51 protein-coding genes (2 of these 51 cut by a window edge) are annotated in these 57,671 nt (G+C 46.1%); 5 read left to right on the top strand and 46 right to left on the bottom strand.

Features of this window, described 5'->3' with window-relative positions:
• From WGC32_RS02070 to WGC32_RS02195, 26 genes are all read right to left on the bottom strand, one after another.
• Positions 1-164, bottom strand: the 5' end (the start) of a protein-coding gene (locus WGC32_RS02070) for a hypothetical protein (protein ID WP_316687738.1). Its footprint begins 250 nt before the window's first position; the window shows 164 of its 414 coding nt (coding positions 1-164); it begins with the start codon at positions 162-164; its stop codon lies beyond the left edge, outside the window.
• Positions 165-202: 38 nt separating this feature from the next.
• Entirely contained in the window at positions 203-1,378 is a 1,176-nt protein-coding gene (locus WGC32_RS02075; RefSeq protein ID WP_342680516.1) for a S1 RNA-binding domain-containing protein, read from the bottom strand.
• A gap of 21 nt (positions 1,379-1,399) precedes the next feature.
• On the bottom strand, positions 1,400-3,262 hold the full coding sequence (locus WGC32_RS02080) for a VirD4-like conjugal transfer protein, CD1115 family (protein WP_342680517.1): 1,863 nt from the start codon (positions 3,260-3,262) through the stop codon (positions 1,400-1,402).
• On the bottom strand, positions 3,252-4,412 hold the full coding sequence (locus tag WGC32_RS02085; RefSeq protein WP_342680518.1) for a hypothetical protein: 1,161 nt from the start codon (positions 4,410-4,412) through the stop codon (positions 3,252-3,254). The genes WGC32_RS02080 and WGC32_RS02085 overlap by 11 nt, the downstream gene beginning before the upstream one ends.
• A gap of 153 nt (positions 4,413-4,565) precedes the next feature.
• The gene (locus WGC32_RS02090; RefSeq protein WP_342680519.1) at positions 4,566-5,273 is read right to left on the bottom strand and encodes a DUF6100 family protein; all 708 of its coding nucleotides are present in this window, start codon (positions 5,271-5,273) and stop codon (positions 4,566-4,568) included.
• Positions 5,260-5,796, bottom strand: coding sequence for a DUF5697 family protein (locus tag WGC32_RS02095; RefSeq protein ID WP_342680520.1), 537 nt, complete (start codon positions 5,794-5,796; stop codon positions 5,260-5,262). Before WGC32_RS02095 ends, WGC32_RS02090 begins: the two co-directional genes overlap by 14 nt.
• Before the next feature lie 44 nt (positions 5,797-5,840).
• A complete protein-coding gene (locus WGC32_RS02100; RefSeq protein WP_342680521.1) occupies positions 5,841-8,369 on the bottom strand; it encodes a VirB4 family type IV secretion system protein in 2,529 nt (842 codons plus the stop codon).
• Positions 8,308-8,688 carry a hypothetical protein gene (locus WGC32_RS02105; protein ID WP_342680522.1) on the bottom strand — a complete coding sequence of 127 codons (381 nt, stop codon included), beginning with the start codon at positions 8,686-8,688 and terminating at the stop codon, positions 8,308-8,310. Before WGC32_RS02105 ends, WGC32_RS02100 begins: the two co-directional genes overlap by 62 nt.
• Positions 8,689-8,755: 67 nt before the next feature.
• Positions 8,756-8,992, bottom strand: a complete 237-nt coding sequence (locus WGC32_RS02110; RefSeq protein ID WP_342680523.1) for a NinB/YbcN family protein — start codon at positions 8,990-8,992, stop codon at positions 8,756-8,758.
• An 18-nt stretch (positions 8,993-9,010) separates the two neighbouring features.
• Complete coding sequence (locus WGC32_RS02115; RefSeq protein WP_342680524.1) at positions 9,011-11,038, bottom strand: NlpC/P60 family protein; 2,028 nt, start codon at positions 11,036-11,038, stop codon at positions 9,011-9,013.
• Positions 11,039-11,117: 79 nt separating this feature from the next.
• The gene (locus WGC32_RS02120) at positions 11,118-13,142 is read right to left on the bottom strand and encodes a hypothetical protein (RefSeq protein WP_316687750.1); all 2,025 of its coding nucleotides are present in this window, start codon (positions 13,140-13,142) and stop codon (positions 11,118-11,120) included.
• Between the two features lie 108 nt (positions 13,143-13,250).
• The gene (locus WGC32_RS02125) at positions 13,251-13,613 is read right to left on the bottom strand and encodes a hypothetical protein (RefSeq protein WP_342680525.1); all 363 of its coding nucleotides are present in this window, start codon (positions 13,611-13,613) and stop codon (positions 13,251-13,253) included.
• Between the two features lie 192 nt (positions 13,614-13,805).
• Complete coding sequence (locus WGC32_RS02130; RefSeq protein WP_316687752.1) at positions 13,806-14,444, bottom strand: hypothetical protein; 639 nt, start codon at positions 14,442-14,444, stop codon at positions 13,806-13,808.
• Positions 14,431-15,501, bottom strand: a complete 1,071-nt coding sequence (locus WGC32_RS02135; RefSeq protein WP_316687753.1) for a hypothetical protein — start codon at positions 15,499-15,501, stop codon at positions 14,431-14,433. The genes WGC32_RS02130 and WGC32_RS02135 overlap by 14 nt, the downstream gene beginning before the upstream one ends.
• Before the next feature lie 77 nt (positions 15,502-15,578).
• Positions 15,579-15,791 (bottom strand): DUF5348 domain-containing protein, encoded by a 213-nt coding sequence (locus tag WGC32_RS02140; RefSeq protein WP_316687754.1) that lies wholly within the window; start codon positions 15,789-15,791, stop codon positions 15,579-15,581.
• A gap of 242 nt (positions 15,792-16,033) precedes the next feature.
• The gene (locus WGC32_RS02145; protein ID WP_316687755.1) at positions 16,034-16,288 is read right to left on the bottom strand and encodes an excisionase; all 255 of its coding nucleotides are present in this window, start codon (positions 16,286-16,288) and stop codon (positions 16,034-16,036) included.
• Positions 16,285-16,557, bottom strand: coding sequence for a DUF6462 family protein (locus WGC32_RS02150; protein ID WP_316687756.1), 273 nt, complete (start codon positions 16,555-16,557; stop codon positions 16,285-16,287). Before WGC32_RS02150 ends, WGC32_RS02145 begins: the two co-directional genes overlap by 4 nt.
• A gap of 244 nt (positions 16,558-16,801) precedes the next feature.
• Complete coding sequence (gene lysS, locus WGC32_RS02155; protein ID WP_342680526.1) at positions 16,802-18,307, bottom strand: lysine--tRNA ligase; 1,506 nt, start codon at positions 18,305-18,307, stop codon at positions 16,802-16,804.
• Between the two features lie 129 nt (positions 18,308-18,436).
• Entirely contained in the window at positions 18,437-18,916 is a 480-nt protein-coding gene (gene greA / locus WGC32_RS02160) for a transcription elongation factor GreA (protein WP_191481854.1), read from the bottom strand.
• Positions 18,917-19,027: 111 nt separating this feature from the next.
• On the bottom strand, positions 19,028-19,876 hold the full coding sequence (locus WGC32_RS02165) for a hypothetical protein (protein WP_342680527.1): 849 nt from the start codon (positions 19,874-19,876) through the stop codon (positions 19,028-19,030).
• Between the two features lie 146 nt (positions 19,877-20,022).
• Positions 20,023-21,321 carry a S41 family peptidase gene (locus WGC32_RS02170; RefSeq protein WP_342680528.1) on the bottom strand — a complete coding sequence of 433 codons (1,299 nt, stop codon included), beginning with the start codon at positions 21,319-21,321 and terminating at the stop codon, positions 20,023-20,025.
• Positions 21,322-21,350: 29 nt separating this feature from the next.
• A complete protein-coding gene (locus WGC32_RS02175; protein WP_191510148.1) occupies positions 21,351-22,625 on the bottom strand; it encodes a peptidoglycan DD-metalloendopeptidase family protein in 1,275 nt (424 codons plus the stop codon).
• Between the two features lie 65 nt (positions 22,626-22,690).
• Positions 22,691-23,602, bottom strand: a complete 912-nt coding sequence (ftsX, locus tag WGC32_RS02180) for a permease-like cell division protein FtsX (protein WP_191481858.1) — start codon at positions 23,600-23,602, stop codon at positions 22,691-22,693.
• Positions 23,589-24,278 carry a cell division ATP-binding protein FtsE gene (ftsE, locus tag WGC32_RS02185; RefSeq protein WP_191510147.1) on the bottom strand — a complete coding sequence of 230 codons (690 nt, stop codon included), beginning with the start codon at positions 24,276-24,278 and terminating at the stop codon, positions 23,589-23,591. Before ftsE ends, ftsX begins: the two co-directional genes overlap by 14 nt.
• A 157-nt stretch (positions 24,279-24,435) precedes the next feature.
• Positions 24,436-25,521, bottom strand: coding sequence for a helix-turn-helix domain-containing protein (locus tag WGC32_RS02190; protein WP_191481860.1), 1,086 nt, complete (start codon positions 25,519-25,521; stop codon positions 24,436-24,438).
• A 309-nt stretch (positions 25,522-25,830) separates the two neighbouring features.
• Positions 25,831-26,547, bottom strand: a complete 717-nt coding sequence (locus tag WGC32_RS02195) for a pseudouridine synthase (protein ID WP_342680529.1) — start codon at positions 26,545-26,547, stop codon at positions 25,831-25,833.
• A 206-nt stretch (positions 26,548-26,753) separates the two neighbouring features.
• Here WGC32_RS02195 and WGC32_RS02200 point away from each other — a divergent pair, with 206 nt between their 5' ends.
• Positions 26,754-27,245, top strand: coding sequence for a DUF4830 domain-containing protein (locus tag WGC32_RS02200; protein WP_191481862.1), 492 nt, complete (start codon positions 26,754-26,756; stop codon positions 27,243-27,245).
• A gap of 163 nt (positions 27,246-27,408) precedes the next feature.
• Here WGC32_RS02200 and WGC32_RS02205 read toward each other — a convergent pair whose 3' ends face one another.
• The 9 genes from WGC32_RS02205 to WGC32_RS02245 all read right to left on the bottom strand — a co-directional run bounded on the left by WGC32_RS02205 (position 27,409) and on the right by WGC32_RS02245 (position 38,741).
• Positions 27,409-27,612: a hypothetical protein gene (locus WGC32_RS02205; protein WP_342680530.1), complete on the bottom strand. Its 204-nt coding sequence runs from the start codon at positions 27,610-27,612 to the stop codon at positions 27,409-27,411.
• A 24-nt stretch (positions 27,613-27,636) separates the two neighbouring features.
• Complete coding sequence (locus tag WGC32_RS02210) at positions 27,637-29,082, bottom strand: hypothetical protein (RefSeq protein WP_342680531.1); 1,446 nt, start codon at positions 29,080-29,082, stop codon at positions 27,637-27,639.
• A 119-nt stretch (positions 29,083-29,201) separates the two neighbouring features.
• The gene (locus WGC32_RS02215) at positions 29,202-31,565 is read right to left on the bottom strand and encodes a glycogen/starch/alpha-glucan phosphorylase (RefSeq protein ID WP_342680532.1); all 2,364 of its coding nucleotides are present in this window, start codon (positions 31,563-31,565) and stop codon (positions 29,202-29,204) included.
• Between the two features lie 97 nt (positions 31,566-31,662).
• Positions 31,663-33,183, bottom strand: coding sequence for a 4-alpha-glucanotransferase (gene malQ / locus WGC32_RS02220; RefSeq protein WP_342680533.1), 1,521 nt, complete (start codon positions 33,181-33,183; stop codon positions 31,663-31,665).
• A complete protein-coding gene (locus tag WGC32_RS02225) occupies positions 33,152-34,252 on the bottom strand; it encodes a substrate-binding domain-containing protein (RefSeq protein ID WP_191510143.1) in 1,101 nt (366 codons plus the stop codon). The genes malQ and WGC32_RS02225 overlap by 32 nt, the downstream gene beginning before the upstream one ends.
• A gap of 250 nt (positions 34,253-34,502) precedes the next feature.
• A complete protein-coding gene (locus WGC32_RS02230) occupies positions 34,503-35,495 on the bottom strand; it encodes a TIM barrel protein (protein ID WP_191481867.1) in 993 nt (330 codons plus the stop codon).
• 14 nt (positions 35,496-35,509) lie between these two features.
• Positions 35,510-36,469, bottom strand: a complete 960-nt coding sequence (locus WGC32_RS02235; protein ID WP_342680534.1) for an ABC transporter permease — start codon at positions 36,467-36,469, stop codon at positions 35,510-35,512.
• The gene (locus tag WGC32_RS02240; protein WP_191510140.1) at positions 36,466-37,515 is read right to left on the bottom strand and encodes an ABC transporter permease subunit; all 1,050 of its coding nucleotides are present in this window, start codon (positions 37,513-37,515) and stop codon (positions 36,466-36,468) included. The genes WGC32_RS02235 and WGC32_RS02240 overlap by 4 nt, the downstream gene beginning before the upstream one ends.
• A complete protein-coding gene (locus WGC32_RS02245) occupies positions 37,512-38,741 on the bottom strand; it encodes an ATP-binding cassette domain-containing protein (RefSeq protein ID WP_342680536.1) in 1,230 nt (409 codons plus the stop codon). Before WGC32_RS02245 ends, WGC32_RS02240 begins: the two co-directional genes overlap by 4 nt.
• A gap of 88 nt (positions 38,742-38,829) precedes the next feature.
• On the opposite strand from WGC32_RS02245, the gene WGC32_RS02250 reads away from it, so the two are divergent.
• Both WGC32_RS02250 and WGC32_RS02255 read left to right on the top strand, forming a co-directional pair.
• Positions 38,830-39,969: an ROK family protein gene (locus WGC32_RS02250; RefSeq protein WP_342680537.1), complete on the top strand. Its 1,140-nt coding sequence runs from the start codon at positions 38,830-38,832 to the stop codon at positions 39,967-39,969.
• Between the two features lie 38 nt (positions 39,970-40,007).
• On the top strand, positions 40,008-41,387 hold the full coding sequence (locus WGC32_RS02255; protein WP_342680538.1) for an L-fucose/L-arabinose isomerase family protein: 1,380 nt from the start codon (positions 40,008-40,010) through the stop codon (positions 41,385-41,387).
• Positions 41,388-41,444: 57 nt separating this feature from the next.
• On the opposite strand, the gene WGC32_RS02260 is transcribed toward WGC32_RS02255, so the two are convergent.
• The 4 genes from WGC32_RS02260 to WGC32_RS02275 all read right to left on the bottom strand — a co-directional run bounded on the left by WGC32_RS02260 (position 41,445) and on the right by WGC32_RS02275 (position 46,069).
• Entirely contained in the window at positions 41,445-42,416 is a 972-nt protein-coding gene (locus WGC32_RS02260; RefSeq protein ID WP_342680539.1) for a carbohydrate kinase family protein, read from the bottom strand.
• A gap of 316 nt (positions 42,417-42,732) precedes the next feature.
• Entirely contained in the window at positions 42,733-44,154 is a 1,422-nt protein-coding gene (locus tag WGC32_RS02265; RefSeq protein WP_191481874.1) for an L-fucose/L-arabinose isomerase family protein, read from the bottom strand.
• A 138-nt stretch (positions 44,155-44,292) separates the two neighbouring features.
• Entirely contained in the window at positions 44,293-45,231 is a 939-nt protein-coding gene (locus tag WGC32_RS02270; protein ID WP_224771559.1) for a transketolase family protein, read from the bottom strand.
• Between the two features lie 13 nt (positions 45,232-45,244).
• A complete protein-coding gene (locus WGC32_RS02275; protein ID WP_342680540.1) occupies positions 45,245-46,069 on the bottom strand; it encodes a transketolase in 825 nt (274 codons plus the stop codon).
• 733 nt (positions 46,070-46,802) lie between these two features.
• On the opposite strand from WGC32_RS02275, the gene WGC32_RS02280 reads away from it, so the two are divergent.
• Both WGC32_RS02280 and WGC32_RS02285 read left to right on the top strand, forming a co-directional pair.
• Positions 46,803-47,729 (top strand): ROK family protein, encoded by a 927-nt coding sequence (locus WGC32_RS02280; protein WP_342680541.1) that lies wholly within the window; start codon positions 46,803-46,805, stop codon positions 47,727-47,729.
• A complete protein-coding gene (locus WGC32_RS02285) occupies positions 47,722-48,276 on the top strand; it encodes an SIS domain-containing protein (RefSeq protein ID WP_191481877.1) in 555 nt (184 codons plus the stop codon). Before WGC32_RS02280 ends, WGC32_RS02285 begins: the two co-directional genes overlap by 8 nt.
• 124 nt (positions 48,277-48,400) lie before the next feature.
• On the opposite strand, the gene WGC32_RS02290 is transcribed toward WGC32_RS02285, so the two are convergent.
• From WGC32_RS02290 to proB, 7 genes are all read right to left on the bottom strand, one after another.
• Positions 48,401-49,393 carry an ABC transporter permease subunit gene (locus WGC32_RS02290; protein WP_191481878.1) on the bottom strand — a complete coding sequence of 331 codons (993 nt, stop codon included), beginning with the start codon at positions 49,391-49,393 and terminating at the stop codon, positions 48,401-48,403.
• Position 49,394: 1 nt separating this feature from the next.
• Positions 49,395-50,882: a sugar ABC transporter ATP-binding protein gene (locus tag WGC32_RS02295; protein WP_342680542.1), complete on the bottom strand. Its 1,488-nt coding sequence runs from the start codon at positions 50,880-50,882 to the stop codon at positions 49,395-49,397.
• 825 nt (positions 50,883-51,707) lie between these two features.
• A complete protein-coding gene (locus WGC32_RS02300) occupies positions 51,708-52,736 on the bottom strand; it encodes a sugar ABC transporter substrate-binding protein (RefSeq protein WP_342680543.1) in 1,029 nt (342 codons plus the stop codon).
• A 574-nt stretch (positions 52,737-53,310) separates the two neighbouring features.
• Positions 53,311-54,321 carry a sugar ABC transporter substrate-binding protein gene (locus WGC32_RS02305; RefSeq protein WP_342680544.1) on the bottom strand — a complete coding sequence of 337 codons (1,011 nt, stop codon included), beginning with the start codon at positions 54,319-54,321 and terminating at the stop codon, positions 53,311-53,313.
• A gap of 738 nt (positions 54,322-55,059) precedes the next feature.
• On the bottom strand, positions 55,060-55,863 hold the full coding sequence (locus WGC32_RS02310) for a hypothetical protein (protein ID WP_342680545.1): 804 nt from the start codon (positions 55,861-55,863) through the stop codon (positions 55,060-55,062).
• 46 nt (positions 55,864-55,909) lie between these two features.
• Positions 55,910-57,148 (bottom strand): glutamate-5-semialdehyde dehydrogenase, encoded by a 1,239-nt coding sequence (locus tag WGC32_RS02315; protein ID WP_462933611.1) that lies wholly within the window; start codon positions 57,146-57,148, stop codon positions 55,910-55,912.
• A 14-nt stretch (positions 57,149-57,162) separates the two neighbouring features.
• On the bottom strand, positions 57,163-57,671 hold the 3' portion of the coding sequence (gene proB, locus WGC32_RS02320) for a glutamate 5-kinase (RefSeq protein ID WP_342680547.1). It continues 280 nt past the right edge of the window; only the last 509 of its 789 coding nucleotides appear in the window; its start codon lies beyond the right edge, outside the window — the gene reads right to left on this strand; its stop codon occupies positions 57,163-57,165.

The raw sequence follows: 57,671 nt of genomic DNA on the forward strand, positions 1-57,671 counted from the left end.
AGCGCAGAAAAGGATATCTGCAGATAATAGTCTCGGTAACCAAGCATAATGGATGTATCATCTTGGTCATCGGCGGACATTTGATTTAGAATCATACTGCGTGTATGCTCTGCGATGGTCTTTCTACGCTCCTGTTCTTCTTTGCTCAGCTCACAATACTCCATACTTTTATCACCTCCCACTCTAAATTTCAGTTGGAAAATTATCTTGGTGCAGCAATATGGGTAATCGCACCCCAGATACGATTACTCTCCATATTGAGACCGAGAATTCTAACAGTGACGCGCGCTCCTCTCGGAGGACGACCGCGTTTCGGATAGCTGCAGAGGCAATCTACACCTCCATCAAGTGCGACAAACACACCTGTTGTATCTACCATACTGACCGTTCCAACATAGCGATTTCCAACAGAAAATCTTCTCAAAGCTTTTTCATAAGGATTTTCTCCTGCCTGTTTGACCGACGCACTGGCTTTGATATGATTTCGGTCACTACGGTCAATGCTTAGAATCTTAACGAGGACACGCTGTCCAGGTTGAAACTGCGAAGAAGCATCCAGTAGCCTTTGATAACTCAATTCTCTGAGAGGAATGTAAATTTCAAGACCAAACAAATCTACAAAAATGCCGGCGCGAATTACAGAAACGATTCTTGCTTCTGCACACACTCCTTCATAAAGAATGTTATTTCCGTCTCTATCAGTACCGAAATAATATTCCTTGCGTTTGGCGGCCATTGCCTCCAGCCTGCTGGCAACTGCAACACCTGACTGAGGATCAATGCCTTTAACGATATAATCCACCTCTGCACCGAGGCGTTTTGTCAATGTGTAATGCATGACATCTTCTTGAGATCGTCCACGATTATCCTCAGGTGGAAGAACAGCTTCTTCTGCCGGAATGATGACCTTGAAGTCGCCGTGGTAAATGACTGCGAGAGAACGGGAGGGGTTATCCTCAGGCTGTTCAACACCTTGAATCGTGCCGGTCAGGATCTTCTGCGTTTTCATAGACTCAATCAAATCCAACAGATCGTTCCTGGCTTTGTCAGCTTCCGTTTCGACCGTGCGATGCTCATCAATTGAAAGAACATTTACAGCGGTTCTGGTTCTGGTATTTGCGCGTTTCCGTCTGGTAGTTGTTTTGACCTCCTTTTCATCTGTATCAGACTCAGATTTTGGAGTCCTGGTCCTCCGGGACCTTCGTGGTTTCTCTTCTGATTCTGTTTCAGTTTGGGAAACAGTGCCCGATTCTTCGCCTTCGACGCCGTCTTCCGGCATTCTTGCTTCAGAATTCTCCGATTCCAAGTCAGTCTGGGAATCAGAAGAATTTTCCTGAGGCAACTGCTCCAGCTCTGTTTCGTTTCTTTTGGTTTCCATCTTAGAGTTCCTCCTTGTAAATTAAAATTCAGTCGGCGGTTTTGCCGAACTGTATAGGCTTTTTTTGCGTTCCGGTTTTTTCTCCGGTTCAGGTGTTGATATAGGCTCACTTTGAATTGGTGGCGGACAAACATAAGTCGGTCGATAATTCATAATAGAAGTTTTCTGAATCTGTTTAACCATCGGGTGTTTTGTGTAGTCCATTTTCTTCAGTTTTAGGACATTACATCCGCGAATAATGCATAGCAGCTCTTCGTTTGGTAATCGAAGCACCTCATCAGGAGTAAGTAAGCGCCGTTTTCCTTGCCCTTCCGTATGGCGATATTGCGGTATTACCTGAGCAACTGCGATAGTTCTTCTTACCGTCATAGTAGAATTGACTTCTATGCTCATATCTCCGCTGCGAGCGGAAAAATATTCTGCGCTAACATCATCGGTACATCCAAGCATAAGTTGGATGTCACAGTTTCCGACGATTTCTGACCAAAGGTTGTTGGGATATCGATTTTGTAACTGGCCTAAGCTTTGTACAGCCAGCATCACTCGGATATTTCTTGAGCGAATGGTGCTGAGAGAACGGCAGAAATCAGATCCATCTGGCGCTGCTCCAAGTTTGCCTATATTATTAAACTCATCCAGTATTAAATTAACGGGAACGTCACAGCTGCCATTTGGTCTGGAGTCGGCATATCTCGTCAGCTTAATAAACATACAAGAGAAAAATAGAGATGATAAAAACGCCATTGTTGCATCTTGATCACTTAAAACAATGTAATAGGCACATTTTCTCTTAGCCGGTAAAGTCAGATCGATGTCTGAACGGCTTGTAATTTTCTGAACGGCCTCGTTTTGAAGCACCTGCAATCGCGTACCAAGTCCCAGTATGATGCCGGAGCGAACCGTGTCACTGGACTGAGAAAAAAGATTATAAGGTGCCCGTGCCGGATGGTCGAGTGGAAGTTTCTCAAAAATTGCAGTGAGTTGTCTTTCACTGTGTTGTGTCAATGCCTGATACACCGCCGGAAGATGCTTCATATCTACATTACGACTCCGATCCTGATCAACAAGTAGGATCAAAGCTTTTAGCAGATTTCCTTCACCATTATCCCAAAAGTGATCTCCTTTTCCGGAACTGGTATTTCCGATAATGACATTCGTCAGAACCTGTGCCATCAAAGTATCTCCGTTTAAGTCTGACATACAGTTCCAAGAATCACTGTGCTCTGGGGTTACCAGATTAAACACCTTGACTTCGTAGCCGTTGTTGCGGTACATTTCTGCTGTATCTGCATAAAGCTCTGCCTTGCTGTCTGTAATAATTACAGATTCACCACGTTTCATTGCCTGGAACAAAGCATTACGAATAACAGCTCTTGATTTCATGGTTCCGGATGCACCAAAAATAGCAATATGACGATTGAGTCTGGTATCCTTTGGCATACAGACAATTTTACCTTTGTATTCGCCCAAAATAGTACCTTCAGCTTTTTCTGGTGTGGTTACTTCCAGCTCCTCTTGCATTTCTTTCTCGCTCATCCATGTGGCGGTTCCGTATGTGCCGTTTTTTACCACCTTGAAGCCGCGTTCATCATAGTCTTTGCTTCCAAATTTATCGTGAAACTTTACATAAGCAAAAATTGCTGCTCCAACAACCAGAATAAATAGGATCCCTTTCATCCCGTTTAAGGTAAATGCCTGCGGGAAACAGAATAGTGGATTAAAGTTCACAGGACGCATTGTGTTCTGTCCGCCAAGCCCGCCGCTGTCCATCCAAATGGAATAGTTTGTGAGCAATTGTCCAATCAGTCCACCCAAATAAAAAAGTGCCGCCAAACCCAGTATGGTGGCAGCAACAATAGCGGCTTTTCTATATTTATCTTTCAATCATAAATTCCTCCTTTTGCCCCATTGCTTTTTCCACTAATCTCATACTAATAAATTTCAAATAGATTTGTGGACCAAGATATTTACGGAGGAGAGGTCCCTGTTCAGGAAAACACAGGATTTCAAATGATTTCATATCAGTCTGGAGTGCTTCGCGCAATCGGATTAAGCGTGCAATATCATTATCCAGATACGAATACACATACTTGTTATCAATAAAGGCATCATATTCCATCATACCTTGTCCTCCAGACTGAGTTTCCTTGTCAAACAACAAATCCAGGAGTTTTGCTTTCCATCCAGGTATGGAAAGAAGACGCAGTAGTCTTATGCCAAAGTCATTCATAGGTACAAAGTAGATGTTTTGATAGATGCTGTCGAATCTAAACTCCAAACGCCTGTTCTTTTCAGTTTCCATCAAGGTTTTGAGAGCAATCTCCTCAGACTCACCTAAAAGAATTGCCGACTGAATGTTTTGAACACCGGCATTCATACGGCTAATCTCGATTAGATTGTGTAAAGCCTTGAACTCACCCATACCATTCCATTTCATAAGAGCGTTGCGGGTGTTGTAGACCGCATAAGCTTCGCTTTGAGAAAATATAGCGCCCGCCATCCGGGTAAACATCGTCTTGCTCATTTCTGAGTCTCCGAGTTTCTTGAGATCCTTCGCCAGGTAATATGCAGAATATTCCGGTACTGTCAGACTGATTTGCATATTCTGAAGAGAAGGCAAAGAATATGGCCGGCATTCAATGCCAGCTGCCATACACATCATAACCGATTCGGCAACTCGATGATTTCTTTCGATATGAGCTGCATCACCCGGAAACTTATGATCCCAAAAAGAATGCATATAGTAATCATACGCATCTGGATGAATCCATTCCAGTATGGGAAGAGCAGCTTTTGAAAATCGGATGGATTTGCTTGAACCTTTACCGGATACATTTAGGAGCTTACAGGTTATTCTTTCTTCAGTCTGGGTATGGGGGAGGCGATAATCTTGTGGTGTTGTCATCTTGTGAACCAATGCCTTCAGCACCCGTTCATTTCCAAGAATTTTCAATGAGCGCATTGGAAATTCACCTGTCACGGATAGCAAGGTGATGATGTTGAGCGCGTGACTGCCCGTCCGAAGTGTAATCATCCCGACCTCCTTAGAATGAGGCGTTTTAAGACAGTATGACTGCTCTCTTTGTCGGATTTTCCATCGCAAAAATGCCTCCAAACAGCTGATATTTCAGGGCTTTTTCTGTTTAGCAAATATATGTAATTTTTTCTGCTCGATTTTCTCCCTTTTTTACATATGTTTTTGAGGCGGTTTTTGGCATTCTTCATAGAGTTTCACTCCTTCTTCAGGGATGGTTTTTTCAAGAATCAGCCATTGTGCAAACTCATCACGCGGAACAACATAAACCTCTGTTCGGTCGCTCTCTCCAGCAGCGCTGCAATAATAATGGCAGCATTTCAAAGGGGCATCATCCTGCATAACATAAAGAGCAACAATGTCTGTCACCATATTAACCTCGATATTATCGTGATCTCGGTACTGACGCTCCGGGCGATCTCTGCTGTAAACGTGCCTGAATATCAAAACGCAATCCGTATAGCGTACTGGGGGTACATAGGAGAAGAAATGCTGCATCACCGGATAGAGATAAGAGCGAATGTATGAAGCAGATCCATCTTCTTTTTTAGGGAGAAGTGCCGGTATTCGCAAACAGAACCACCCTTCAATGGTGAAGCCTATTTTGACGGATACCGATTCAGAAATAATCAGTTCAACATCATGCTTTGCACAAGGCGATCCGGTATAAGCAGGAAGTGTTCTTGTAACCAGTGTTGCTCTTTCTGCACTTGAGGCTGCCTTTAAAGCCATTTCATAGGCTGCCGGCAATTCTCCTGACTGAACCAAATGTTCTACACATTGAAGCTTAACCGATAGCCGTTTTACTATACTTTCGGCTTTTTGCAGAACTTTCTCGAATGCAGTTTTAGGCATCTGCATTTTTTAACACCTCCTCTGAATAAAAAGTAACATTAGGTTCTTCCTGACCGTCAAAATCCACAGTGGCATATAAACATGGGACCTTAGGCAGATAAAGTGATTGGACCATGGAAATATGCGGAACAACAATGATATATTTTAATTCTTCCTGTGGCTGAAGCAGTCTGGTTAAATGTTGTTCTCCCTCATACAATACGACAATCTCGTAGCCCATATTTTCTTTTAAGAAAAAGAGCTGTGATGGGTAAACTGCCGGGTAATGGGCTAAAGGATCCACATGATCAATAAAGTGCAGTAAAACCCAAACAGCAAGAATCAGGCGCTGATCAGGTTTGCACATTTCATCTAACGCGAGATAATATCCTCCGACATCAGTAATCCTCATTTGTCTTTTAAGACTGCGGATTATTTTTTCTGCTGTTTCCGGAGTTTTGTCTCTTAATAAGCGTATCACCTGTGCTTTTGGCAGAGGCCCGTATTGAGACAGCCATTTGATAATGTATTGCTCATCTTTTAAAAGCATTTTTTGCTCACCTCCTTGTGCGCATTTTTTATAAAATACGCATTTTAGCCGAAATGCGTTTGATTTTGTTTCCGTTTCAGCAAGGCTTCCAGCTCAGCTCGATCAGTCGTTATCATTTCCTGTTCTGTTTTTGAGGCTTTTACGACTACGGGGATCTTGCTGTTGTTACTGTAAATCAAAGCTTCTCCTCGTTCAAACTGAGTAATGGATCGAATTTCTGTTTTTGTAAGCTTCAATGTCTCTCGTACATATTCAGCTTCATCCGGCTCCAGATTCAAGATAATTTTGTTTTTGCTGTTGTTTATAATGGCTCTTCCATATTTGCCATCATCCAGACTAAAGAAGTCTGATAAGTCTTGTGTCGCTGCAATTGCAGCGCCTCCAAAGCCTCGGATGGTTTTAAAGATTGTCAAACAGAATTCAGCCGCCTGACGATTGGAAGAAGCTCCGATTAACTGCCAAATCTCATCAATCATGATTGCTTTCTTCTTGGTTCTGTCTGCTTTAATATTGTCCCAAACATAATCCAGTGCAATCATCATTCCAACCGGGAGCAATTTTCCTTTTAGTTCAGACAAGTCCAACACAATATATTTATTACTCAAATCCACATTGGTCTGGCGATTGAAACTTTGTGCTGATCCGGTTACAAATCTGCTCACAATCGTTGCTATACGGCTTGTCATAGGGTTTTCTTGAAGGTGCTTATGTAAATCCCCAAGTATGGGCATTTTCTTCATAATCGGCGGATTTACAGTCATATCTTCATACAACGAACTGTTATCGTGAGTTATTCCAAATTCGTTGTAGGTCTTTATTAACGCCTCATCCAACATCTGTTCTTCTTCATTTGTCATGTCCGGGATAAGAAGCGTAAAGAAAATCATCAGCTGCTGAATTTTTTTGGCAAGCATAGAATCCATGTCGTTGTAGTCCACATCATCAATCAGTTCCATTTCTGGAGATATCGTATGGCGTATACTCATGACGTTTATACAATGAGGGGAACCAGGTGCAATTTTTATAAAGGTTCCTCCGACTTTATCACATGCCCTTTTGAACTCATGCCCTTTAATGGGAGCCACAATATAGCACTGAATACCACGCATTCTCATTCTGAGTGCGAGCAGCTGCATAGTGAAGGTTTTACCAGCACCACTGGTGCCACACATAGTCAAGTTTGCATTTTTGTTCTTCTTCGTATTAAAAAGATCGACAATGCAAAGCGAATTGTTATGCCTATTGATTCCAAGCAAAACGCCTGTATCATCTGACATCTCAAAGCTTGTAAACATATAGGAAGCGGCAGCACCGCTTGTCAAAACATTCCTCTTTGTTTTCTTTTGCAATCTGGGATCTATCTGTAAAAACGGCATGACTGACCTGAGCGCTGCTTCCTGTTGAAAGCGGCAATCGCTGGTATAGATATCCATAGATTTCAGCATATCTACCATCTGCCTTTTGCGCCACATCAGTTCTTCATAGCTCTTGCCAGATACTGTGATAAAAACAGAGATGTAAAACAAATCCTCATTCTGATTGGCGATTCCGTTTTTTATGTAGTATCCAGCAGAAATGGAATTGGCCAGCTCTTCATAATCCGTACTGGTATCCTGAAGGCTCTTGAGTTTAGTGCGGTTAAGGCGGATGCGCTGAGCAACTTTATCAATAGTTTTACTTCGATTTTCACGCTGTAAATGCAAATCTACATCAATACCTTCACCCGCGTTAATAAGAGCGGACATCCATCCACCACGCACGGTATTCGGAAAACCATCCTTTTTGATATAAAGGAAGGAATAATAGAGACCGTCCATGATGATGTAATTGTAATGTGTCAGGTCAATACCGCGTGGCGTTATAAAGTGTGAGATCTTAATTGGGGGAACTGGGTCTACACCAATCACTTTCTTTTTTGCGGCCATTGTGTCTACAACTACACGATTGACACGAGAAGAAAAGGGTTCATCCACACATGAGCGCCTGTTAAAATACATATACAAAATTTCTGCAGTTGCTTCATCGGGATCTTTAGGCTGAATAATGGAATTTCCGCACTGCATAAAATAAGCTCTTGCGTTTTGTTCAGCCGTTTGTAGCATGCTATAAATTTTCCCGTAATCATTCTCCTCATTTCGGTGCAGCTCTTCGTATTGGAAGATTAAAAAGAAGCGCCTGGTCAGCGCTTCACGATTCCCGATATCTTTAATCAGTCGAATATAGTCTTCGCTGAGTTCCTTGCATTTTTCATTATCTTCCTCTTTCAGATCTTGCCGTACCATAGCAATGTGTTTGTCTGAGTCGGCTTTTCTTGTGATAGACTTGAACTGCAACCTCATAGGAGATATTTTAAGCCAGCTTGCAAAGGAAGAAATTATATTGGCTTGCTCCTCATCAGAGCGAAGCAAAAAGTTGATTGGCTCGATTTCAAGGATTTTAATATAGCGCCCGTCAACGGTTTCAATAATACCGTTGCTCAAATTTTTTATAGGGAGAAAATCCTGAACAAACTCAAGCTTTTCGACTTTTTGCTTTTTTCCGCTTCTTTGTGTTTTTGAGCTGTGCTTTGTCATATTTGTATCCCACCCTTCTCATATGAAGTTTTCGTCTGTGAATTCCAAACCTGCATATATGACCCAAGAACTGAAATAAGGAATCTCCGTCAATACCCATAACGGACAGGACTGCAAGAGGCATGAGTGTAACTACCATTACAACAATTCGAATGGTGCCGGGCATCGGAATCAGCATCAATTCTGGATACCCCACCAAAAGAAGAAGAAAAACGGTTTCCACTGCATTTCTTGGTTCAACCATGCCGCCGAGTATTTTTCCTGAATCGGTATAGTTGGCTGGTATTGCATATACATTTCGAATTTCTTTTTCGTCCATATAATCATACCTTTCTGCTGTATCAAAGAAGTACTCCGATACAGCACGGGTCTATTGTCTTAAAAAATCAAGTGCTATAAAGCCCTTTCAGCATATTATCTACTTCCTCATAGGACGCAAAAGAAACATTTCGCTTCAAAAGATAAGAAACCGCATCACTCCATTCCCACAGAGAATAATTTTGTTTGTTTGGAAAAAGATACAGTTCTCTGACTACACAGTCGTTTATCCTATGATTCAGGCGAAGATCAGAAAGATATGCTGCATGATATTTTTGGGCCAACTCATCCAGAAGTCCTTTCATTTTTCCTCCTATCACAAACTATCTGCCCAATCTGTAGATTTTTGCTGTTGTTTTATATCTGCCAAGTCTTAGTGCTTCCTGATGATCCGGAACATAGATATCTACACGATGGATATCATTTTCTATACCGGAGCCGCCCCGATCTTCCACTGTATACATAGTGCCGTTAATCATGATTTGTGTTCCAAACGGATAGTGGCTGGACATTGCAACCATTCCTTGTGCCACTGGCTTTCCACTTGCAGTAATGCCACTGGCGTTTTCACCACAGCATTTACTGCATGCACAGTAATGTGTAACATCCACTTCGATGGTGGAAATGGGGTCTCCAGTAGTACCGTTTGGCACAGGAGCATCAAAATCTACATCTTTGGGGCGTCTAAGTGAGAGCGTTGATTCATAACTCGGTGTGTTAAAGATGACACCTTCACCGCCGGAGGAATGAACCCACATTCGCTCACCGTTATCACCTACACCGGCATAAATCAATACATGGTTCCACCCTTGACCATCTTCATTCATTAAAAATCCAAGATCACCGGGTAAAAGCTCATCTTCTGTAATAGCATAGGAGTTATCCCATTGGCTCCAAGTGCCTTCATAAAGGCTAACTCCAACAGCCGTTTTGTAGGTCCAATCAGTAAAACCGGAACAGTCAAGACCAAATGGGCGAATGGTTCCAGTTGTACTGGATCCAGCTGCTGTAACCAGTTTCGGTGTATTCCATTCATCATTCCATCCCGGAGGAGATTTTCCACCCCAGAAATAAGGAACCTTTCCAACAAGAGAAAGTGCTGTTTCTAAAATATGTTTTCTGACTGCACTGCAATTTTGGCGGCTCACAAATGCAATCAGCTCCTCATCTGTCAAAGGAACACTTTGTCCATTTCCTACTGAACCGTACAGTGTCATTTTTAAGGCATTTGCCATGCTTTTAATTACCTGATCATAGGTTTGACTTGTTCCTCCATACTTTGCTGACAAATCCAATCCAAATGCTTTGGCAATAATGGATTCATCAAAAGAATGAATGGTACATTCCAGATAGGTTACTGTCTTTTTCGTAGGGGAAAGTGTTTCTTCACCATTTTGAGTGTAATAAGTTTCTGTACGGGTTCCGGTTATAGTATTACCGGAATAAACCGGAACGGAAACGCTTACCTCCTCATATTTAGGAACGGTTACAGATACATCGGAAGTTTTTGACTGATCCGGCACATAGTATGTTTTCGTCGCAGTCTCATACCGATATTGCGGGACTCCATTGATTGTACCGGTCGTCACAGTTTTTGTTACAACTGTAACTGAAACGGATTTATAGGTGTAATAGTTAACCGGTACCACGATTTCTTTCGTTTTCTCTACTGAAGTTACCGGAAACATGTCTTCTTTGTATGTACTCAATTTTGAGCGCATATCTGATTCACTGGTGTTTTTTTGGTCCATAGATATCGAATAAGCTGCAAGGATATAACTGACATCATACCCAGCAGAGCTTTGTCCGTGATTGATCAGAGCTTCCATTGATAAATCATAGTCATAACCGCCATCAGTGATAAGCTTCTCAACCTCATCTAAAGAATAGTTGTATCCTTCATCTACGATCTCAGAAACCGCTGTAGATAAAGTTTGGTAGGTCCCTGTTAGAGTTGCATTAGAATCGACTGTAGACCCATCTAATCCAAAAATGCTGTTCGTTATAATAGTTGGAAGAGAAGCAACCATAACAACTAAAAAAAGCAGGCATAGACAGATAAAAATTAAAATCTTATATAGTGTATGTCGAAGAGACCAAGCTGCTGAAAGGACAGCACCCCAAGGACCTCCGGCAGCTGTACCAGTTGCAATTTCAGCAACTGCTTTTCCGCCTTCAACGCTTTCTTGAACCGTAGCTGCTGCGGCATTTGCAGTTGCTTCAACACCTTTGGCGGCTGCCTGTTTTGCGGCTTCCTGACCGAGCTGTTTAGCGGCTTTCGCCATTTGTGCAGCGGCTTGACCATAATTATCACCGCCATCTCCCATTTGTGTTTTGTTTGGCTCGGCCATCTTTCCACCTCCCTTATATTGGATAAATGAAAACAGCCATAGTTTTTGGAATTTCCATAACTATGGCTGTTTTACTTCGTTAATTTTTTCTTCGGGGCGGTTTGGATGAAGTATCGCTCCGCCTTTCCGGATTTTCAAAACGGCTTGGTGTAGATTTGTATCGAACAGTTTCAACTGAAACCGACTTTACATTTTCTCCATCATAAACAGGTTTTCCGTTCTCATAGACTGGTCGGCGCTCCACTGCAGAATCGCCATGAATAGCAAACCATTGATGGCCGTCTTTGTCTTCATATACCTGATAGTCGCCTCTCGGAGTATCATAAACAGCCGTATCGTAGAAGGCGGTGCCGCTGCCATCATCATGACGCACTTCAAAGTGTCCATCTCGCTGGCTTCCATCTACAGACATGATCTGCTGCTCATATCCAGGCATAAAGTCTCTAAATACGCTTTGGTTATAAATGGTTGCTTCATCACCGTTTTCGAATTCAGGCACGGTGCCATGTTGAGCCATCGCATACCATTCCACGCCATTGGCATCTGTCATAATGGAATGAGGTGCTTCAGGCTCTTGATAGAAGGCGCTGTTGTACCATGTAGTATTTCCAGTATCTGAAGACGCTTCCAGAACACCTTCACCCACAGTACGCAAAGATGTTCCTTCTGCTGCTCCTGGAAATACAGAGGCAACCTGAGCAGCTTCTGCTGCGTTTCCGGTAAATTCCGGTGTACTGTAGAATGCATTTCTGCCTTCGCCGCTTGCCATTTGATACCATTGTGTACCATCTGATGCGGTAACCACTGAGTGCGGTCCTTGTGGTTTTTCAAATTGAGATGCATTATACAGTTCCACATTTGAGCTTTTTCCATCAGCGCCGGTTGCAGTTGTGCTGATATGTCCTCCAGTAATCTGTGTTCCACTCAGTTTGTGATTGCCAAGCTGCGGCATATAATTTCCAAGGCTTCGGTCAGCAATTTCACCGGCTATGCTTCCGGAAACATTTGGTGTTCTTGAAGCGACAGAGGAAATTGATTCTCCAGTTAATGTAGCGCCATTTCTTGCAGCAATGCCACCAAAAGCACGACCCACAAAGCCAAATCCACCTCCGGCGCCCATTCTTGTTCCGCCATTTACTACAGCATCGCGTACATAGGAATTTCCCTTAAACTTACTTGCAAATCCAGCAGCGAATGACGAAGCAGCAGTTCCTCCAGCTGCACTCGAACCTCCGTTGAATACATTTCCGGCACTTTTGGCTGCACCTCCTACACCAGAAAGTACACGGGCTGCCATCAGAATCTCCATTCCCATGCTTGATCCTGTTTGAGCGACATTTAAACCCATGGCCGCTAAATAGCTGTCAAATTTCTGGGCGGTTTTAAGAAATGCCAGAGCGCAGAACATCCAAAGGAAGATATTTCCCTGACCGTTTGACAGTGCGCCGGCATTCGCGATAAATTGTCCCACAGAAGTGCTGAAGCCTCTTAAAAACCATACATTCATGACCAACAGCAGCAGTTGCGATCCAACCATGCGACACCAGGATTTAAAAACCTGTTCAGTTGCTTTGGAGCCACCCATGCAATATGCCAAGGGGGAAGTATAGCACAGTACTCCAACAACAATATAGCGTTCTACTGTCTCTAGTAATAGTTTGAAATAGTTCCAACCAAGAGAGATTTCAAGAATGAGCATCAGTATAAGACCAACAACCGTTATCACAGAAACCAGCGTTGTTATTCCGCTTTTCAGCACATTTTCAACCCCGGCAAATGTAAAATCTTCTGCCGTCATCTGAATATCCATTAAAGCTGTGTAAGGAGCCCTTGCAATATCCAGCGTCAACTCGAAAATTGGCTTTGCAAATGCAATTAACACTGCAAAAATAGAACTTCTGGCAATTAACTGAAGAGGGTGTTCACTTTCCGTTATTGGTCCTCCAAATGCCTTGAACAACTGCCACACTGTTATTAAAAACAGCATAGCCCATGCAGTGTACTGCATAACATCAAATGCTTTTGAGAGAAACGGAAAGTATTCCTCCATTGCTGTCATATCGGTTCCAAGAGCAGAAAGAAATATTCCGGACACCGCATCCATTAGCTGGCTGACGATACTGGCAACCCAATTAGCAATACCCTCAAAAATCCAATCTAATATAGCGCATCACCTCCAATCCGCAACACTGATTATTTGGATTTGGAGGGATTAAGTGCCTGTGTATTGTCCGCCACTGACAAGCGGCTGCAGGTAGGCAACGATAAAGCCTAAACTGTTCAGAACAATCCACGTCACAACAATGCGCTTCAGCCAACTTGTAGCTTCGTCAACTGCACGCTGGTTTCTTGAAATCATACGAACCAGAAGTGCGACTGCCGCAGCAGTGACAGCTACGATTGTACTGATACCGGCCAGCTGCCCATAGACATCGCGCATTATTTTCGAGAAACGATCCCAGATCGTGTCAGCCATGATTGGCTGCAAAGAGATCAGTAACGCTGAAGCGGTGCTGACAAATGTCCAATACCCATTTACCAGGTATCGCTTCCCTTTTTTGATCTGACTTGTCATGCTGTATACCTCCTTTTTGATTGTGCAAAAAAACGCTGTTTCCATAGACTTTTCTCAGTCTCAGAAACAGCGTTTTATCGCCAGTCCCATTTTGGGATGATATAATTATAACTCTTTTCCTTTTGCATGTCATCGGCATATACCTTGCCAATTTATTTACATTTTTGTGCCATCCAATAGGACATTTTGTTTTCAGCATAAATCTTCAAGCAATGTCAGCACTTCAAACCACGAATCCATCTCGGTAGAAGGAACTGACCAAAGTCGTAAAGAAATGATGCCAATTGCCTGCGTTCGAAGTCTGTAATAATGCCGTGAGGAAATGTTGAGTCGGTATAACAGTTCGTTGTGAGAAAGTTTTTCGGGTGCAAGATATGTCATGTAGATTACTTCATACATTTTTTCGCCGTGTTCCGGTTTTCTCTTCAGAACGGTTAGTGCCTCATTCACTCGATCCAAGAGAAGTCTGGATTTTTTTATGCTTTCGATTCTACTTTCCAACTTTTTGTTATCCAAGCTAAGTTCTACATCGATGTAACGCAGTATAGCATCCAAATCATTCAAAGGGCGATCCAGTTCATCAACAATAGTCGTTGGAAAACACTCCAGTGCCCAAACAATACTTCGGTAATTTTGCAAAAGCATCTCGGTATTGTGATATGTACGACGCTTTTTATCTTTTTGCACCTGTCTGATCTTATCATCGTCAATATCAGCATCGCCAAGGATTCCACGCTGTGTCAGAAGCTTAATAAATGCTGCTGACTGCGCAGAAAGGCGGCTTTCCTGCTGTTCATATGCAGATTGTTCTGCTTTTTTATTCTCGCTCATAGTAACTCTCCTTTGATTTTTTGAATTCTGGAAAATGAACACAAGGTCCTCGTATATTCTCAAAATTCTCTAAAGGTGAGATATATACTACTTCCTTGCAGTCATAATTACAATTCTTACAATTCCAACAATGCAGAGAAAAATACGCGCGTATTATAGGGCTCGAAAGTGCAACGCGATTTTCAGCTTTGCTGTTTTCTCCCGGCTTTTCGATACGTTCAGCAGATGTTTTTACACTAAACCATGCGATCATGCGGGATAAGCGTTCATGGTCTGTACCTTCAATATGTACATTGGCTGCTGAAATGCGTATTTCTTCGATAATGCGTACAACATTCGCCTGTGTAGGCAGTGAAACCTCTGTACCGGTTTGATACAATTGATTAAAAATGAGACATCCATAGGAGCCGGGAAGACGATACAGCGCGAAGACATCCTTATACTTTTGAAAGAAACGCCATACTTTTGTCTTTTCCCATTTCCATCTCTGTCCCATGGTTTCCAAGGTTAATAAAGCTTTGCGTCGTTCAAATTGAACGGTTGGTGCCAATAAAGAGAAAATATTTCCTGAATCCTGCCAGACAGTATGACACCAAAGATCTAACCATGCATCCGATTCACTGAATTTACGGTTACTATCTGCCAGCCTCTGAGTAATATCTCTCGGAAGACAAATAAAGCCATATCCGTCACTCGCATAAACAGTACCTTCAGAACATTCAGCTCCAGAACATTTTACAACCCAGTCATTGATTTGATAGGTTAACTTTTTCGTTTTTGGATCCAAAGAGTAGCTGATATATCCTAAAGCGGATAATTCATTCATTATTTCTAAGGCCTGTGCTCGGCTCTTCAAACCAAGAATGCTTTTAAGTCCAACAATTCCACCAGACCACATTCCCGGAATTACCTCATTTTTGTATCCACAATAAAGGGCATGTCCCTTTCGAAACGCTGCACGAGATGCCAGCTTTGCCCAGTAACCCATTAGCCCCTTGCCCTGAGGTAAATATGCCCGAGACAGTTTTACCCACTGGTACTTTAACAAGCATTTCATAACAGCGTTCTCCTTTCTTAAATTTTGATATGAAAATAGGGCAGTCCTTATTTAAAGAAACTGCCCCTAATGAATATTTAGATTCTTACTCTCAAGCCTATAAGATTACCTGTTTTAATTCCAACCAGATACCATTGATCGTTTATCTCTATTCTGGTAGGAACCCATTTATTATTCACAAATACCTCCATACTTGTTCCGCAATGAAGCCCTCCATAATAATCATCCAAATCAAACCGAATATCCATCCGATCTGTATCATGATCATAAATCAATACGCCTTGCCTCATTTAAAGTATCCTCCTATGCTTTGGTAAAATTGAATACACATTTGAGCCTTGATATAAATTAAAGCCGGATTGATTATTACTCAATCCGGCTTTCTGTGGCAGTTATTGAATTATAGAGTTTTTTGGATTCTCATACTGAGATTTGGACAAAAGCAGTGAAAATCCAAAATGAATGGCTAAAATTTGCTTGTATTGCAATCCTGCAGTTTGATATTCTTCCTCTATGTAGCCCCCTTCCGATTTTACTTATTACTGTTTTGTTGCGTTTTTTCTTTTCGATACAATTGACGCAAATACTCTTCAAAAATACTACGTCGTATTAAAACCTTTTTGCCGATCTTATATACAGCCCCGGCCTCTCGTGCCATACGAGTAAATACTTTTAGCCCGAGACCATAATAATCAGCGCCTTGATAATAGGTTATAAAATCACGCTTTAACATTTCTATATCTTCATCGTCAAGCATATCCGAAAACATCCACAGGTTTCCACTCATTCCTCCTCCTCCTTAAAATTCAAAGTACTTGGTTCACGGAACCGTTCCAAATATTCATCAAAAATATCTCTGTTAATCAACACTGTACTATCCATTCGATAGATTGCTCCTGCCTCACTGGCAAGTTCCATCAGTTTTTTATGCTGAATGCTATAAACAATTTCCGCATCTTTATAGCGGAGAAACTGTTTACGAAGTCTCTTAGCACTTTCACGCACCTCATTGCGTTTTTTTAGGTCATAATATGCCTTTGTCTCGTCACTAATCATGATTTCATTCCTTTCTTTCTATTCAAATCATTTCTGTCATAACAAAAGCTAACCCTAAACGAAAAAAGAGAACACTCCTGAAATTACTTTCAAAAAGTGTTCTCTTAGCAGTAAGTGCTATTTTGCGTCTTGAGTTGACAACAATTCATTTTGCGCTGTATTTCTCCATATCGCTATGAAAAATTGTTGTCAATTTGTTGTCAACTGGGATTTGATGTGCTGCAAACCCGCATAAACACTGGGTTTATTTGTCCAGAGGCTTCATTGTCGGGAAGAGCAACACATCCCGGATGGAATAGCTGTCGGTAAGCAGCATCACCAGGCGGTCAATGCCGATGCCGATGCCACCTGTGGGGGGCATACCATATTCCAGCGCGTTGATAAAATCATTATCGATATCGCAGGCTTCCTCATCTCCGGCAGCCTTTAACTGCGCCTGCCGTTCAAAACGGGAACGCTGGTCAATCGGATCGTTGAGTTCGGAGAATGCATTGGCATGCTCACGTCCAACAATAAACAGCTCAAACCGTTCGGTATAATCGGGGTTTTCCGGTTTTCTCTTGGCAAGAGGAGAAATCTCCACAGGATGATCCATCAGGAAGGTGGGCTGGATCAGCTTGTCCTCTACAAACTGCTCAAAGAAAAGATTGAGGATGTCACCCTTGAGGTGGTGTTCCTCATACTCTACATGATGCTCCTTGGCAAGAGCACGTGCCTGCTCCAAGGTTTCCACCGTAGAGAAATCCACTCCCGCATATTTCTTCACCGCATCAACCATGCTCAGACGCTCAAAAGGCTTTTCCAGGTCAATAGCAATGCCATTATAGGTGATCTGGGCTGTACCCAGCACCGCTTTGGCCACATGACGGATGAGATTCTCGCATAGGTCCATCATGCCGTGATAGTCGGTATAAGCCTCATAGAGTTCCATCAGGGTGAATTCCGGGTTATGGCGCACGTCGATACCTTCATTGCGAAAAACCCGGCCAATTTCATAGACTTTGTCAAAGCCGCCTACAATCAAACGTTTTAAATGCAGTTCCAACGCAATGCGAAGATACATGTCAATATCCAGGGCATTATGGTGGGTGATAAAGGGACGTGCGGCCGCACCGCCTGCCTGGGTATGCAGGGTGGGAGTCTCCACTTCCAGGTAACCGTGAGTATCCAGATAATTTCTGATCTCCCGGATAATCATGGAACGCTTGACAAAGGTATCTTTAACATCAGGATTGACGATCAGATCTACATAACGCTGGCGATAGCGAAGTTCGGTGTCTTTGAGACCATGCCATTTTTCCGGCAGGGGCTGCAGGGATTTAGAAAGAAGCTTCAGGGAAGTCGCCTTGACGGAAATTTCCCCCTTCTGGGTCCGGAAGGCAGTTCCCTCTACACCCAGAATATCGCCGATATCCCACTTCTTAAATTCCCGGTAGTTTTCTTCTCCCACACCGTCCAACCGTGCATAGACCTGAATCCGGCCGGAGGCATCCCGGATATCCAAAAAGCTGGCTTTTCCCATCTTCCGGCAGCTCATCATGCGCCCGGCAATGGAAACCTCGCTGCCTTCCATGTCCGCAAAGTTATCTACAATTTCCTTAGCGGTGGTAGTCCGGGTATAGGTGGTAATCTCAAAGGGATTTTTTCCGGAATCCTTCAACTCCTCCAGCTTTTCCCTACGCACCCGCAGAATCTCGGACATTTCCTGCGCACTCTGTTCCGGCGCACTGTTATTTTGGTTTTCCTGCATCTTTCACGTCCCCCGTTCATTCTCTTTTGCGCTTTTCTACAGAAACAGATATAAGCGAGCTCTCATTCGCCGCGTATACCGCAGGAGAAAGCTCGCATCTGTCAGATACATCCAATTGCCACCATCAGGCTATTTTGTGATATCCAAAATCTCAAATTTCAGGATGCCCACAGGAGCCTCCACCTCGACGATATCACCAACCTTGTGACCCAAAAGTGCCTGTCCTACCGGGGATTCATCAGAGATTCTTCCGGCCATCGGGTCGGACTCGGTAGAACCGACAATCTGATAGATGACTTCTTCGTTGTATTCCAGATCCAACGCCTTCACCTTAGAGCCAATGCCTACATGCTCATTGGATAGTTCATCTTCATCGAGAACCTTTACATTTTTGAGCATAGCCTCCAGCTGAGCGATTCTCGCCTCAACAAATGCCTGCTCATTTTTCGCCTCATCATATTCGCTGTTCTCGGACAGATCGCCAAAGGAAAGGGCAACCTTGATCTTTTCCGCTATATCTTTTCGTTTGACTGTCTTGAGCTCTTCCAACTCATTTTCCAGTTTTTTCAATCCTTCGTCAGTCAAAACCATTTGTTTTTGATTTGCCACTGCGCATCTTCCTTTCAGTGTCTGGCCTTGGGGACCACGACAATATTTGTATTATAGGCGAACATTCCTGACCTGTCAAGACCTGGGTCCAGTTTGTTCTACAAAAGCTTTTTATCGCTCCTTTTGCTGTATTCTGGCCATATATTCACTGACATCTGCCGCAGGAATTGGGTTGCCATTGCAGATGCACCAGTCAATTGGCAGGCTTGCCAGTTCCCGCATACCGCAGAGCTGCCAAAGGGCTGCCAAAAAATCAGATTCCTCAATCAGCGGTGGTTTCAGGGCAAGGAGCTGTTCAGGGATTACCTGATGAAATCCACTGATCACCCGTCCATGTCCCCGTATGTTGGTCTTGTCGATTGTCACAATCGGCGGCAGGATTTCGTCGCTGTGCTGATCCACAAGTCCATGGGGTGCATAAACCACGCCGGAACGGTAGGCGTCGTCCTGGTTTTGTGAAACTAAGACAGACGCGCCATAGGTATCCATCATCTCTTCAGCCACCCCGTCGTACATAGCCTTGTTTGCCGTAGATACCCGCACAATCGTCGCATGACGGACAGCTTTCCTCACAAAGTCGGCACCAACCCCCCGCATATCCACAAGGCCAATACTTTTGCGGTAAAGAGGCAGAGGGGCCTGCTGCATACACTGCAGCACAAAATGCCGTGCCAAAGCATCTGCATATTCCCATACCGAGAGCCGGCAGAGCCCCAGTTCTTCCGGCGGTTCCACCTGTCGCGGTAGCACCAGCATCCGGCCAGCCCGGCCAGTCATTTCCGCAATTTCTTCCCAATCAATATCCAAAAAGCTACCCGGCCAGGTGATAACAGCAAATCTTATTTTGTCCACATTGACATAATCTATTTGAGATTCTCTCTTTTCAAATAGACGGCGGATGGAAAAACGCTGCTTCTCCATTCCATCCGAAGCACACAACACCACAAAGATAATCTCCACCCTCTTCCCATCCTGCCTGTCCAGATCCGTTGAGACAAGGTCCTGCAACATCATCCTATGGGAAAAAGATGAGAAAAAGACCTGATTTTCATCAGGTCTTTTGGAAATTCAAATCTGCCATATCCATTGTTTGAGAGGTATCACCTTTATGCTGCCGCATCCTCTTCCTCTGAAGATGACTCGCTGCTGGTGGATTCGCTGCTTTCAGAAGCGCTTTCTGTCTGTGGTGTAGTCTGGCTTCCCTCAGTGTCATTGAGTAGCATCTGATCCAGTACCGCAATCGCTCTTTGCAGTTGGGCATCTTCCTCTTCTTCCAAATCGTCAAAGGTAGTTCCATCTTCCATCTGGAGTGCCACTTCATAGTCTGGCTTAACACCTACGCCATCAAAGCAGGAACTATAGGGCGGATTAAAGGTACCTACGGTCAAATTGATGGCGGATCCATCATTGAGGGTGAACAGCTGCTGGATTTTTCCCTTACCAAAGGTAGTGGTACCCACACACCTGGCCATTCCATAGTCTTTCAGTGCCTGAGCAAAGAGCTCCGCAGCGCTGGCGGTCTTTTCATTCACCAAGACCACCATAGGCGTGCTATAGACATACCCGCCATCGGATTCAGCCAGGACCTCTGTCGTACCATCTTTGTAGGTAGCGGATACAATGGGGCCTTCAGGCAATAGAGTGTCCAGTACTTTGGCAGCAGCATCAATGGTGCCGCCTCCATTATCCCGCACATCAAAAATCAGACTGGTCGCACCATTATTCAGCATTTCGTTTAAGGCTTTTCCAAACTGATCCGAAGTCACATCGTTAAAGGTGGTAATCCGGATATATCCCTTTTCCCCAATGAGACGGGCCTCCACCGTGGGAATCTCCACATTGCGGCGGGTCATCTCCAGTTCTTCATCGGTATTGTCCCGGCGGACCACTAGGGTCACAGTAGTTCCGGCGTCGCCTTGAATCAGTTCCGCCGCCTGATCAATATTATCTGTAGTTAGATCGGTGTCATCAATTTTGACCACCATATCTCCCACCTGTAGCCCCGCGTTCTGTGCAGGGGAGTCATCATACACCTGGGTTACTCTCAAGGAACCTCCTTCTACTTCAAAGGATGCGCCTACTTCAACCCGTTTGCCAGCTAAAGACTCCTGCAACTCTTGATATTCCTTGGCGCTAAGATAAGAGCCATATTCGTCTCCAATACCCTCAATATAGCTGTGGGCTAGGGCATCGTTGAGCTGGGTTTCATCAATGGTTCCGCTGTAATTTTGCCGGACAATCCGGTCCACCTCAGCAATCTTCGCATACATAGTTTCACGCTCTTTGACATTGTGAACCTTTTCGTTGAAATTGTTCATGGCGAAAACCATGGCGATGCAAAAGGTGACGGCTGCGGTGATAATCATAAATGTAATCGCCGCACCCAGTGATATTTTTTTACTCATGAATCTGCTCCTTATGGCTGCTTTCCCTGCTAGCCTTGCAGGTAGGGCAGCGGATTTACATCATCTCCATTGATACGGACTTCAAAGTGGAGATGAGCGCCGGTGGACCATCCGGTAGAACCGACATAAGCGATGGTATCGCCCCGGCTCACCTTCTGTCCCTCAGAAACCGCAATGCCGCTGGTATGGGCATACAAGGTACTGTAACCACCGCCATGGTCGATGATGACATACATACCATAACCCACTCCATCTGTATAGGCGTAATTGGTTTTGATGACAGTGCCGTCATTGGCCGCCACAATGGGAGCACCATAGACACTGGCACCAGAAATGTCAATGCCAGTATGGAAATCAGTATTGTTAAAACGCCAACCGTAGTAAGAAGTAATATTGCTGAAGCCAGGCAGCGGCCATCCGAATTCACCGCCGACAAACTCACTACCCTGACCAGATCCACTATTCTGGGCATCCTGGATAATCTGGGATATCTCTGCCGATGCAGCTTCCATCTGCTGTTGGATGGTGGCTTGGTTCGCTAAATACTGCTCCTCAAGCTGGGTGATGTAATCGATCTCATCTTCAGTCTGGTCAAGTTTGCTATCCAGATCCTGTTGCTTCGCATCCAGCTGTGCCTTATCGCTCTCGATTTCTGCTTTGGCATCATCTAAAACAAGCTTGTCTTCTTCCAGGGACTTCTTGTCTTCCTCCAGCTCTGCCTTGTCGTTCTTTAGGTTATCAATCAGTTCCTTATCTTGATCCGTAATCCGCTGGACAACATCAGCCTTGGTCAAGAAATCATAGAAACTGTCGGCACCAAGGATCAATCCTAGGGAACTTGCTTCCCCACGCATATACATGGCTCTGAGCCGCTGCTTAAACAGCTCGAAGTTGTCGTCGATGTTCTTTTCCTTTTGCTGAATATTCTCTTCTGTCTGGGCAATCTTTGCCTCCGTGGTGGAGATGCTGTCCTCCAAAGCCCCTATTTTCTCGGTGAGGACCGATATTTCCTGCCGGATGATGCTGATCTGGGAATCTAGCTGGCTTTTTTCTGCCAGCTTCTTTTCCCGTTCTGTCTTTGCGTTGTCAATCTCAGCCTGAAGGGCATCCTGTTGATCCTGCAAATCCTCTAGCTGGTCCTGCAGTTCATCAATCCGGTCCTGATCTACTGAAGATTGCTGAGAGGATTCTTCCTCCGCTGGAGGCTGTGTCTCCTCATCAGCAGCATAGGCACCACAGGTGGCAATAATCATGCATATGCATAGTAGCAATGCTGTCCATTTCAGTTTCCGCCTTTTGGGCATGTCGCATCCCCTCCCTAGAGTTTGATTTTATCCCATTATTTGTTTTCGGTAATGGTGTCAAAACACTATACCTTCAGATATTTTCTCACAAACACAAGGCTCCCTAATGCTCCTAGGAGGATGCCTCCCACGCCAAAACCAAGAGCCAACTGTCTCGCCACCGCCGTAAAAGGCACCACATTCATAAAAGCCTCTTGAATCCACTGAGAGGAAACAGGCGCCTGATCCACATAATAGATCAGGAGGTTATAGCCGCCCCACAGCAGGAAAAAGGATAGGATAGCGGAAATGAGCCCCAGAAGGATTCCCTCCACCAAAAACGGCATCTTAATAAAACCATCGGTGGCTCCTACGTATTTCATGATATTGATCTCTTTTCTGCGGTTGAAAACGGTGATCTTGATGGTATTGGAAATGATGATCATGGATACAACCAGCAGAATTCCAACAATAACGATTCCCGCCACATAGACAATATGCTTGATTGTAGTCAGCGTACCTGCAATTTCGGTAGGCGCCCTAGCATAATCCACCCCGTCGATTTGCTCAATGGCCTGCTGGGTCTCCGCCAGCTTAGAAAGATCGTCTACCTTCACCCGGAAGGAAAAAGGCATGGGGTTTTGATCCTTCAAATCTTCAAAAAACTCGTCCTGCTCCCCTACGCTTTCCAGCGTCTGAGCCAGAGCCTCCTCTTTGGAAACAAAGATCACGTCGGTTAGATTATCTGTCTGGTTGAGCTGCTCTTCGATATCGTCCACGTCCGATTCGGGAACATCCTCCTGGACGAATACCACCATCTCATTCTGATCCTCTACATATCCCACAATGGAATTAATGTTGATGGACACCAGCACTGCCGCCCCAATAAGAAGCATGCAGGCGATGAGAACGCCAATGGAAGCCAAGGACATAAGACGGTTGACCCAAAAGCCGCGGAAACCCTCTTTCAACAGATAACGAAAACTACTTGCCTTCATCAGTTGACCTCCAATCGTTATGGTCAGACACAATCCTGCCACTATCTAATGTGATCACTCGGCGGTTAAATTTCGCGACCAGGTCGTGTTCATGGGTCACCATAATGATGGTGGTACCGCAGCGGTTAATTTCATTCAGAAGATCCACAATTTCAAAGGACAACTCAGGGTCAATATTGCCGGTGGGTTCATCGGCGATAATCAGAGAGGGGTTGTTCACCAGGGCCCGTGCCAAGGCTACCCTCTGCTGTTCACCACCGGAGAGCTGCTCCGGTAGAGATTTTGCCTTGGAGGCAAGCCCTACAAGGCCCAGTATGTAGGGGACACGCCGGCGGATATCATGATAGGAAACATTGGTTACCCGCAGCGCAAAGGCCACGTTGTCATATACATTCATATTGGGGATCAATCGGAAATCCTGGAACACCATGCCCAGGGTTCTCCGGAATTTAGGAATCTGTCGGCGCTTAAGGCTCCCCAGGTCAAACCCGTTGACCATCACCTTTCCTGACGTAGGCTTCTCTTCCCGCATGATCAATTTGACCAGCGTACTTTTTCCCGCGCCAGAAGCCCCGACCACAAAAACGAATTCTCCCTTATCAATGAACAAATTCACATCTTTGAGCGCATGCGTGCCCGTAGGATAATCCTTGGACACATTGCTGAAACTTATCACTTTTGCACCGCCTCTTGGATTTCAGTTGGTTCAACTGGGACAAAAGGATATCTCTATCCCAGCGAAGGGTCTATCTGAAAGATAACATCAAAATGCGCCTGACGGCGCATTTTTCATTGCGGGGATGTTGTGTTCCTGCATCTCTTATTTGTTGTCATCAGTATTTCACAGGGTTAGCCGTCAAATATTTTTTCACCATCAACGCTACCTTAAAGATGATGGCATGGTCGAACTCCCGCAAATCCAAACCGGTCAATTTCTTGATTTTTTCCAGCCGGTAAACCAGGGTATTTCTGTGTACAAACAATTTTCTCGATGTCTCGGAGACATTGAGGTTATTTTCAAAGAACTTTTGGATCGTGAAAAGAGTCTCATGATCCAGGCTCTCAATGGAACCCTTTTTAAAGACTTCCCGCAAGAACATCTCGCATAAGGTAGTGGGAAGCTGATATATCAACCTTGCGATTCCCAAATTGTCATAGCTGACAATGGATTTCTCGGTGTCAAATACCTTACCCACTTCTAGCGCCACCTGGGCTTCCTTGAAGGAGCGGGCCAGATCCTTGATACCGGCCACAGAAGTACCGATACCTACCACAACCCGGGTGTAGAACTCGCTGCCCAAAGTATCCACAATAGAGCGGGCCAGCTTTTCCAGGTCTTTAGATTCAATTCCAGGCTTAATCTCTTTGACCAGCACGATATCGGACTCGCTGATGTTGAATACAAAGTCCTTCTGCTTGTCCGGGAAGAGGTTCTGGATGACATCAAAGGCAGAAATGTCGTTGGAGGACACAATGCGGATGAGCAGTACCACACGGTTGATGTCCGTATTAAAATGGAGCTCTCTTGCCTTGACATAGATGTCCCCAGGCAGGATGTTGTCCAAGATGACATTCTTGATAAAGTTGTTGCGGTCATACTTTTCGTCGTAGTATTGTTTGATGCTGGACAGGGATACCGCCAAAATGCCGGCAAACTTAGCCGCCATGTCGTCCGTTCCCTCTACAAAAACGGCATAGTCGGGTTTCATTCTTGTGCCGAACGGCTTATAAGTATAACCGTCACGGACAAAAATGTCGTTGGACTCCACCAGATCCAGTGAAATGTATTCGCTGGTTTCACCGATCCTGGTCAGATCACTGCACGAGATAATGGTGGCAGTGTCGTCCACTACGCCGATCACCCGATCCAGTGTGTCGCGCATCTGATGTACTACGCCTTGAAATAATCTGTTCGACATAACCTTTTATTCCCCTTCTTCTACAAATTGCGGACGCATAACCTGCGAAAAGCTTTTATGTAAAATGTACGAAACTGCTCTTATATATTTTACACAAAAAAAATACAATTTGCAACATTTTGATGAATAAAAGTTGTTAAAATCTCCTGATTTTTTGTAAAACCTCCAACTTTGGCGTAATACAGGCCTTATTTTACCCCAAGAATTTTGAGATTATATGAACAGAACATAAAGAAATCCGAGGCTTTCCAGTAAATCCCTTTGGATTTTTTAGCTTTTTCGTATACGTTCAACAAATTGCACAAATCCCTAAAGTAGGCATTTCAGCTGCTGTAATTCCGCCTCCGTCAGCTCCCTGCACTGGCCAGGAGCCAGCTTCTCATCTAGATCCAGATTCCCCATCCGGATTCTTTTGAGGGTCAGCACCCGGCCGCCGAGCGTCCCAAACATCCGCTTAATTTGGTGGTACATTCCCTCTTGGAGCACCACAATGCATTCCTGGCGTCCTTCCTTCTCCACCAGGCGCAGCTGAGCACTTTTACAGATTTGGCCTTGGCCGATATCAATCCCCTGGGCAAAGGCCTCCACCGCCCGCTGATCCAGGAGAATGTCCGCTGTTGCCACATAGGTTTTGGGAATATGCTTACGGGGAGAAAGGATATCATGGGCAAACTGGCCGTCATCTGTCAACAGGACAAAGCCCTCGGTGTCTTTATCCAGCCTTCCCGCCGGAAATAATCCTTTGCGCCGCAGAGATTCCGGCACCAGATCTACTACGGTAGGCGCCTTGGGATCATTGCTGGCAGAGATGACACCCTGGGGCTTGTTCATCATCAGATAAATGTGCTTTTTATATTCAATCAGTGTCCCATCCAGCAGAATTTTGTCCAATTGGGGATCAATTTTTTCGTCAGCTGATCTCACCGTTGTCCCATTGATTTTGACCCTACCCTGCCGCACCAAAGCCTTGACCTCTTTTCGGGAGCCGCAGCCTGCGGCAGCCAGGATTTTGTCCAGACGTTCCATATAGCCATCTCCTTTCACAACAGTATTCGTCCTCAGAATTTAGGATTATTATAACACACACATCCGAAGTCATCACCTTTTTCTCCCCAATGTAGAGCATATCCGCTTCCCATCCCGCATATAGATAGGATAGTTTCGAAAAGGCCCCGGTTCCCCGGGTCCTTGCTCCTGTGACACCATTACGATTCGGAGAGGAAGGGGAAACCATGTTCGTCAAATCCTTTAAAACCAACAAAAAAACGCTCATCGGCGGGCTCTGTGTAATACTGGCCACTCTTTGCCTGTGTATCTGGGCCCTGTCTTCTGCTGAGGATGTAGAGACCACGTCATCTCAAAAAAAGACGGGGACCCTGACCTACAAAGCGGCTACCAACGAGGAGCGATTGGCCTTTCTTTCCCATTTCGGCTGGGAGGTAGAAAGTGATCCCGCCGAAATTGTGGAACTCATCATCCCCTCTGAATTTAATGAAATCTATGAAAATTACAATGCCATGCAGAAAAAGCAGGGGTTGGACCTGGAGAAATACAAGGGAAAAACAGCAAAACGCTATTCTTATGTTGTGACCAACTATCCCGGTGTACCAGAGGGAGTCAGGGCTAATATGGTAGTCTACAATGACAAGATCATTGCCGGTGACATCTGCAGTCTGGAACTGGATGGCTTTATGCATGGTTTTCAGGCTGAGCAATCCTCATAACGTTCCTCCTATCGTCTCAAGCAGAAGGCCCGGAAAAATCTTCCGGGTCTTCCGCTTTGATAGTGGCGGGGGATCCTTCTAAGGTTTTTCTCTTTCATTTCTCGATACAATAGATTTTCGGCAGCTTAAAATCCGCAAAAAGCCGGCGCTATGCGCCGGCTTTTTATGTCTTTTGTCTTTTCATTTTCCTTCCAAGCCAGGAAAGAATATCAGGAGAAAAGTTCAGCAGGATAAGGCCTACCGTTGTGACCAAGACATCCGCACTATACACAAAATCGGTGAAGCCGCCCTGAGACATAAGGGCAAACTTACTCGCCATCACTGCAGCCAGGGTCACCGTTACTGGTGTCTTGGGAAGCTTAATCATCAGCAGGAATCAAGTTAATTATTATTAAGCAATCCCTTTCATATCTTCTGGGGAAGAAGTGAAACTATTTTGAGAACCTATCATACGTTCTTGCTTTACTATACCCCACTCTAAAATCATGAGTGCTACAAAAATCCAAAAGTGCTTTTCATAGATATAGCTATAACGTCCAGAAATCATACAATTGATGAAAACAATACATAGCCCCACCCCATAGAAAAGGGAACGACTGGTTTTGTATCGGAGTAATTGTACTAGGCATAATGCGATACAGCTCCATACTCCTAACGAGGCTCCTAATTTTAGTATCCCTCCGCTAAGAAAATCAGAAATAAGGAAATTATGAGGAGTCATCCAATATTGAGCTTTGGGCTCATAACTTTCATAAAGTTGATCTAATTTCTCACTCGAACGAACATCATATAGATAAGCTTCATAAGAAGTACCTCTTCCTACCACCATTTCCATAGGAGAGTAAGAGGCAGCTTCGTCTAAGGCGAGTCCCCAAATAGCTGCTCGCTTAGCAAACATGCTTCCTTCTCCAATACTATCAATAATAGTATCAATACTTCCCTCGGTCATTTCATTTCCAGTTTCCTCAACATAGCTTTCATATTTTGATTGAGACAAATTTTGGAATGCTCGAAAAAACGGAGCATTAATAGAAAAGACCATAAGCGCCACCAAGACTAATGCTGCCGCATTCTTCCACACCTGAGACTTTTTACCTTTATAGGCAGTACTGATAATCTGATATCCTGCAATAATTATCAGGGCAGGAATTAAAGTCAAATAAGTTCTCCGGGAACCACAAAGATAAAGGACGGGGAAATTGACCAAAGAAACCATAAATATTGCAAAATACTTTTTAGCCAAAGACAAATTGGAATTGAGGAGCAAAACCAATAAAACCAAAAAGCCAATAAAGACTACAGTAGCAAAACGGTTGTAATCTACCAACATAGAAAGTCTGCGATAGTAAGGTACAGGAAGAATTTCCCACACAAAATAATTAAATAGAGTAAATACTGCCAAGAAAGTCCCTGAAACTCCTATGTTCCATAAGATCCTAGTAATTTTTCCCCTATTCTCACAATAAAAAACTAACATAACGCAAAAGAACGCCATAGGGACGACTACTATATATTTTACTACTGCCAAATCTTTCGCAGGGGAATAAAAGATACCGATAATGTCTAAAAGAATATAAGCCGACAAAAAGATAAGCAGCCATTTAGATGCCGCTACTCGGCGGATTAAAAGCAAAAAGCGCTCTTTGGCTTTTCGCCATCCTCCTCGTAAAAACAATACCAGAAAAAGTACTGCCGTAACAACAAAAGGGACTTCAAAAATAGAAAATGGCAGATGGATGCCAATTTCTAAAACCATAAAAAACAGGGTAATATGAAGAAAAGCTTCAAATATACTGGGAAGCTTTCCGTACTTCCTCCACCAAGTTTTACTAACCATAGGATTCCCCTTCCTCTACACGATTTATTTTTCTTTGCCTAAATATTATAAATCAAAGAAGAATTAAAAATGTGAATCAATTCTAAAAAAACAGCCGCATAAGCGGCTGTTTTTCTTTTTTAGCCTTCAATGGGAGCGATATCCCAAATATCTTCGGCATACTCCCGGATGGTCCGGTCACTGCTGAAGCGTCCGGCAGACGCCATATTCATCCAGCAGCGGGATGCAAATTTCATCCTGTCCTTGTATTCCTTATTGACCTTGAGCTTAGCTGCAATGTAGGAAGGCAGATCATATAGCAGGTAGTAATTGTCCGGATCGTGCCATGATGCCCCTTTGAGTAAACTATCATAAAGCTCCTGGAACATTCCTGTTCCTCCGTCGTCAAATGTGCCGTCGATCAGGGTGTCCAGTATCCGCCGGATCCGCGCATTACCTTCATACAGGGCCGCCGGATCATAGTCCTTCAGCGCTTCGAGTTCCTCCACCCGGGCGCCGAATATGTAGTTATTCTCCATGCCTGCGGCTTCTACAATTTCCACATTGGCTCCGTCATAGGTACCCAGGGTTACGGCACCGTTGAGCATGAACTTCATATTGCCCGTTCCCGAAGCCTCTGTCCCCGCTGTAGAGATCTGCTCCGACACATCTGCCGCCGGGAAGAGCCGCTCTCCATAAGAAACATCGTAGTTGGTGACAAAAATCACCTTTATCAAATCATTGACCTCCGGGTCATTGTTGATGAGCTTTGCCACCTCGTTGATGAATTTGACGATAGCTTTGGCCCTCATATATCCAGGAGCGGCCTTGGCTCCGAAAATGAAGACAGTGGGGGTAAAATCGGCGATGACTTTGTCCTTCAGACAATAGTAAATATCCAAAATCGCCAGGGCATTGAGGAACTGCCGCTTGTATTCATGCAGGCGTTTAACCTGGATATCAAAGATAAAGTCTGGGGAAAGTTTCATCCCCTCTCTCTTCCAGATCATATCACACAGACGCTGCTTATTGATCTGCTTGATATCCTGGAAGGACTTGAGAACCTGTTCATCCGTACCAAATTTTTTCAGCTCCTCCAGCTGATCCAAATCAGTAACCCACTGGTCGCTGCCCAGCAGCCTGGTGATATAGTTGGCCAGATGAGGATTGGCCAGCACCAGCCAACGCCTCTGGGTAATGCCGTTGGTCTTGTTGTTAAAACGCTCCGGATAGAGCTCATACCAATCGTGGAGCTCCCGCTGCTTGAGAATTTCGGTGTGAATCCTTGCCACACCGTTGACCGAATGGCTCAAATAGATAGCAAGACGCGCCATGTGGATTTTTCCATCCTGGATGATAGCCATTCCTTCCGCTTTTTCCTCGGGGATGCCCGCCGCCGCTAGATCCTTTTGGAGCTGTGCGTCGATCATGGTGATGATCTCCACCATGCGGGGAACAATGCCTTCCACCAGCTCAATATCCCATTTTTCCAGAGCCTCGGCCATGATGGTATGGTTGGTGTAAGCAAAGGTATTGCGGACAATATCCAGGGCATTTTCAAAGGTGACGCCCTCCTCATCAATGAGGATCCGCATCAGCTCCGGAATGGAGAATACCGGATGGGTATCGTTGAGCTGGATGGCGTTGTATTTGGCAAAGGCGGACAGAGAGCGTCCGTTTTCTTTATGAGTACGAACAATGTCCTGCAAGGACGCGCTGGAAAGGAAATACTCCTGTTTGATTCTCAGCTTTCTGCCTTCATCGGTGCTGTCGTTGGGATAGAGCACCCGGGTGATGTTCTCCGCATAATTTTTTTCTGCCACAGCCGCGTCGTACTCATAGTCGTTAAACTTCTCAAAGTCAAATTCTTCTACGGCCTCGCACTGCCACAGGCGGAGGCTGTTGATGGTCTGGGTATGATAGCCGATGACCGGCATGTCGTAGGGCACCGCCCTGACCTTTTTCCCTTCCAGTTCCACCAGACATCCTCTGTCCTCCCGGCGTAAGCTCCAGGGATCGGGATATTTGAGCCAATTGTCAGCATACTCCTTCTGGAAGCCATCCTCAAACTCCTGCCGAAACAGGCCGTACCGATAGCGCAGGCCATAACCGTTCAGCGGCATGTTCAATGTGGCGCCGGAATCCAGGAAACAGGCAGCCAGACGACCCAAGCCGCCGTTGCCCAGACCTGCATCGCCCACTTCTTCCAGCAGGTTAATATCCAGGTCCAGTTTCTCCATTTCCTCTTTGAGCTCATCATAGATGCCCAGGTTGATCAGATTGTTCTGAATCATCCGGCCCATGAGGTACTCCGCCGACAGATAATAGGCGTTTTTTACTTCCCGCTGTTTCTCTACCGTCTCATCATGGAGGGGAATCAGTTCCCGCATGATGGCCTTGGACAGCAGTGCACTGATCAATTCCCCTGTCAGATCTTTTTTCTGCACCCGGCATAGCTGGATGTCGCGTTTTACTTCTTCTGCAATTCTCTTGGTGTCAAGCATTCAGATTCCTCCCATTTCTCCGGCGTATTCGTTTCGTTTGTCCACTAAGAGGGTTCGCCGGTACTCCCCATTAGGGTTGGCGTCTTTTGCGCCTTGGCTATCTCTCGTATATACTGCACAGTGCTTTCAGCTTCTCTGAAAGCGCCGGGGTTAGCATTCCTTTGTTCATCCTCCACTGCCAGTTTTTCCCCACGGTGGAGGGTTCGTTCATCCGGGCCTGATCCCCCAGCAGGAGCAGATCCTGCATCTGAACCACAGCCAAATCCGCAACGCTGGCAAAGGCACAGCGGATCGTTTCCCAGGTGAGGGGCTCTGTTTCGGCCTTGCATCCCAAATAATCCGCTGCAAAGTCTTTGACCTTGTCAGGTGCATGGAGAAAAAATCCGCAGAGGGTTTCATTGTCATGGGTTCCTGTATAGACCACGCTGTTCTTTTTATGGTGATGCGGCAGATAAGCGCTGCGCTCCTCTGGGGAAAAAGCGAACTGCAGCACCTTCATACCAGGAAGCCCCGATGCCTCCAGCAGCTCTGTCACCCCGTCGGTGAGCTGGCCCAGATCTTCCGCAATCATGGGCCGGTCCCCCATCTGCGCCTTCAGTTCCCGGAAAAAGTCCATTCCAGGCCCTTTGCACCAGTGCCCGCCCCGCGCGGTTCGATTGCCCCAAGGAACTACCCAGTAATCGTTAAATCCCCGGAAATGGTCGAAGCGGATCATATCACAGCGCTGGAAAGCGGCGCGGATTCTCTGCATCCACCAACGGTACCTATCCCCACGGTGGATTTTCCACCGGTAAACTGGATTTCCCCAAAGCTGTCCATCCTCGCTGAACAGATCCGGCGGCACCCCTGCACAGAGCACTGGCCGAAGATCCTCATCCAGCAAAAACAGCTCCGGATGGGACCAGACGTCCGCACTGTCATAGGCCACATAGATGGGAAGATCCCCGATCAGTGTAATCCCTTGTCGATTTGCGTATAATTTTATGTTTTTATACTGTTTGTAAAACAAAAACTGTGTAAAAACGACATATTGGATTTCGTCTTTCATTTCTTGCGCCAAGGATTTTAGGGCTTCCGGCTCCCGATTTTTTGCGCCCTGTTCCCATTCATACCACGGCGCATTCTGAAACTTCCGTTTTCCCGCCATGTAAAGAGCATAATCCTTCAGCCAGTATCCGCTGCTCCGGCGGAAGGCCTCCACCTCCTTGGCATAGAGGTTCCATCCCCGCTCATAGGCTTTTCGCAGCAGTGGCAGCCGGTGGTCAAACTGAGCTTTGAAATCCACCTTGTGCGGATCCCCTACCAGGAGGCGATCGTCGATTTCCTCCTGCTCCAGCAGCCCCCATTCCACCAGCAAATCCAAATCGATGAGATAGGGATTCCCCGCAAAGGTGGAAAAGGACTGATAAGGAGAGTCTCCGAAGCCGGTAGGGCCCAGCGGCAGCATCTGCCAGCAGGAAATACCGCTTTCCTTCAGAAAATCGGCAAACCGATAGGCTTCCCTTCCCAACGTTCCGATGCCGTGGTTGCTGGGAAGGGAGGTAATATGCATGAGAATTCCCGCTTTTCTCTCTTTTTCTTGGGGCTTATGGTGCAACTGCACCTTTACCTTGGTCATGATGCTCCCCCATTTCTCTGTCAAGGTCTTCGCCTTTATATCCGTTATCTATCTTTTCTTCCGTCCATCCGGTGGAACCCCGTTCAATAATCTTGCAGGGATACACGGAATGGCGGTGGTTTCCCTTCTGCTCAATGATATCCAGCACGGTGGTCACCGCCTCCAAGGCCATCTGTTCACTGGGCTGGCAAACGGTGGTGATCCCCGGATAGGTAAACTCGGTCAAATCTAATCCGTCAAAGCCCATAATGGCAATGTCCTCCGGAATCCTTTTGCCCGCCTCCAGGACGGCCCGCATAGCTCCTACTGCCATCACATCCGAAATGGCAAAGATGGCCGTCACATCTGTCTCCCGGAGCAGGGAACGAGCCGCCTCGTAGCCGCCTTTGTAGGTGAAGTTACAATTTTTGTGGATATGCTCATCATAGCCAATACCATACTCCCCCAAAGCCTTGAGATAGCCTTCCAACCGCAGGCGATTGATGCTTTTTTCCTCAAAGGCGCCTGCCAGGATACCAATACGGCGATGGCCCCGCTCCAGAAGGTAGCGGGTGGCCCGATAGGCCTCCAAGGTATCATCAATGGAAATGGTGGAGTAGCATTCCCCCTCCATATCGCTGGATACCTGGATGGTGGCAAAGACAAAAGGAACCTTCAGAATGGAAAGCCTCTCTTTGGAATACTGGAAAATTCCCCCCAAAAAGATGATGCCTTCCAGCCGCCGCTCCATCTGCAGCTCCGCCGCAATGTGGATTTCATCTGCAAAATCGTCGGCCTGGGTCAGAAACATGGCATAGCCTCTCCGGGCCAGTTCTCCTTCAATAACCCGCAGCATGGGAGAAAAGAAGGGGTTGGTAATTCCCTTGACTACCACACCGATGGTCCGGCTTTTGATCCTTTTCAAGTTGCGGGCGCTGTTGTTGGGCATGTAGTTGTGTTCATTCATTACCCGCAGTACCTTTTGCTTGGTTTTGGCATTGACATCCGGATGATTGTTGAGCACCCGGGACACAGTGCTGACTCCAACACCGCTGAGCCTGGCAATATCCCGGATATTCATGCTCCCCATGGCGTCTTCCCCCCTTTCCCTTTCGAGATCATCCGTTGAAGGAAACGTTTCCGGTATGGTTACCGGAAACGTTTCCAACTTTTGCGGATATCATATCATAGTGTATTCTCTTTGTCAACATGCAAAAATAAAAAAACAGCCCGAAGGCTGTTTTTTCTCTTTTCCCGAATGAGCCTGCCATCAAATAGAGGATGGCAGCCGGCCGGAGAAGGGGCGTATATTTCTCCGGCCAAGCGACCACCAAAGGGGCTCAATCCGTTTTAATTGCCGCATCGAATTCAATTTCTGAAGGAGGAAAATTGATTCTGCGGACAAAGGAGATAGCTTCTTTGAGGCCAAAAATCCGATCCATTCCGTTGTCCTCCCATTCAATAGACAGAGGGCCAGTATACTGCATGGCATTGAGTTCCCGGATGATCTCTTCAAAGTTGACATCACCATGGCCCAGTGAACGGAAATTCCAGGCACGCTTGGTGCTGCCAAAGGGCAGATGGGAACCGAGAATACCCCTGCGGCCATCATAGCTGACACTGGCGTCTTTCATGTGAACATGGAAAACATAAGGGGCAAAGTCCTGCAAAAACACGGTGGGATTGACCCCCTGCCAAATCAGATGGCTGGGATCGAAATTAAGTCCAAAGGCCGGATGACCATTCATCTTTTTCAGCAACCGCTGGGTAGAGTAGTAGTCAAAGGCAATCTCCGTCGGATGAACCTCAAAGGCAAATTTGACATTTTTCCGCTGGAATTCATCCAAAATAGGGGTCCAGAGGGAAACAATCCTATCGTAGCCCTCCTCGATCATCTCTTCTGTGGTCTGGGGGAAAGAGTAGAAAAACTTCCAGATGGGGGAACCCAGAAATCCTGTCACAATGGAAACGCCCAAATTGTTACAGGCCGTGGGCACCTGCATCATAAAGTCAATGGCCCACTTTCTAATTTCTTCTGGTTTGCCAGCAAACCGGGCAGGGGCAAAGTTATCCAGACGCGGGTCATAGAGATCCCCTACACATTGTCCTGCCAGAGCAGCGCAGATAGCCCACATCTTCAGGCCATGGCTGTGGAGGATCTCCAGCCGCTCTTCGCAATACTCCTTGCTGGAGGCCGCTTTCTCGATGCTCAATACCGACTCGCTTACCGCGATTTCCAGCCCGTCAAATCCCAGGCTGCCTGTGAGTTCACAAAGTTCCTCCAGTGGCAGATCTCCCCACTGGCCGGTCGCCAGTGTAATTGGTCGATTCATAGCAGTGCTCCTTTCTATTGACGCAGGCTTTCCTTGCGGTTATAGGCAGCCATCAGAACAATGAGGATGGCACCCATAATAATGTCCCGAACGGCAGGGCTTGTATTGATAGCGGTCAGGAAGTTGGAAAGCACTGTCAGAAGCAGGGCTCCAAACACCGTACCTGTAAAGTTTCCTTTGCCGCCGGAAAGGAGGGTGCCGCCGATGACGACAGCTGAAATGGACATCATAGAATAGCTGTCAAATGTAGCGCATTGAGCTTGGCTGTAGTATCCCGCAGCGATAAATCCGCCGATGCCTGCCAGCATACCGCCTACTGCGTAAGCAATCAAACGGACCTGTTTTACCTTGATCCCGCTCAGGTAGGCGGCCGCGTCGTTGGTACCGATAAGCATGAGCCGGTAGCCGAAACGGGTGTATCGAATCAAAACCACTGTGAGGACGAAAAAGCAGATGGCCAGCAGGAAAATGCCGGGGATAAAACCAAAATACCGGGTGGTCAGCAGTTTGCTCATCTCTTTTGCCGCTGTTCCTCTAGGTGCTCCGCCGGATATAATCAGCTGTACCTTGCCTAGGATGTTGGAAACACACATGGTCATAATGAGGGCAGGTAATCCAACATAGGAGACACCGATGCCATTGATGGCGCCGATGACAACGCCTACCAGAATACAGACGATAAGGGTGGGAAGGATCATTGACGCATCCCCCTTCATCATCTCTACACTGATGACCGCCGTGGTGGACATAACTGCGCCAGCGGAAAGGTCAATACCGCCGTTGCCAGAAATAATGATGATGCACTGTCCTGCGGAGGCAAAAACCAGAATGGAGGCGATGGCGGCAATACTGCTCACCGTGCCCATATTCATGGCCTGGGGACGGAAAACACCTGTAATGATAAACAGGAGAACCGCTAGAACAAGGGCCATGATGGCTTGATTTTTCCAGAGATCTTTGATATGTTCTCTCATTTAGAATCCTCCTCCTTCCCAGTGACCAACTTTTTCAGTCGTCGCCGTCCTTTTTTGCTGGCAAGAACCGATAAAGTCAATCCCAGCAAAATAATCATTTCTGAAATCAGGTCCTGATAGAAGTTGGAAAGCTGGAAGCCCGGGATCAACGCAGGCAGCAGCTTGATGAACAAATAGGAAACCGTGTTGGTGACAAAGGCCAGAAAAAGGGCACCCAGCATACCGCAGATCATGCTGCCCCATCCTCCGCTGATCAGCACGCCGCCCAGCAGGCAGGCTGCTACAGAAGTAAGGGTCATGACATCACCCGAGATCGGGTTGCCGCTGGCGATCATTGCAGTCATGCAAAGTCCTGCCAGCCCCACAAAGATACCGCAAATAAAGTAAGAACGGATGGTGATTTTCACCGTATCCAGGCCGGTGGCATAGGTGTTCTTTTCTGATCCGCCTAAGGCATAGATTTCTTTGATCGCCGGATAGCGTTTCAACGCTGTCCACACTCCCAATACAATGAGGAGCAGATACAGGGTGGTGGGCAGTCCCAAAATGGTTCCGTCATAGAACTTCCACACCGCCTGCGGCACACTGCCTTGCGGCTCCGGCATTAAGATAACATTGATTCCTTTGATAATATAGCTCATTCCATAGGTGGCGAGCATGGGAGGAATACGCAGATATCCTACAATGATACCGTTGAGGGTGGAAACAACCACGGCCGCCAGGAATCCGACGATCCAGGCCAGCCAAATCGGCATTCCCGTATAAGTAGGCAGCATTACGGCCAACACATTGACCATGGACATCTGGATTCCCACTGAAAGGTCGATATTGCCTGTTAAGATAACAATACTCTGGGCCATGGTCAGCAGGATCAAGGGGGTATTCTTTGAAAAGATCATGCTGAAGTTATTGGCCGAAAAGAAACCGGCGCCTTGGGTAATGATGTTTAAGATAATGACAATCAGCAAAAGAATCAGGCCCATAAATTCGGGAGCTTTCCGCAGGGATGCAAATCCTTTTGCCGCTTTTTGGCCTTTTCCCGTCATGATCTCTCCACCTCCTGCTCTTCTGGTTGCAGTCCCATCATGGCTGCCACCAGATGGTCTTCTGTCAGGGTATCGCCGGACAGCATACGGCTGATCTTTCCTTCATAGAACACATAAATCCGATCGCAGATGGCCAGCAGCTCTTCATTGTCGCTGGACACCATCAGCACTGTCATTCCCGACTGGATCGCCTCCCGTAGGAAACCTTGCAGCTCCCGACGGGCCGACACGTCAACGCCTTTGGTTGGGTCGTCCAACAGCAAAAAGTCAGGCGCCGCGGAAATCCAGCGGCCAAATGCAACCTTCTGCTGATTGCCGCCGGAAAGGGAGCTGATCGGGTCGGAGAGCTTTCCAATTTTAATGTTGTGACTTTCTACCACCTGTTGGGCGCTACTGTTGATCTTCTTTTTGGTCATAGGGCCAAATACAAGGCCCTTGGACAAATTGGCGCTGTAGATATTTTCACTGATGGGTCGGATGGAGAATACCGCCTCTCGATTACGGTCGCCAGAGATAAATCCCATGCCATCCCGCACCGCATCCGCAGCATTCCTGTAGTGTACAGGATGCCCTTTGAAGGTGATTGTCCCGCTCTCATGAGGAAGCGCGCCATAAAGTGCCCGCAAAAATTCCGACTGGCCCTGGCCCTGGAGCCCTCCAATGCCGATGATCTCGCCGCAGCCGATCTCTACGTCCACGCCGCGGACCTCTTTTCCCACATAAAGCTGTTCGGTTTTGAGGATGCATTCGCCCCCTACTATCGCCGTATGCGGCTCTCCAGCGCTTCCCTGCTCCGGCATCTTCCCCGTCATATGGAAGACAATTTCCTCCATGGGGGTTTCCTCCAGATTTTTATCAGCTACCGATTCTCCGCCCCGCAGCACTACAGCTCTGGAACAAATTTGATAGATTTCCTTCAGCCGATGGGTCACCATGACAGTGGAAACACCTGTCTCCTTTAAACGGAGCAGATATGTAAACAGGGTTTCAACCTCATCATAGTGAAGCGCTGAGGTAACTTCATCTAACAGCAGAATCTTAGGCTGCCACGACACCGCCTTGGCGATTTCCACCAGGCTTTGGGTGGAAGGCGGAAGATCTCCCGCAAAATCATCCAGGGAACATGGAGCCTTCAGTTCATCCAGGAAGGACTGGGCATATTCCCGATTTTTCTTTTTATCTACACTGCCGAGCTTGGTTTTAAAATCATGTTGTTCTAGTGGCAATGAATACAAAATTCTTAGAAAGCATTGCATAAGTTTGCAAGATAGTATAGGATCATAATAGACAATATTGGTAAAGATGGGGTGCGAAGTGAACAATACAAGTGAGTTAAAAGCCCGCAATATGAAACGATGCGTCCGTGAAATCTGCCTTGCCGGAAAAATTACCAAACCGCAGCTGGGGCTCCAGACAGGATTGACCTCTGTCACAACCCACAAATTTGTCAATGAACTTTCGGAAATGAATTTTGTCCGGGAGGCCGGTGTCAGTAATACCAGTGTGGGGAAAAAGGCGATCTTTTACGAGATTAATCCTAATTATGGTTATTTGGTAGGCCAGGATATTTATGATGGAGAGGTGACTACCTGTCTCTATGATTTTTCTCTTCACTGTCTTCGGGAAAGGCACAGCGTCATTCCTAAAGAGTATAGCGAGCAGGTACTTACCATCCTTTGTACCGAGCTTGAAAACATCACGGAAGGCATCCCCACCCATAGCATCCATCAAATCGGCATTACAGTGTCCGGTGAGGTTAGCTTTGAGGAAGGTATCATCACCAACAGTATTGGTATGAAATGCTGGCGAGGAATTCCCATTAAGTCCCTCCTTGAAAACCGGCTCGGTATCCCTGTTGTAGTGGAAAATGATATCAACGCGTCGGTCATCGCCATGAAGTGGCGCAACAAACTCACCCATGATTTTGTTCTTCTGGACATCTCTTATGGAATTGGTGCCGGTATTCTACAAAACGGCAAACTCTATCGGGGAGCCAACTCCTTCGCAGGTGAAATTGGCCATATCCCGGTGAAACAGGATGGAGAAATCTGTCGGTGTGGAAACCGGGGCTGTATTGAAACCATTACCCTTCAAAACAACATCACAAAACGAGTGGGAGAAACCAGCATTGACCGTGTCATCAGCCGTGCTCTGGAGGGAGATGATAAGGTGCTGGAAGTGCTGCGCAATGTAGTTCACTACATCTCCTGGGTGGCTGATCTTGTGGTCAAGGTTTACGATCCCGGTATCCTTTATATCGCCAACTCCTGGTTGGCCCATTTCCCCAATTTTTGTGACGAAATTTCAGAATACATCTTTACCCATTCCACCTGGCTGACAAGAGATCAACTGGCTGTCTATTATATTCCCGAAGGCCGTGTTGCCACAACATATCATGCGGCAGGCTATCTTGCTTTTGATACCTATCTTGAAAAAGGCACCTATATTGTCTGAAACACGGACGGCGGTGCCACCGAAAGGAGTTTCAAAGCATGAAGCTGAAATTAGGTGTTGCAGTCACCCGTAGAGACTGCTTCCAGAACGAAAAGACTCTAGAAAACCGCGACCGTATCCTCCAAAAAGTAACCGAACTTTCCAAAGAGCTTGATTTTGATTATGTAACCACCGACTTTTTAGGCGGTGAGCGGATGATGATTGAACTGTCTGACGCCGCCAAGGTAGAAGAATATTTCAAGGCCGAGAAAGTCGACGCTCTCTTCATCCCCCACGCCAATTTTGGGCAGGAGGAATCCGTGGCCCGGCTGGCTAAAAACATGGGACTGCCACTTCTGATCTGGGGTCCCCGAGATGAATGCCCCAAGGGCCAGGAGCTGCGGCCAACCGATACCCAATGCGGCCTGTTTGCCTGTTCCAAGGTACTGCGTCGCTATGGTGTCACCTTCTCCTACATTGAAAACTGTGATGTGGAGGATCCCGCTTTCCGCAAGGGGCTGGAAAAGTTCCTGGCTGTCGCACGGGTAGTCAATAAATTCCACCATCTGCGGATTGGCCAGGTCTCTGTCCGGCCCCGTCAGTTTATGAGCGTCATGTGCAACGAGGCTGAACTTCTTGAGCGCTTCGGCATCGAAGTGGTCCCCATCCCTGCTTATGACATCGTCGCCTCCACCAGGAAGATCCGGGAGGAGTGGGACAGCGAAACTCAGGAAATTCTTGATGCCATCCACGCCAAAGGCATTGATACACGAGAGTTCGGAGAAGAAAGGCTCAAACTCATGTGTTCCCTCGAGACGGCTTTGCTCCGTTTTGCCAGAGAATTCTCTCTGGATGCCCTCAGTGTGGAATGCTGGGATGTTTTCCTCAACGATCTCGGTTTTAAACCCTGTTTTGTTTTTGGCGATCTCACCGATCGGATGCTGCCCTGTGCCTGTGAAAATGATATTCACGGCGCAATCATGCTGGCTCTTGCCGTGGCCGCCAATAACCAGAAGGAGCCCCCCTTCTTCGCTGACCTGACCATCCGTCATCCCCACAATGACAACGCAGAGCTTCTGTGGCATTGCGGACCCTTCGCTAAGTCACTGATGAAAGAGGGCGCCTCTCCCTCTCTGGCTCAGGAAGGTCAGGGATTCTATCCCATCCATGGCGGTCAGGTAACCCTGCTTCGGTTTGACGCACTGAAAGGCAACTACACCCTCTTCGCGGATTCCGCTCAAGGTACTGACGGTCCGGAAACCTGCGGCAATTATCTGTGGGTTGAGGTAGACGACTGGGTCAAATGGGAAAAGAAATTCATCTTTGGTCCCTATATCCATCATGTCACCGGTCTTTTCGGCGATTATGTAGATGTCTTCCAAGAAGTCTGCCGTTACATGGACATTCCTTACGACAACGCAGACAAACCCCTATTTTAAACGCAAAAAAGTGCCTCCACAAAAAATGTGGAGGCACTGCTTTTTTCCCTATTTCTCTTATTTGAGGATGGGTACGTTTTTGATGCAATCATACACCTGCTCCAGGGTGGGCATGGAGGGAATGGCTCCTTTCCCTGTCGTGGTAATGGAACCGGTGGCGTTGCCAAAATCAATGATATCGTGCAGTTCCTGAGCGTTCACCTGGTCCACAGGTTTCCCCAACTCCAGTACCTTATAAAGAACACCGGAGAAGAAGGAATCGCCCGCACCGTTGGTATCAATGGTTTTCACATCATAGGCGCCCAATTTCACGGTGTTGTCCCCGACCCGGCCGTAAGCGCCGTCCGCAGCCAGGGTAATGGTCATCATTTTGATGCCATACTGCTCCATCAGCAGTTTAGAGCCCTGATCCAAATCAGTCAGCCCCGTCAGGAACTCCAGCTCCTCATGGGAAATTTTCACAATATCAGCATATTGCATAGCTTCCAGCATGACATCTTTAGCAGTACTCAGATCCGGCCAGAGGGATTCCCGCAGGTTGGGATCGTAAGAAATAATCTTGCCCTTGCTCTTGGCATATTTTGCTGCTTCCATGGTGGCGGTGCGGGCCGGTTCATGGGTCATGGACACAGAACCAAAGTGGAAAATCTTGGTGTTGTCAATGAGAGAAAGATCCACCTCATCAAAGGCCAGCATCATATCCGCGCCCGGATTGCGATAGAAGGAAAAGCGACGATCCCCCGAGGGCAGCAGCTTGACAAAAGCCAAAGTTGTATTACACGCATCGGTCATCACCACACCCTTGGTATCAATGCCAGCCTGCTCCAGTGTCTCGATACAGACATCACCGAACATGTCCTTGCCTACCTTGCCGATAAACGCTGCCTTTTTTCCTAATTTGGCAACGCCTGCGGCTAGGTTGCAGGGAGCTCCACCAGGCTTTTGTTCAAAAACAATTTTGTTCTCGGGATTGGAATAAGGAGTAAAATCAATAATAAATTCACCCAATGATACTACATCATACATCATTTTACGCACCTCTGTCTTCTCAGAATTTCTTCCCATTGTAAAAATCACTTACATTCCATATCCCTCGCAAGATCTGCTTACACGTCTAATTTTCTTTCTTCATGATGTCCATTAGAATATGAAATATATCTATTCTTATATTACAAAAATTTTTTCCAACTTGCAAGTATATTTATCCATTTTCTGTATTTTCAACAAAAGCCTTTTTAAGATACATCTTTACAGCAGAAAGGGCCCGGCGCGTTAGGCGCCGGGCCCTTTCCCATGGATTGCCTATCAGTATCGTTCTGGGAAGAACGGGAATCCCAAAATCCAATTATTTGGAACCTCTCAGCCATGCCTGGATTTCCTTTTCTTCCGGATCGACTGGATCGGGAGTAATCCCCAGGTACTTACATGCCTCGTACATCACCGGGACGATGTACTCATGAATGCCAATGGCATGATGGATATAAGGACCGGTGATGACCTTTTCCTCCCACAGGGGCCAATCATTGACCTCCACCCAGAGGAAGGAGCCGCGGGAGAACCGGCCATGATAGCCTTTGGCCTTGCCCATGAGCAGGGAGTACTCTCCATGGTCGCCGTCGAAGCGGATGATGGAGATATCCCCGCCCTTGATTTCGCCCTCGCCGGTACCCTGGGACTGGGACGGGAAGGTAAAGTGGGTGCGGAATTTGCCGTCGGTCATAAGAGAGGGCGGGAAGTTGCCGCAGTGGAAAAGCAGTTCTCCATTCTCATTATCCCAATCCCGGACGGTGATATCGGCGAAGAAGGCCGGTTTCTGTCCGAAGGTCGCAGCCTGCGCCATAACAGATGAGATAGCGCCGCAGATATCGGTTTCACATGCTACCGGGAAGCCCTCCTCGGTGAGCAGGCCATTGGCAAGGCAGGGCATAATGTCCATGCAGTCCTGCATGGCGTTCCAGCACTGGATCGCAGCACAGTTGCACTGGTATTCGTCTGCAAAGGACTTCATGGCAAGCTTCATGGCTGCCACCCGGATGATATACTTCTCCTCTACCCCCTGGCAGTTTATTTTCTTTTTGATGTCTGCCACAGTGGCTTTCAGCTCGTCGCTGTTTTCTGCTTCCAATGCCTTTGTCTTCATTTCCAGCTCTGTCAAAGAGATGGGATGGGTTTCAATGCCGAATTTCTCCAGCAGCTCACCCTCATTGCAGATAACAGACCAGAAACCGGCCGGACGGGTATCGATTTGAAGAATTCTTGTCTTTTTAAAATGCTTGACCACATTGGCAGTGCGGATAAAGTTATCAAAACCTCTGGCAAAGACTTCGCTATCCAGGGTGGAGTTGGTAATGTAGGTGAATTTCACTCCGAAGCGACGGAGCACTTTGCCGGTGGCAAACATACCGCATTGGGTATCCCGCAACCGTTGTCCATCGGGCAGGGGGGCTTCATCCCGGGGACCCCACAGCAGGGTGGGTTTCCCTACTTCTCTGGCGATGCGGGCCACAGAATCCTCTGTACCAAAATTGCAGTGGGGGATGAAGATGGCGTCTACCTTGTTGACCTTCATCTTCTGGATGATAGCTTCCACATCCCTGATATTATCAACAATCAAGCCCTCTTCGTTGATATCTTCAATTCCTACAATCTCAATGCGATCGGTATATTCCTCCAGCTTTTCCCGGATCAGCTTATTGAATTTGATAGCGTCCGGCACACTGAAGATAGTTCTTCGGGTGGGGATATAACCAAGAATCAATTTTTCCATGAATGATCCTCCTTTTGTGGTTTTCCTATGTTTTTTCAGAAGAAGTAAGGATAAAATGCAGAGCCTCTCTGCCAATGAAGGTAAACAAAATCTCCTTATTAGAAATAAGGAGATTTTGTCGCTCTGCTTTAGTTTCGCTTATTTCTTTGCGATGACTTTCTTTGCAGCCTCTGCAATATCCTCTGGTCTCATATGATATTTCTCCTGGAGGAAGGGCAGGAAGCCAACTTCGCCAAAGTGATCTTTCACACCGATGGCCTCAGTGGGAACAAAGACACCGCGCTCGGAGAAGTCTTCCAGAATAGCGGAACGCAGGCCGCCGATAATATTGTGGTTCTCTGCAGTGACCAGGCATCCGGTCTTCTTGACAGAAGCCGCGATGGTCTCGCCATCCAGAGGTTTAATGGTATGTACGTTGAGGATCTCAGCATTGATGCCGTCTTTTGCAAGAATATCGGCAGCTTTCTGTGCCTCAGCAACCATATAGCCAGAAGCGGCGATGGTTACATCTGCGCCCTCTTTGAGCAATTCCGCCTTGAACAGATCAAACTCAAAGTCGCCTTCATGGACGTCCTGAGCCTCTGTTCTCTGATGACGGATGTACATAGCATGGGGATAATCATTGATGACCGGCAGTGCCTTGATAAACTCAGCAGCATCAGCTGGCTCATAGATGACCATGGTGGGGATGGAGCGCATAACGCCAATATCCTCCATGCCCATATGGGTTCCGCCGTTGGTCTCTGCACAGATGCCAGGGTCGGTACCAATAAGTTTAACATTTCTCTTTGCATAGCAAACAGAAATTGCAATCTGATCGCATGCCCGGCGGGTGAGGAAGGGGGTAAAGGTAGCAACATAGGGCTTAAAGCCATAGGCGCTCAAACCTGCCGCATATTCTACCATCATCTGTTCAGCAATACCCACGTCCAACGCTCTGTCGGGGAATTCCAGTCTCAGCTTTTCACTACCATGCGCTTTTGCCAAGTCGGCGTCAATAAAGACCACCTTTTCATCTTTGCGCATTAATTTAGTAAATTCTTCATGAAAAATCGGTTTCATTAATGTTTTGCTCATTCTATTCCCCTCCTTACTTTACTTCGCTGTACATCTGTGCAGCCATTTCGCCGGCAATGCCCATATGATGGCAGCCAACCTGATCCGCTTCTGCGAAGGAAACGCCCTTACCTTTGGTTGTGTGCAGGATAATCATGGACGGCTTGTTATTTTTGCCTTTTGCTTTTGCCAAACAGATGGTCTTATAGATAGCATCCATATCATGGCCGTCGCACTCGAATACGTTGAATCCGAAGGACTCCCATTTATCCATAATGGGTTCAAGAGAAACCATATTATCAACCCAGTCATCGATCTGGGCTTTATTATAATCGGTAAACGCAATCAAGTTGCCCAGCTTCTGCTGAGAAGCGGTCATAGCGGCCTCCCAAATAGAACCTTCCTGACTCTCGCCATCACCCAGAATCGCATAGATATATGCGCCATCCTTCATAATCTGCGAGCCTTTAGCCAATCCAACAGCACATCCAAAGCCCTGTCCCAAGGAACCGGCAGTGAAGTCAATACCCGGAGTTTTATTCATATCGCAGTGGCTGGGGAGGTTGGTATTAGGTGCATTCAAAGTTTTCAGCCAATCCATGGGGAAAAAGCCTTTCAGGGCCAGAGTTGCATACAGGGTGGGGCCTGCGTGTCCTTTAGACATAACCACTCTGTCTCTGCCTTCCATTTGAGGATTCTTAGGATCAACGTTCAACACTTTATAGTAAAGAACGGTGATCAGCTCAACGCAAGACATACAGCCGCCAAGGTGGCCAGCTCCATGAGTAGCAATGGCATCACAGGTGTGATAGCGAATTTCTTTTGCTTTCTCTTTCAAATCAACTTCTGGAAAACTCATAGTATCCCTCCTGATTTAAATTACTGATAGGCTGTACATATATGCAATCTGCACAAACGAGGCCAGTTCATACATCACATATACGCACATCTCACTCTATTAAGATAGGGCGTCCCTATTCCTAATCACCTAGTAAATCAGGATTGCAGTTATACGCTGCTATCCTACCCAACTTTACACAATAATTGTATATACATACTAAAAATTCAGATGTTAGTTCTTAAATTCTACGAAATATATACGAACAACATCTGAAAATAACCGGAAATAAGTTTGGAAATCTCCGTATTATGTCCTCATTATATACCAGTTATTCTCTAAAATCAATGTTTTTAAGGAACTTCATCCATGAAATTAGTTGTTTTTTCTTTTAGCGGTGAATAATACATTTTTTTATCTATTTTCACTAAATTGCATTGTTCCCTTTTATTCATTTAATCGAGGAAAAATGTCTTTATTGTAAATTCTGAGGATATCGAAAAGATTTGTCCCACAAATACCCCTTCTTTCATGCAAAATCAATAGCCCAACTAGGTTTATTCATAATTTAGACACAATTACTTTCTGCCATTTTTTTGTTAGTCGTGTTACAGTTCAGGTGGATTTCCTTCTTAATCGGCAAAATATGTACCGCATATTGTTCCCATCTTTCCGTATTTGGCGACTGTTTCATTGTGTTTTGATGCTTGCAATGCTATAATTGCATCATGAATAAATTAAAAAGGAGGAAGTTATGTTTTTCTATAAATATGTACTGGCGATTGATATCGGCGGTTCAAAAATGCTCGCCTCCATTGTTGACAGCGACGGTAATCCCGCCATTGTTTTCCGCAAAGAATTCTCTTCGGCGGTCAGTGTCTCCTCGTTAACGGAAGATATTCTCACTACAGCTAAAAAAGCGATGGATGCTACCAAGCGAAAGGCGGAAGCCATCGGTGTTACCATCCCAGGTGTAGCTGACACTATCCGGGGACTTTGGCATTATGCGCCCTTCTCCGGCGTTAGCAACTTTCCTATTGGCCATATTTTAGAGGAGGCTTTTCATCTGCCAGTGTTTATTGACAACGATGTCAATGCTTGCGCATTGGGCGAACGGATGTACGGTTGCTGTAAGGATACAGACGACTTCGCCTGGATTACCATTAGCAATGGGGTTGGAGGAGCTATTTTTTCCAGCGGCCAGTTAATTCGTGGTTTTTCCAACGGTGCCGGTGAGATTGGCCATATTGTAGTAGAACCAGACGGAAATTTATGCCCCTGTTCACATCGCGGCTGCCTGGAAGCACACGCTTCTGGAAGAGCAATTGCCGCTGCTTACGAGAAGATGACAGGTATGCAGAGTACAGCTAAAAAAATCGCGCAGCTTGCCCGCATTGGTGATCAGGCTGCTCGTCAGGTTTATAACCAAACCGGTTTTTATCTTGGTAAAGCTGCTTCCTATATTGCTAACATTGTGAATCCAGAAAAAATTGTTTTTGGTGGTGGTGTATCCATGGATTTTGACCTTTTAGAGGGCAGTATCCGAGATGCTTTGGACCAAATGGCATTTACTACAACCAATCAAAGTTTAAAATTATGTAAAACTGCTCTAGATTATAATGCTGCACTGATTGGTGCCGCAACTGTAGCACAGACGAAAGGTGGTAAATATATTGCGTAGTACACAGGATTATATCAATACCCTTAAAGACGAGCTCGATCGTCTCCAAACTGATGAAATTGATTCTGTTATCCGGCTGCTCAAAAAAACAAAAGGAAGCAGTACTCAGATCTTTCTTGCTGGCAATGGTGGAAGTGCCGCTACCGTTAATCATTTCATGTGTGATTTTTCTAAAAATGCTGTTCCAGGAGATATTGGGCGTTTTCGAGTTATATCTCTTGCCAATTCTGTTAGCTCCATTACCGCTCTTGGCAATGATTTCACCTATAGTGACGTTTTTGTCGAGCAACTAAAAAATCTTATGAATGACGGAGATATCCTTATTGCGGTATCCGCTAGCGGTAACTCTCCCAATATTATCAAAGCCTGTGAGTATGTCAAGTCTAGAAAGGGCGTTGTGGTTGGCTTGACTGGATTTGATGGAGGACGGCTCCATCGCCTGGCTGATCTTCCCGTGCACTGTGACTGTGACTGCATTGAGCAGGTGGAGGATATGCACCTAATGGTGCTACACATTCTTGTGTGCGCCTTTAAATTTGGATTCTAAGCATGTTTGTTTATAAAACAAAAAAGCAGGGATGGATTTCATCCATCCCTGCTTTTGGCATTACGCAAAAATAAAGAGACGCACAACTGCTTGTGCGTCCCTTTCATGTGGGGTATGTATTAGATTAGAACTTCTGTCTGCTCTTTCTGATGATGTCGAGATAAACAGCTGCCAGGATGATAACACCTTTAACAATATACTGCCAGAAGGAGTTAACGTTCAGCAGGTTAAGGCCGTTGGACATAAACTGGATAACCAGGATACCGACCATTACGCCGCCGAGTTTACCAACACCGCCCAGGAAGGAGACGCCGCCCAGAACGGAAGCCGCGATGGCGTCCATCTCAGCGCCTTGTCCTGCAACAGGCTGGCCAGAGTACATACGAGCCGCCAGAACGATACCAGCGATGGAGGAGAAGATACCGGACAGGGTGTAAACGATGATCTTAACCTTCTTAATGCTGATACCAGAGAATCTTGCAGCCTCTTCGTTACCACCAACGGCATACAGGTGACGGCCAAATTTAGACTGGCCCAAAACAATAACCATGATGATGAAGAGAACCAGGGAGATAACAACAGGGATGGGAATAAACCCAAGGTAACCAGTACCAATGACGTTGAACTCGTCAACCAGGCAACGGATGGGCTGGCCGTTTGCATAAACGTAAGCGACACCACGTCCGATGAACTGGGTGGCCAGGGTTACAACGAAGGGAGGCATGCCAGTGTAAGCGATAATGAAGCCGTTGACAACGCCGAACAAGGCACCGATCAAGAAGCCCAGCAGCATGGCCAGCCAGATGTTCATGCCATTGTTGGAAATGAAGCCGGCGGTCAGGGTACCGGATACGGCAACAACGGAACCAACGGACAGGTCAATGCCGTTGATGATAATCGCCATGGTCAAACCGAGAGCCAGGTTCCAGGTTGTTGTTGCCTGACGGAGAACGTTAGAAAAGTTATCCCAAGTAAGGAACACCGGGGAAAGGATGGTCATAACAACGACCAGAATCAGGAAAGCGAGCAGGACTGCGACATTTTCTTTAAAATAGGTGACAACGCCGCGTCCAAATCTTACAAAAATGTTATCATTTTTTACTGCTTGAGCCGCCATTTTATCTTCCTCCTGCTGCATGATACATTATTTTCTCTTGCGTGAAGTCTTTTCTGTCGACTTCGCCGGTAATTTCGCCTTCATACATGACATAAATCCGGTCAGCCATACCGATAAGCTCAGGCATTTCGGAGGAAATCATGATGATAGATACACCCTGCTCCGCAAGGCTATTCATAATCTGGTAAATTTCAGCTTTTGCACCGACGTCAATACCTCTAGTCGGCTCGTCAAGGATTAAAATCTTAGGATGTGCGGCCAGCCATTTACCGATCAGAACCTTCTGCTGATTACCACCGGACAGGTTACCAATTAGCTGACGGGTAGAGGGGGTCTTAATCGCCATTGCTTCAACGTAGGTGTTGATAATCTCATTCTCTTTTTTCCGGTTGACATTGATGCCTTTAATGAAGTCTTCCAGAACAGAGATGGTCATATTAAAGCCAACCTCATTTTTCAGGACCAAGCCTTCTCTCTTCCGGTTCTCAGGAACAAGAACAAGGCCCTCCTTTTTCGCATCCTGAACGCCGTGGAACTCAACCTTTTTGCCATCAATGAAGACTTCACCGCCGTCGCGTTTATCAAGGCCGATGATGTCTTTCATCAGTTCAGAACGACCGGCACCAACCAATCCCGCAAAACCAAGGATTTCTCCTTTGCGCAGCTGGAAACTGGCTTCTTTTACCAATCCACCCTTGACGTTCTTTACTTCCAAAATCACATCGCCCAACTCGTGGAAGGTTCTGTGATAGTAATCGCCCAGCGTACGGCCAACCATCAATGCGATGAGCTCATCCTGGTTTGTTTCAGCGATGACCTTGGTAGCGACATATTGACCATCACGCATGACAGTTACGCGGTCACAAATTCGGAACAGCTCCTCAAGCTTATGAGAGATATAAATAATTCCGATACCCTGCGACTTTAACTGCTCAATGATCTCAAACAGACGCTCAACCTCTTTATCCGTCAGGGAAGAAGTCGGTTCGTCCATGACCACGATCTTTGCGTCGATAGCAATTGCCTTCGCAATCTCAACCATCTGCTGCTGGGCAATACTCAGTGCGATGACCTTACGATTTGCCTTCATATTCATATGGAAGCTATCGATTAATACCTGGGATTCTCTAATCATCCGCTGATGATCCACAGTGCCCAACTTTGTACGAGGCTCCTTGCCGAGGAAAATATTCTCAGCAATTGTCATATAAGGCACCGTCATAATTTCCTGGTGGATAATACTCACGCCAGCCGCGTCAGCGTCCGGAACCGAGTTAATCTTAACCTCTTTGCCATCAATAATGATTTGACCTTGGTCGGGATGATAAATACCGCCGAGAACCTTAATCAGGGTAGATTTACCTGCACCATTCTCACCGAGCAATGCATGTACTTCGCCTGCTTTTAGTTCGAAGTCAACACTATTCAAGGCATAGACTCCAGGAAATTGCTTATGAATGTTCTTCATTTCTAATACAGTTTTTCCCACAGATTCTCACCTTCTTCTGCTAAGATAAGCACTGAAAATATTCTGAAGCAGCTTCAAGCATACATTCAGTACCTCTCGAAAAACAGCAAGAGGAGACAGCCTCTTCCTGCCTTTCCAGTCCTCTGTCAATGACAGAAACTTTCCATCAGCCTCTCGGTAAAATAAACAAAAGGCTATGAAAAAACCACTTATTTATAGATCGTTTGACCTAACACTAGTTTCATGAACATAGGCAAAAGACATCTTTTTTAAGGCTTTTCCCATGTCTGTTAGATTGCTAGAGCCCTTAGCAATCATTCGAAAACTAGTAAAGTTTAACAAATCTATAAATTTAATGTGATGTTATTATTATAGCTGTCGAACCTCAGCTTTTCAATATACCATCCGTCGAAATTCATCATAATTTTTTATGGGTTATTCACAAACACTTCATTATTTATTTTTTTATTTTCATTATTTTCTCCGCCTGTATACCACTTTACGCTTTGATTGCCAAATCCCGGGTTTCCCACGAACTTCTCCTGATTTCTCTGAAGATACCCCATATATATGAGTGCTTGTACCCAAATATTACTAAGGACGCCACCAAAAAGGATTTTTATTTTTTTGTTTCACTTTTATTTTTTAAACGTATTCCTTCTTAAGTTGTATATACCTCATAAAAAGCAAAAGATACAACTTTTTTGTTAGGAAACGATCTACAGCTGGCTCCTATATTCCGCCAGAATATAATGCCGCTCCCGCATCCATATAAAAAACACCCCTACCACAAGGTAGGGGTGTTTTCATTACCAATTATTTTTGGTGCTGAGCAATCTTGTATGATTACTGCCAGCTATCAACGCCGTACTCGTCAACGTTGTCAGGAGTGATAGCAAAGGTCTCAACATACTGTTTGTGCTCGCCAACATCCTCGCCGGCCAGGATCTTATAACCCAGCTCAACGGAACCTTCAGCTAAGCCCTTCGGGGACTGAGCGCCGGAACCATGCATGGTGCCTTCCTTCATGGCCTGTTTGCCTTCGGGAGCGCCGTCAACGCCGTAAACATGGACTTCGCCAGCTTTACCCTGAGCTTCCAGAGCAGCTACAACACCCATTGCGGACGGGTCATTGATTGCGAAGAAAGCGTCTACATCGGGGTTAGCCTGGAGGATGTTCTCAGCGGGAGCCAGAGCGGACTGGGTCTCACCTCTACCATCCTGGGTAGCAACGATAACATAACCAGCATCTTCGCCGCCGGCCTCTTCAATTGCATTGCGGAAGCCCTGCTCACGGTCTCTGGTAGCCTGTCCGGTGGGGCTGTTGATGATAGCGATCTGAGCGCCATCGGGGAAGTCCTCAACCAGTCTCTGGCCCATAACATAACCAGCGTTTACGTTATCGGAAACCAGGATAACGTCAACCAGATCTTCGTCAGTTACATCGGTGTCGAAGTTAACGACATGAACGCCAGCCTCTTTGCAAGCATCCAGTGCCGGACGGATACCTTCGGAATCGAAGGGGCAAAGGAGAACGACGTCACAACCCTGGGTGCAGAGGTCTTCAACGCCAGCAACCTGTCTTGCGTTATCCTGCTGCGGGTCGATGGTGACCAGCTCGTCGCCTTCATGCAGGCTGTCTTTCATAACGCCTTCAATGTAAACGAAGAAGGGGTTATTCATGGTCGGGGGTGCATAACCAAATTTGTAGGGGCCTTCGTTTGCCGCGTCATCGCCGGAAGTAGCATCATTACCAGGAGCAGCAGAACTGCTCTGATCGTCAGCAGTAGAGCTGCTGCCGTCGCTGGATGCGCAACCTGCAAATACGGCAACTACCATAAGTACTGCCAATACAAGTGCCAATAACTTTTTCATAATTTTCCTCCTTCAGTGCCAGAATGTCCTGGACTTTTTCTTCCTCATATCTGAGGTTGTCTATTATTATAATATCAAAGTTGTACTTTTTCTACGTGCAACTTACACAAAAAACGCCTATTAAATAGTTAACTTATCTGAATTTCTTTCTTTTTTTCGTTAATCCGCTTTTTTTCTATCCTTTTCTTTATTTTTATTTAATGAAAAGGTCCAATATTTTATGTTTCCGGCTTTGGCACCAATATGACATGACATTTTCTTTCGATAAAAAAGCAATTTGACACAGTTATCCCAATGGATTCAGCTATCATTCCCTATGTTTTCCTTTGTTCACAAATTAGTCAAAATTTATAACAATAATACAAGTGCCATTTTGCTTTGTGAAAAATATCTACTTTCCTTCCGGAAAAAACGTGACTTCGTTTAGCAAAAAAACATAAAGAAGTTTTCCTTGTTTCTTCTGGATATTCTTGATGCTTAGAGTATTCTTCCATTCTTTAACAAAAAAGGCCCTGCATACGCAGGGCCTTTTGATTCATTATGTTGGCATCAAAACAGAAGCGATGCTTCCTTATTACTGCCAAGTATCGGTGCCGTACTCGTCAACGTTGTCCGGGCTGATCAGGAATACGTCAACAGCGATATCATGCTCGACCTCTTCGCCAGCAAGAATCTTATAGGCAACCTCTACAGACTGCTCAGCAATGGATTTCGGAGACTGAGCACCGGTACCATGCATTTTGCCTTCTTTGATGGCCTGTTTACCTTCAGGAGAACCGTCAACGCCATAGATGTAAACTTCGCCGATCTTGCCAGCAGCTTCACAAGCAGCTACGCAACCCATAGCGGAGGGGTCATTACCAGCGAACATTACATCGACGTCGGGGTTAGCCTGCAGGCAGTTCTCAGCCAGACCCAGGGTAATCTGAGTATCGCCTTTACCATCCTGCTGGAAAACAACTTCATACTCAATGCCGGAATCGTTCAGAGCATCAGTAAAGCCCTGTACACGGTCCAGAGTGGATTTTGCTGTCGGGGAATCGAAGATAGCGATGGTGCAGCCATCAGGGAAGTCCTGAGCAACTCTCTCGCCAACGACCTGGCCAGCTTTGTAGTTGTTGGAAACCAGGATGGACTTTACCATGTCGGTGTCATAAACGTCAGCGTCGAAGTTAACGATGGGAACGCCAGCTTCCTGGCAAGCATCCAGAGCAGGACGAACGCCCTTGGTGTCAACCGGGTTCAGAAGCAGAACATCGATGCCCTGAGTAACCATGTCCTCAACACCAGCGATCTGTTTTGCCTGATCCATCTGGGGGTCAGCAGTTACATACTCGTCGCCGTTGCCTTCAACGATTGCTTTAGCAGTATCGCTGATGTAAACGAAGAAGGGGTTGTTCATGGTCATTGCACTATAACCAAATTTGTAGGGGCCGTCGCTTGCAGCAGAGCTGGAACCGTCATCAGCAGTAGAGCTGCTGGAACCGTTGTCAGCAGTAGAGCTGCTGCCGTCGCTGGATGCGCAGCCTGCAAATACGGTAACTACCATAAGTACAGCCAGCACAAGAGCCAAAAGTTTTTTCATGGGTTTTCCTCCTCTTTCTCCGGCCGAAGCCAGATTTTGTACTCTTTCCTCACTTTTTTGAGGTTGTATTTATTATACCTACTAAGTTGTATATTTTTCTAGAAGCAACTTTCCATTTATCACCGCATTTTTTTAGTTATGTTGACAATATTTTAATTCGATTTCTTAATTTTGCTGATAAATATCAGCTTTTTATATTTATGACTAAATTGTTAATAGGTAGTTATTCCCTTCACTTTTTCCTACTTTCTATTTTTTGTCGCCTCTGTGTAACTTTTACGTCTTCAAACCGCATATTTTTTTAACTTTTGGCACAAGTATATTTTAAATTAACAATTTAGTCACAAATAGCTTTCCTGGACTCGTATGTAAAAATAATACATTTTTACTTACTTTCTTTCTCCTTGTACATGGTAAATACGTACAATAAACGGCTTATTTTTTGTCTATTTTCCCGTTTGCTCGTTACCCACCACAATAGTAACTTTTGACCTTTTTCTCGTGAATTATAGTATGTTATAGTGATGTTGCTATGAAAAGTCTCAACAAACTGCCAAATCATTTGTTTTTCTTTGTATAATGGCTTCATTTTTATTTTTTATTGTTTTTTTAGTTAATGATAGTTTTCTTTTCTGTTTTTCTTTTTTATCGGAATTTTATATAAATTCATTTTCTCCCTTTTTACCGGCCAGTTATTTATTCTATAAAAAATAGGGACAGTATACACTGTCCCTATTTTTACTTCGCTTCCTCTGGAGCTTCTGTCGTAGCCATAGCAGCGCTGCCCTCTGGCAGTTCATCCGCGCTGGGGTTTTGAATGGACGCGATATAATACTGGTTCTTTTCCCTTTTGAGAATATATTTCATATATTTGTCCGGCTGGGCCTCATAAGTGTTGCCCTGTAGATCCACCATCCAGTCATTGCTGGTCGGCACATATCCTACAATGACCTCGTATCCATCAGCTGTCCGTTCCATAGTAATAACCTGAGCCTTATAGCTTGCCATCATAGCCGTCACTGGGATTTTGTAGACTTGCTCCTCTTCTTCATAAATATAGCTGATATCAAAGTCGCCAAAGCTCTGATGCTGTAGCTTCAAACTGCTTCCAAACAGCTCCGCGCCGCTGACATCTACATCGCTTACCTTGAGCACCCGCATACCGTAATCGTCAAATGTCTGTTTCTCCTCGGGCTCATTAATGATTGTATACCAAATAGCCGATTGAAGAATGACCAAAGGATCGGCATCCTCCACATTGTCAAAAGGTACTGGGTTAAACATGACCACCGGCTGCAAATACCGCTCCAGCTTTTCCTTCTGGCCTGTATTATCAAGAATATTCCCTGTCAGCCGTATGCTAGAAACAACTACAGCAATGACGCCGACCAGGGCCAAACATAAAAGGATCGCCCCAGCCACCGCATACTTGCTTTTCCGTTTGTGTTTCCCCACTTTTTTCCCTCGGCCGGGCTTAATTAGTTTCTGATCTTCTCCCAAATCCTCATCGGGAACCAAAGGCATATTGTTATCCAAATCCATATCACCTATCCCTTCTGCCACTTTCTGTGGACCTCTCAAGCAAATATCATCTCACCTGGCCATCGCCATAGATGATATATTTGGTCGTTGTCAGCTCCCGCAATCCCATAGGGCCTCTGGCATGAAGCTTTTGGGTGGAAATGCCGATTTCGGCACCAAAACCGAATTCTCCACCATCAGTAAACCGGGTGGAGGCATTGACATAAACCGCCGCGCTGTCGATGGAAGCGGCAAAGCGCTGGGCATTTTCCAGATCACGGGTGACAATACACTCACTGTGGCCGGAAGAATATGTCCGGATGTGCTCAATTGCCTGATCTAGGTTATCCACTACCCGCACCGCCAGGATATAGTCCAAAAACTCCTTGGCATAGTCTTCTTCTGTCACCGGTTTGACGCTAGGGCCTAAAATGGATGCTGTTCTCGGGCAGCCCCGCAGCTCCACATACTTGGTATCTAACAGGGCCTTTGCCACCGGTAAAAACTCCTGGGCGATATCCTGATGGACAAGCAGTGTCTCCGCAGCGTTGCACACAGAGGGTCGGGAGGTCTTTGCGTTAAAGATGATATTAGCCCCCATCTGGACATCAGCACTCTTGTCAATGTAAATGTGGCAGTTGCCTACGCCGGTTTCTATAACCGGTACTGTGGCCTGCTCCACCACTGCCCGGATCAAACCTGCACCTCCCCGAGGAATGAGCACGTCGATATAACCATTGAGTTTCATCATCTCTGTGGCGCTTTCCCTGGAGGTATCTTCAATCAGGATAACGCTGTCCGCCGGAAGGCCCGTATTTTCAATGGCGTCCCGCATCACCTCTGCCAGTGCCTGATTGGAATGAATGGCCTCTTTACCGCCCCGGAGGATGGCAGCATTTCCGGATTTCAGGCATAGAGCCGCCGCATCCACCGTCACGTTGGGCCTGGCTTCAAAGATAATGCCCACCACGCCCATAGGGACGCGGGTTTTCCGGATGCTGAGCCCATTGGGGCGGACAAATCCTGTGTCAATGGTCCCCACAGGATCCTCCAGATCCACGATTTTCTCCACTGCGGCGGCAATATCCTCGATCCGCGCGTCGCTCAGGGTGAGACGATCGATCATAGCGGCGCTGGTCCCATTTTCCTTTGCCGCCTGGATGTCCAGCGCATTTTCTTCCATAATCCTGTCCTTGGATTTCCGCAGAGCGGCTGCAATGGACAAAAGCGCTCGGTTCTTTTCCATCGTGCCCGCACACATGAGCACCTGGGATGCTTTTTTGGCCCGTTGGCCGATCTCTATCATCTGTGCCACATCCATCAACCTTTCCGTATAAAGTGGGTACCCACCTGCTGTCCTTCAAATAAGCGATAAAGAATATAAGGATCTTTCCCGTTGACAATGGCCATATCAATGCCGTGCTCCATAGCAAACTGGGCGGCATTCAGCTTGGTAATCATCCCGCCTGTCCCTCTGCGAGTTCCAGCTCCTGAAGCCTTGGCCATCAGATCGTCGTCCACCTGAGCAACCTGGCGGATGAGTTTTGCATTTTCACAGGTTCTAGGATCAGCGTCATATAAACCGTCCACATCCGTCATTACCACCAACACATCCGCCTGGGCAATGGTTGCTACAATGGCGGAGAGGGTATCATTGTCGCCAAATTCGATTTCCTCTACAGATACCGTGTCATTTTCATTGACAATGGGGATGGCTCCATAATCCATCAGCCGCTCAAATGTATTGACAACATGCTGTTTGCGCACCGGGTCGTCAATGGAGTCCCGGGTAATCAGCACCTGGGAAATGGTGTGGTTGTACTCAGCGA

It is taken from the genome of Zongyangia acetica (assembly GCF_038739695.1).
GTDB classification, from domain to species: Bacteria; Bacillota; Clostridia; order Oscillospirales; family Ruminococcaceae; genus Zongyangia; species Zongyangia gallinarum.

Excerpts from the sequence above, each read along its gene's own strand:
- WGC32_RS02230 (WP_191481867.1), bottom strand. The coding sequence starts at position 35,495 with ATGAATCGACCAATTACACTGGCGACCGGCCAGTGGGGAGATCTGCCA.
- WGC32_RS02210 (WP_342680531.1), bottom strand. The coding sequence starts at position 29,082 with ATGGTTAGTAAAACTTGGTGGAGGAAGTACGGAAAGCTTCCCAGTATA.
- WGC32_RS02240 (WP_191510140.1), bottom strand. The coding sequence starts at position 37,515 with ATGACGGGAAAAGGCCAAAAAGCGGCAAAAGGATTTGCATCCCTGCGG.
- WGC32_RS02225 (WP_191510143.1), bottom strand. The coding sequence starts at position 34,252 with ATGGGGAGCATGAATATCCGGGATATTGCCAGGCTCAGCGGTGTTGGA.
- WGC32_RS02145 (WP_316687755.1), bottom strand. The coding sequence starts at position 16,288 with ATGAGTGGAAACCTGTGGATGTTTTCGGATATGCTTGACGATGAAGAT.
- WGC32_RS02120 (WP_316687750.1), bottom strand. The coding sequence starts at position 13,142 with ATGGATGCGGTGTCCGGAATATTTCTTTCTGCTCTTGGAACCGATATG.
- WGC32_RS02195 (WP_342680529.1), bottom strand. The coding sequence starts at position 26,547 with ATGGAACGTCTGGACAAAATCCTGGCTGCCGCAGGCTGCGGCTCCCGA.
- WGC32_RS02170 (WP_342680528.1), bottom strand. The coding sequence starts at position 21,321 with ATGAGTAAAAAAATATCACTGGGTGCGGCGATTACATTTATGATTATC.
- malQ (WP_342680533.1), bottom strand. The coding sequence starts at position 33,183 with ATGACCAAGGTAAAGGTGCAGTTGCACCATAAGCCCCAAGAAAAAGAG.
- WGC32_RS02095 (WP_342680520.1), bottom strand. The coding sequence starts at position 5,796 with ATGCTTTTAAAAGATGAGCAATACATTATCAAATGGCTGTCTCAATAC.
- WGC32_RS02315 (WP_462933611.1), bottom strand. The coding sequence starts at position 57,148 with ATGATAGAGATCGGCCAACGGGCCAAAAAAGCATCCCAGGTGCTCATG.
- WGC32_RS02215 (WP_342680532.1), bottom strand. The coding sequence starts at position 31,565 with ATGCTTGACACCAAGAGAATTGCAGAAGAAGTAAAACGCGACATCCAG.
- WGC32_RS02090 (WP_342680519.1), bottom strand. The coding sequence starts at position 5,273 with ATGCAGATGCCTAAAACTGCATTCGAGAAAGTTCTGCAAAAAGCCGAA.
- WGC32_RS02200 (WP_191481862.1), top strand. The coding sequence starts at position 26,754 with ATGTTCGTCAAATCCTTTAAAACCAACAAAAAAACGCTCATCGGCGGG.
- WGC32_RS02085 (WP_342680518.1), bottom strand. The coding sequence starts at position 4,412 with ATGATTACACTTCGGACGGGCAGTCACGCGCTCAACATCATCACCTTG.
- WGC32_RS02270 (WP_224771559.1), bottom strand. The coding sequence starts at position 45,231 with ATGAGCAAAACATTAATGAAACCGATTTTTCATGAAGAATTTACTAAA.
- lysS (WP_342680526.1), bottom strand. The coding sequence starts at position 18,307 with ATGCAGGAAAACCAAAATAACAGTGCGCCGGAACAGAGTGCGCAGGAA.
- WGC32_RS02205 (WP_342680530.1), bottom strand. The coding sequence starts at position 27,612 with ATGATTAAGCTTCCCAAGACACCAGTAACGGTGACCCTGGCTGCAGTG.
- WGC32_RS02305 (WP_342680544.1), bottom strand. The coding sequence starts at position 54,321 with ATGAAAAAACTTTTGGCTCTTGTGCTGGCTGTACTTATGGTAGTTACC.
- WGC32_RS02140 (WP_316687754.1), bottom strand. The coding sequence starts at position 15,791 with ATGAGGCAAGGCGTATTGATTTATGATCATGATACAGATCGGATGGAT.
- WGC32_RS02115 (WP_342680524.1), bottom strand. The coding sequence starts at position 11,038 with ATGGCCGAGCCAAACAAAACACAAATGGGAGATGGCGGTGATAATTAT.
- WGC32_RS02280 (WP_342680541.1), top strand. The coding sequence starts at position 46,803 with ATGTTTTTCTATAAATATGTACTGGCGATTGATATCGGCGGTTCAAAA.
- WGC32_RS02110 (WP_342680523.1), bottom strand. The coding sequence starts at position 8,992 with ATGAAAGGACTTCTGGATGAGTTGGCCCAAAAATATCATGCAGCATAT.
- WGC32_RS02125 (WP_342680525.1), bottom strand. The coding sequence starts at position 13,613 with ATGACAAGTCAGATCAAAAAAGGGAAGCGATACCTGGTAAATGGGTAT.
- WGC32_RS02075 (WP_342680516.1), bottom strand. The coding sequence starts at position 1,378 with ATGGAAACCAAAAGAAACGAAACAGAGCTGGAGCAGTTGCCTCAGGAA.
- WGC32_RS02265 (WP_191481874.1), bottom strand. The coding sequence starts at position 44,154 with ATGGAAAAATTGATTCTTGGTTATATCCCCACCCGAAGAACTATCTTC.
- WGC32_RS02290 (WP_191481878.1), bottom strand. The coding sequence starts at position 49,393 with ATGGCGGCTCAAGCAGTAAAAAATGATAACATTTTTGTAAGATTTGGA.
- WGC32_RS02300 (WP_342680543.1), bottom strand. The coding sequence starts at position 52,736 with ATGAAAAAGTTATTGGCACTTGTATTGGCAGTACTTATGGTAGTTGCC.
- WGC32_RS02135 (WP_316687753.1), bottom strand. The coding sequence starts at position 15,501 with ATGAAATGCTTGTTAAAGTACCAGTGGGTAAAACTGTCTCGGGCATAT.
- WGC32_RS02255 (WP_342680538.1), top strand. The coding sequence starts at position 40,008 with ATGAAGCTGAAATTAGGTGTTGCAGTCACCCGTAGAGACTGCTTCCAG.
- WGC32_RS02150 (WP_316687756.1), bottom strand. The coding sequence starts at position 16,557 with ATGATTAGTGACGAGACAAAGGCATATTATGACCTAAAAAAACGCAAT.
- WGC32_RS02235 (WP_342680534.1), bottom strand. The coding sequence starts at position 36,469 with ATGAGAGAACATATCAAAGATCTCTGGAAAAATCAAGCCATCATGGCC.
- WGC32_RS02105 (WP_342680522.1), bottom strand. The coding sequence starts at position 8,688 with ATGGACGAAAAAGAAATTCGAAATGTATATGCAATACCAGCCAACTAT.
- WGC32_RS02130 (WP_316687752.1), bottom strand. The coding sequence starts at position 14,444 with ATGAGCGAGAATAAAAAAGCAGAACAATCTGCATATGAACAGCAGGAA.
- ftsX (WP_191481858.1), bottom strand. The coding sequence starts at position 23,602 with ATGAAGGCAAGTAGTTTTCGTTATCTGTTGAAAGAGGGTTTCCGCGGC.
- WGC32_RS02175 (WP_191510148.1), bottom strand. The coding sequence starts at position 22,625 with ATGCCCAAAAGGCGGAAACTGAAATGGACAGCATTGCTACTATGCATA.
- WGC32_RS02260 (WP_342680539.1), bottom strand. The coding sequence starts at position 42,416 with ATGATGTATGATGTAGTATCATTGGGTGAATTTATTATTGATTTTACT.
- WGC32_RS02100 (WP_342680521.1), bottom strand. The coding sequence starts at position 8,369 with ATGACAAAGCACAGCTCAAAAACACAAAGAAGCGGAAAAAAGCAAAAA.
- WGC32_RS02310 (WP_342680545.1), bottom strand. The coding sequence starts at position 55,863 with ATGGATTTGGATAACAATATGCCTTTGGTTCCCGATGAGGATTTGGGA.
- WGC32_RS02275 (WP_342680540.1), bottom strand. The coding sequence starts at position 46,069 with ATGAGTTTTCCAGAAGTTGATTTGAAAGAGAAAGCAAAAGAAATTCGC.
- WGC32_RS02190 (WP_191481860.1), bottom strand. The coding sequence starts at position 25,521 with ATGTCGAACAGATTATTTCAAGGCGTAGTACATCAGATGCGCGACACA.